The sequence below is a fragment of the Pseudomonas brassicacearum genome, from assembly GCF_000585995.1.
GTDB classification, from domain to species: domain Bacteria; phylum Pseudomonadota; class Gammaproteobacteria; order Pseudomonadales; family Pseudomonadaceae; genus Aquipseudomonas; species Aquipseudomonas brassicacearum_A.
In genome coordinates, this window is the sequence record NZ_CP007410.1 from 5,094,815 (window position 1) to 5,151,656 (window position 56,842).

Below are 56,842 nucleotides of genomic sequence, written 5' to 3' on the forward strand. Positions count from 1 at the left end.
TCTGGGCGCTGCTGGTCAGGTCCAACGAACCGACCTTGGCGCCACCGGGTGGGCTCATCTCGGTGCTGGCGTTGCTACGCAGGTAACGGTAACCCAGTTCCACGGAGGTGTTTTGCGAAATTTGTTGCAGGACACCGCCTTGCAAACCCACCGCGTAGCCGATGTCACTGTCGCGGCTGAAGCCAGGGGAGTCCTGGGTCAGCTTGGTCAGGCCCGCCGTACCGCCGCCGAACAGTTTGGTGCTGCTGGTGACCGGAAGGAACACATCGTAGCTGCCCAGCAGGTTTTCCTGGCGCAACTTGATGCCGTTGTGAGTCCCCGAGACGTTGTCATAAGTGGCGTAGTAGCGACCCTGGTCGTTTTGCTTGCCCAGTCGCACACCGTACGTGGTGTCCTTGCCGATGATGCCGTCAGCGTTCGGGTGGTTCAGGTTGTCGTTCAGGGCGTCGGATTTCTTGACCTTGTCGCTGGTCTGGCCAAGGGTCAGGCTGGCGAAATTGTCGTCGGCGTGGGCCATGGCACTGGCGCCCAACACGGTGAAAGCCAACAGCAGTTTTTTCATGGAAGTCATGGTCGAGCTCCTTTGAAGCGTGGGTGATGTGTGAAGTCGAAGCCACGTTAACCAGCGGTCCCTGAACACCCCTTGAACGTTCTCTGAACCTGCGCTGAATGAATCGGCTAATCTGAGCGGACCACTTTTTAAGGAGATCCGTCATGCGCAGGTTGCTTGCTGTTTTACTTCTGGCGCTCAGCGGTGCGAGCCACGCAGCCATCCAGACCCAGGAGATCCCCTATACCAGTGCCGACGGCACCCAGCTGATCGGTTACTACGCCTACGACGACGCCGTCAAAGGCCCGCGCCCGGGCGTGGTGGTGGTGCATGAGTGGTGGGGACTGAACGACTACGCCAAGCGTCGCGCCCGTGACCTCGCCGGCCTGGGCTACAGCGCCCTCGCCATCGACATGTACGGCGACGGCAAGAACACCGAACACCCCAAGGACGCCATGGCGTTCATGCAGGCGGCGCTCAAGGACGGCAAGGCGGCCAGTGCGCGATTCCAGGCCGGGCTCGACCTGTTGAAAAAACAACCCCAGACCGATCCGGACAAAATCGCCGCCATCGGTTACTGCTTCGGCGGCAAGGTGGTGCTGGACGCGGCGCGCCAGGGTGTACCCCTGGCCGGCGTAGTGAGTTTCCATGGCGCGTTGGTGACCAACACCCCGGCCACGCCTGGCAGCGTCAAGGCCAAGATTCTGGTCGAGCACGGCGCGCTGGACAGCATGGTCACCGAGGACAATGTCACTGCGTTCAAGAGCGAAATGGACAAAGCCGGCGCCGACTATAAATTCGTCAGCCTTAAAGACGCCAAGCACGGCTTCAGCAACCCGGACGCCGACCGCTTGAGCCACGGTGAGCATGGCGGGCCGGATATTGGCTACAACAAGGCTGCCGATGAAAAGTCGTGGGCGGACATGCAGAAGTTCTTCAAGAAAGTCTTTGGCTGACTTTCAGCCGGAACATTCCCTGTGGCGAGGGAGCTTGCTCCCGCTGGGCTGCGCAGCAGCCCCAACACCAGCGACGCGTTCAACCTGAGACACCGAGCTGTCAGGTTCAGGACTGCTTCGCAGCCCAGCGGGAGCAAGCTCCCTCGCCACAAAAGCCGAGCCTTGCCCCGTTCAACAGGACTCGCCCCCCTACCCAGCCTCAAGCCAACCCGGCAAAATGCCGGGCATGAACGCACTCCCCGCTCTGCCCGCCTGCTGCACGCCTCTGGACGATCAATGGCTGTTGCCCGAAGCCCTGTCCGATACAGTGCTGTTGAGCACCTGCTTTGATCCACTGCTGCTGACCGGCAATGACTTCCCCAACAGCGCCATCGAACCACCGGCGAGCATCCAGCGTTCGGTGGCCAAGCGTCAGGCTGAATTCCTCGCCGGGCGGATCTGCGCCCGGGCGGCCCTGCGCCAGTTGGACGGCCAGACCTGCGTGCCGAGCATTGGCGAGGACCGCGCCCCGGTGTGGCCGGCCCACATCAGCGGCTCGATCACCCACAGCACGGGCCGGGCGGCGGCCATCGTCGCCAACAAAGATCACTGGCGAGGGCTGGGCATGGACCTGGAAAACCTGCTCGACGCCGAACGCGCCGAGCGCCTGGCCGGTGAAATCCTAACGCCGCCAGAGTTGCTGCGCATGGCCACACTCCCGCGAGCTGACCAGCCATTGCTGGTGACCCTGACCTTTTCAGTGAAGGAAAGCCTGTTCAAGGCGCTGTACCCGATCGTCAGGCAGCGCTTTTATTTCGAACACGCCGAAGTGCTGGAATGGACACGCAGTGGACAAGTGCGACTGCGGTTGCTGACAGACTTGTCGACCGAGTGGCGTCATGGCAGCGAACTGGAGGCGCAGTTTGGGGTGAAAGATGGGCAGTTGTTGAGTTTGGTGGGGGTCAAGGCCTGAGATTTGCAGAGCCTGGAAGGCCGCCTTCGCGAGCAAGCTCGCTCCCACAGGGTGGAATGCATTCAAAATGTGGGAGCGAGCTTGCTCGCGATGACGGCGATAAAGGCACTACACCTCTCAAGACCTATCCTGATGCCTCGGCCAACTCAAGCTGAAACACGCCCCACCCAGGCTTTTGCTCTTGCCGACCAACGCCCGGCCGTCATGCCAGTGGATGATCCGCCGCACGATCGACAGCCCCAAGCCATGACCGCCCGAAGCACGGGCACGGCTGTCGTCCAGGCGCAGGAAGGGCTTGAACACCCGCTCCCACGCCGCCTCCGGCACACCGGGCCCGTCGTCCTCGACATCCACGCGACAACGCAACTGACCCACCTGGTAGCTGACAGTCACCCGAGAACTGGCATGACGCATGGCATTGCCCACCAGATTCTGCAGGGCACGATGTAGAAATCGCGGCTCGGCCTCGACCCAGGCACCGTCGCAGTCGGCGGCCGACAGGCATAGACCGCGCTCGACCGTGATTCCGGCCCGCAACGGTCCCAGCTCATCGATCACCTGATTGACCAGCGCATCCAGGTCCACCCGCTGAAAATTCAGGGCCGGCGAGCCCTGCTCCAGCCGCGCGTAGGTCAGCATCTCATCCACCAGCCGGTCCAGGTCCTCGATGTCGTGGTCCATGCCCGCCAGGTATTTGTCCCGGGCCTGGGGCGTGGAGGCACTGCCGAGCATTTCCAGGCCGAAGCGCAGGCGCGCCACCGGGGTACGCAATTCGTGGGAAACCGCCCGCACCAGCTCACGTTGGATCGCCAACAGCTGTTGCAAGTGCTCGGCCATGCCGTTGAACGCCGCGGCCAGGCGCCCCACCGAGTCAGCCCCACGGGCCGGTACCCGGGTTTCGAGGCTGCCTTGGGCGATTTGCGTAGCGGCCGCCTCCAGACCTCGCAAACGCCGCTCCAACTGGCGCACCAACAGGTAGACGATCAACCCGATCAGGCTCAGCCCCAGCGCCGCGATCAGCACCAACCATTGCGGCGGATAGGGGTTCATCTGGTACAGCGGACCGATCTCCAGCACCCACGGCGTGCCGACCATGCCGGCGAACACCCGGATCGAGTCACCGCCCTTGCCCAACGCCATCACCGTGTCGCCCTCGGATACCCGACGGCGCTGGTCTTCGTCCATGTCCGCCTGCTCGGCGGTCATCAGTCGCAAGTCGAACCCGAAACCTTTTTCCTCCTTCAGTTGTGCGAGTCGTTCGGGTTGCTCAGCCACCGGGTAACGCACCAGCTCGTCGGCCAGCAGGTAAATCGTCGCCCTCGCCAGTTGCTCACTGATCTGCTGGACTTCCCCCACCAGCATCAGCAGTTCGCCATCGCTGACCAGCCGATAGACCTTCGCCGCATGGGGCCCGGTCTGCTCCACCAACGCCTGGCCGCGCAACACGCGAGTGCGCTGGCCGAGGTCCAGGTCGGTCTGGGAGAACGTCTGCAAGGCCAAGGGAATGCCCAGCAGACGCTCCCACACGGCCAATGCCCGCCGGCGCTCGGTGTCGTTCATGGGCCGCAGGTTGTCGGCCATCAAGGAAAACGTGCCATGGGCCAGGCGCTCGCGGTATTGCTCGCTGCGGGTCTGGTTGAGCAGGTGCAGGGCCAGCACGCCAAGAACCGCCACCAGCACCAGGGCCGCACACATGCCGCCATAAATGCGCAGGAAGATCGAGTTCACGGCGCGGCATCTACACAAGCTTCAGGAACGAACAGGTAGCCTTTGCTGCGGATGGTCTTGATCAGCCGTGGATGGTCCGGGTCGTCACCGATTTTGGGGCGAATGCGTGAGATGCGCACGTCGATGGAGCGGTCCTGGCCGTCATAGCCGATGCCGCGCAACGCGGTGAAGATTTCTTCCCGGGACAGGATGCGCCCGGCATTGGCCACCAGCAGCCACAGCAAGTCGAATTCGGCGCTGGTCAGCTCGATGCCGTTGCCCTGCAGCCAGGCTTCGCGCAAGGCGTTGTCCACCACCAACGGACCGAACTCCAGGCGCCGCTGCTTTTGCGGCACCACCGGCTCGGGCTCGCTGCGCCGCAGCAAGGCCTGGATGCGCGCCAAGAGCAAACGCGGGCGAACCGGCTTGCAGACGTAATCGTCGGCGCCCAGGTCCAGGCCCTGGATCTGATCGGTGTCGTCGGTGCGGGCGGTGAGCATCAGGATCGGCCCGTCGAAATGCTCGCGCACCTTGCGGCAGATGCTCAGGCCATCTTCGCCGGGCAGCATCAGGTCGAGGATGACCAGGTCCGGTTGCTCGGCAATGATCCGCGCCGCCGCCACAGCGCCGTTGCCCTCGATGGTGACGCGCAGCCCGTTGCTTTCGAGGTATTCCCGTGTCAGCTCGGCCAAACGCTGGTCATCTTCGACGATCAATACCTGCCAGGCTTCTTGTTCCACTGGGGGGACCTCTTTTGCTGTGAATATAGAAAGGAAGGATGGTGCTTACCTGTGGCGAAGGAGCTTGCTCCCGCTGGGCTGCGAAGCGGCCCCGTTTTTTTGCGATTGCTGCGCAATCGAGCGGGAGCAAGCTCCCTCCCCACAACAGTGCTCGCTCCAGGGATTCGAATACAGCCCCCCTCTTTTTGTCATATCAAAGGAGGATAAACATGCCAGCACACCGGCCGATTGTATAAACGTCGCCCCCCTGGAAAACAAGCGGACAAATGCGTTCGGTCGGGTGGATTTTGTGTGGTAACGTCCGCGCCCGCAAAAACCTTCTGGCTGTTTCCGAATCGTCGAAATCGATGAAAAAAGGTCCGCTCCAGCTAGGTCGCGGCCTACAGCGTAGTTCCACGTTTCGCACACAAATTACGCACAGGCTTATCCACAGGTAGTACGTTGCAATCACCCCCCAAAACGCATTATCTTGTAGCCCGCCGCGTAAAAAACCCTACATGTAGGGTTTTCGGCCAAAAACCAAACACAAGTTGGACAGAGAATTCAAGCGTTTTTCGTGCTTCTGTTCACCTGAAACACCGCATTTCCAAAAGCCCAGACCGCCCCTGCGGATGGTAGCTGTTTCAAGGTCGAAAACGACCAAAACGGTACGGGTGTTGCAGTCCATTGCTGCCACCCCAGAACTTCGGATGGAAGCGGTATTAAATGCCTGCTTCCTACTGTCCCGAAGTTGTTATGCCCGGCGCCAGCCGGTTGTAGTGCTTCAGGACGGAACGGTGGGCACCGTAATGGCGCCCAAACAAACATAGAGAACGTGGAGACACCCATGCACACCGACACAACTCGCGAGAACCCGCAGGGCACCGCGCCGCTGGCCGCCGATTCGAACCCGGATCTGTCCGCCACCGCGCCGGGCCAATTGCGCGTGATCAAGCGTAACGGCACTGTCGTTCCTTACACCGATGACAAGATCACCGTCGCCATCACCAAAGCGTTTCTCGCAGTTGAAGGCGGCACCGCTGCCGCTTCGTCGCGAATCCACGACACCGTGGCCCGCCTGACCGAACAGGTCACCGCGACCTTCAAGCGTCGCATGCCCTCGGGCGGCACCATCCACATCGAAGAAATCCAGGACCAGGTCGAACTGGCCCTGATGCGTGCCGGCGAGCAGAAAGTGGCCCGCGACTACGTGATCTACCGTGACTCCCGCGCCAAGGAACGCGCCATCCGCACCCCGGCCGACGCACCGGTGCAAGCGCACCCGTCGATCCGCATCGCCCGCGCCGATGGCAGCCTGGCGCCGCTGGACATGGGCCGCCTGAACACCATCGTCACCGAGGCCTGCGAGGGCCTGGAAGAAGTCGACGGCGACCTGATCCAGCGCGAAACCCTGAAGAACCTCTATGACGGCGTCGCCCTCAAGGACGTCAATACTGCGTTGGTGATGACCGCGCGGACCCTGGTGGAACGCGAGCCGAACTACTCCTTCGTCACCGCCCGCCTGCTGATGGACACCCTGCGTGCCGAAGGCCTGAGCTTCCTGGAAGTCGCCGAGAGCGCGACCCACCACGAAATGGTCGACCTGTACGCCAAGGCGTTGCCGGCCTACATCGCCAAGGGTATCGAATACGAATTGCTGAACCCGGTCCTGGCCTCCTTCGACCTGGAAAAACTCGGCAAGGCGATCAACCACGAGCGCGACCAGCAGTTCACCTACCTGGGCCTGCAAACCCTGTACGACCGTTACTTCATCCACAAGGACGGTATCCGCTTCGAACTGCCGCAGATCTTCTTCATGCGCGTGGCCATGGGCCTGGCAATCGAAGAGAAGCAACGCGAAGACCGCGCCATCGAGTTCTACAACCTGTTGTCGTCCTTCGACTACATGGCGTCGACCCCGACCCTGTTCAACGCCGGTACCCTGCGTCCACAGCTGTCGAGCTGCTACCTGACCACCGTGCCGGACGACCTGTCGGGCATCTACGGCGCGATCCACGACAACGCCATGCTGTCGAAATTTGCCGGCGGCCTGGGTAACGACTGGACTCCGGTTCGCGCGCTGGGCTCGTACATCAAGGGCACCAACGGCAAATCCCAGGGCGTCGTGCCGTTCCTCAAAGTGGTCAACGACACCGCGGTCGCGGTCAACCAGGGCGGCAAGCGCAAAGGCGCGGTCTGCGCCTACCTGGAAACCTGGCACATGGACATCGAAGAGTTCATCGAGCTGCGCAAGAACACCGGTGATGATCGTCGTCGTACCCACGACATGAACACCGCCAACTGGATCCCTGACCTGTTCATGAAGCGTGTCTTCGACGACGGCAAGTGGACCCTGTTCTCGCCGTCCGAAGTGCCAGACCTGCACGACCTGACCGGCAAGGCTTTCGAAGAGCGCTACGAGTACTACGAAGCCCTGACCGAGTACAACAAGATCAAGCTGTTCAAAGTCGTCCAGGCCAAAGACCTGTGGCGCAAAATGTTGTCGATGCTGTTCGAAACCGGCCACCCATGGCTGACCTTCAAGGACCCGTGCAACCTGCGCAGCCCGCAGCAACACGTGGGCGTGGTCCACAGCTCGAACCTGTGCACCGAGATCACCTTGAACACCAACAAGGACGAGATCGCGGTCTGCAACCTGGGCTCGATCAACCTGCCGAACCACATCACCGACGGCAAGCTCGACACCGCCAAGCTGCAACGCACCGTGAACACCGCCGTGCGCATGCTCGACAACGTGATCGACATCAACTACTACTCGGTGCCACAGGCGAAGAACTCCAACTTCAAGCACCGTCCGGTCGGCCTGGGCATCATGGGCTTCCAGGACGCCTTGTACCTGCAGCACATCCCGTACGGTTCCGATGCTGCGGTCGAGTTCGCCGACAAGTCGATGGAAGCGGTCAGCTACTACGCGATCCAGGCTTCCTGCGACCTGGCCGACGAGCGCGGCGCCTACGAGACGTTCCAGGGTTCGCTGTGGTCCAAAGGCGTCCTGCCGCTGGATTCGCAACAGATCCTGATCGCCCAGCGCGGCCAGAAGTACATCGACGTTGACCTGAACGAATCCCTGGACTGGGCACCGGTTCGCGCCCGTGTGCAGAAAGGCATCCGTAACTCCAACATCATGGCCATCGCACCGACCGCCACCATCGCCAACATCACTGGCGTGTCGCAGTCGATCGAACCGACCTACCAGAACCTGTATGTGAAATCGAACCTGTCGGGCGAGTTCACCGTGATCAACCCGTACCTGGTTCGCGACCTCAAGGCTCGCGGCCTGTGGGACTCGGTCATGATCAACGACCTGAAGTACTACGACGGTTCGGTGCAGCAGATCGAGCGCATCCCGCAAGAGCTCAAGGAGCTCTACGCCACCGCGTTCGAAGTGGACACCAAGTGGATCGTCGACGCCGCCAGCCGTCGCCAGAAGTGGATCGACCAGGCGCAGTCGCTGAACCTGTACATCGCCGGCGCCTCGGGCAAGAAGCTGGACGTGACCTACCGCATGGCCTGGTACCGTGGTCTGAAAACCACCTACTACCTCCGTGCCCTGGCCGCCACCAGCACCGAGAAGTCGACCATCAACACCGGCAAGCTGAACGCTGTTTCCAGCGGCGGCAACCACGGTGACGATTCGGTCCTGGCGGCTCCAGCCGGTCCGGCACCAGTGCCAAAGGCCTGCGCGATTGACGAGCCGGATTGCGAAGCTTGCCAATAAGCTGAGTGGGTGGGCGTGTAAAGACGCCTGCTGAAGAAACCCCCGATAGACCGCTGGTTTATCGGGGGTTTTCTTTTGGGTGGAGGAAAGTGGCGCCTGGCCTGACCCCATCGCGAGCAAGCTCGCTCCCACAGGGGCCTGTACACGCAGTTCAAAGGTGGGAGCGAGCTTGCTCGCGATGAGGCCGGACCAGGCACGACAAAACCTTCGCCCATGAAAAAGCCCCTCTTGCGAGGGGCTCCTTGTGCAGCGTCAAGCAACCATCGACATCAAGCCATCTGAATGATGGTCTGCATGATGGTGCTCTGGGTGGAGATGGTCTTGGCGTTCGCCTGGTAGTTGCTCTGGGCCTTGATCAGCTCGACCAGTTCGTTGGTCAGGTTGACGTTGGACTCTTCCAGGGAGTTGGAGACGATCGAACCCAGGGTGCCGGTTTCCGGGGCATCGTAGCCCGGGATGCCCGAGGCGAAGGTTTCCTTCCAGCTGGTGCCGCCTATCGGCTGCAAGCCTTGCTCGTTGGTGAAACTGGCGAGCGCGAGCTGGCCGATCGGCTTGGTCTGGTTGTTGCTGAAGTTGGCCAGCAAGACACCGCTGCCATCGATGGTCAGGTTGGTGATCTGGCCGGTGGCGTAACCGTTCTGTGCTGGAATCGACCGCGCGGTGTCGGCGTTGAACTGGGTGGTATTGCCCATGGAGATCGTGATGGTTGGCGCACTCGCGGCACCGTTGGCGGCCCATACGCCGTTGGTTACAGTGCCTGGCACCCAGCCAGTCAGTACCAAATCGCTGCTGGTGGACGCCGGAGGAGTGGTGACCGAGGCCAACTTCCCGCTCGAATCGAAGTTCATGGTCGAAGGGACCGGCGCAGTCGCGCCCGTCGTAGTCGGCAAGCTGCCGTTCAGGTTACGACCATCAATCAGCGTATAGACATTCCAGGTATTACCGGCCGTCTTGACCATGTACTGGTCCATGGAATGCTGGTTGCCCTGGGTGTCGTAGACCGGGGTAGTGAACTGCTTGGTGAAGGTGGCCGTATCACTCGGATTGAATGCCGCTGTGATCGCCGTCGCCGTCGAGTTCAGGTTGATCGTCGATGAAATCAGGCTGGTCGCACTCGGCGGCAGGTTGGAGGTGTCGATGCGCAGGTCGGTCAGGATCCCGTTCTGGATCTTGCCGTTGGCATCCACGCCATAGCCTTGCAGGCGGGCAGTGCCGTCACTGTTGGTGACGTAGCCTTCCTTGTCAGTCTTGAAGGTACCGGCACGGGTGTAGCTCAAGGAACCGTCGTTGCTCAGCACAAAGAAGCCGGAACCCTGGATACCCATGTCCAGCACGTTGCCGGTGTTGTTGACGTCACCCTGGCTGAACTGCTGGGAAACGTTGGCCAGGCGCACGCCGTTACCGACGGTCTTGCTGCCCGAGCCCAGCTTGGTGGCCGAGTAGACGTCTTCGAATTCCGCGCGGGACGATTTGAATCCGGTGGTCGCCACGTTGGCGATGTTGTTGCCGGTCACGTCCAGCTGTTTGTTGGCTGCATAGAGACCGCTAAGGCCGATATTGAAAGACATATTGCACTCCTTTTGCCGGGTTAGTCGGCTCTACATACCAATAGTTTGTACTTTGGACAGGGCAATGCTGCCCAGCCCGGCGAGGTTGAGCATCAGCTCGCCCCCTGTCTGGCTGATCGTCACACTGCTGACGGTGGCCGGCAGGTTGGTGATCAGCGATGTCGCCTTGCCGTCGATGGTGGTCGAGGCGGCGAAAGTGTAAGTGCCCGATTCGACCGTCGCGCCCGCGTCGTTCTTGCCGTCCCAGATGAAAGCGGAATTGCCGGCGTTCTGGCTGCCCAGGTCGATGGTGCGGACGGTCTTGCCATCCTTGTCCACGATCTTGACCGCGACGGAGGACACCGAGGTCGGTACCACCACCGTGCCGTTGAGGCTCTTGGAGGTATCGACCACGGCCTTGTCGCCTGGAGCGATGACCGAGCGACCTACCAGTGACGAGGCCTGCAAGGCCTGGGACGAGTTGTAGTTGCCGGCGATACCGCTGACGGTCTCGTTGAGGGTGGTGATGCCTTCCAGGCTGCTGAACTGCGCCAGCTGGGCAACGAACTCGCCGTTATCCTGGGGCTCCAGCGGGTTCTGGTTTTTCAGTTGGGTAACGAGCAATTGCAGGAACGCATCCTTGCCAAGCTCCTTTTTTCCCGTCGCCGCCCCCGTCACCGCCCCGAGGGTATCGGAGGTGTTGTTGGTCTTGACCGAGGAGTTAGCCAGAATCTCGTTGAGGCTCAAACCACTGGTGGTGTTAGTAACGCTCATGTGACTCGCCCCTTATCACTGACCCAGGGTCAGGACCTTCTGCATCATGGTTTTGGCGGTGTTCATCATTTCGGCGTTGGTCTGGAACGAACGACTGGCGGAAATCATGTCGGCCATTTCTTCGACGACGTTGACGTTCGGGTAGTAGACGTAGCCCTTGGCGTCAGCGGCCGGATGGTTCGGCTCGTAACGTGCCTCGAGGTTGCTCTGGTCTTCGACCACGCCGAGCACCTGCACACCCTGCCCGGCGGCGTCCTGGTTCTGGAACAGCGAGTCGCTGCCGCCGGATTGGCCGCCCTGGTACATGGTGGCGAATACCGGGTGACGGGCACGGTAGGTCTGGTCGATGCTCGACGAAACGGTCTCGGCGTTGGCGATGTTACTGGCGACGGTGTTCAGGCGAGTGGTCTGGGCACTCATGGCACTGCCGGCAATGTTGAATACGCTCGCGATCGACATGGATTACTCTCCGCGCAGGGCCGATACCAGCCCTTTGAACTTACTGTTGAGCAGGGTGAAGCTGGCCTGGAAGTTCACGGAGTTTTCCGCGTAGTTGGACTGTTCCAGTTGGGCGTCCACGGTGTTCTGGTCAATCGAAGGTTGCATCGGCGTGCGATACATCAGCGATTCGTCGCCATTGCCCAGTCCTTCGGCTTCGATATGACGGCTGTTGGTCATGTTCAAGGCGAAGTGGCCGTTCTTGGTCTTCTCGTTCTGCTCGGCGAGCACTTTGGAGAAGTCCAGGTCCCGAGCCTTGTAGTTCGGGGTATCGGCGTTGGCGATGTTGTTGGCCAGGACTTCGGCACGCTGGGCGCGGAAGCTCAGGGCCTGTTCGTGGATACCGAGCGCTTTATCGAAGCTGATGCTCATGTCGGAAACCTTTGGGTGACCAGAATTTACGTACGATGAACTTAGCAAGCGTCGTGCCACTTTCAAAAACCGCATAAACCGGGGCTTTGCGGGCATCGGCAAAGCGGCAATGCCAGAAAAGCGGCAATCGGCTTCCGCTGACTGCCGCTTTTCTGCCGCTTTCAGGGGGCATGCCAATCCATTGCGGGAACGAGTTTGCTCGCGATGGCGGTGGGTCAGCCTGCATTGATGTGGCATGTACCTCCGCTATTGCGAGCAAGCTCGCTCCCACATTTGATCGGGGAAGCCTGGATAAAAAGCGCATAAAAAAACGGGAGTCCCTGAGGACTCCCGTTTTTGACGACACTCGCGAATCACTTCGCCTGGTAGATGATCCCCGGACTGCACTGGACCATCTGATAATGATCCGGCAAACCGTTCAACGCCTCGGAGGCGCCGAGGAACAGGTACCCGCCAGGCTTGAGGGTGCTGTGGATACGCAACAGGATGTCTTTCTTCACTTCGGCGGAGAAATAGATCAGCACGTTGCGGCAGAACACGATGTCGAACTTGCCCAGGCTGGCATAGCTGTCCAGCAGGTTGAACGAGCGGAATTCCACACGGCTCTTGATCGGCGCCTTGACCGCCCAACGCCCCGGCCCTTTCGGGTCGAAGTAGCGTTGCAGACGATCAGGCGACAAGCCGCGGCCAATGGCCAGGCTGTCGTACTCGCCGGTCTTGCAGTTATTGAGCATGGTGCCGGACAGGTCAGTGGCGACAATCTGTACGCCCCCTTTCAACTGGCCGATGTTGGTTCGTTCGAACTCATCGATGGTCATCGACAGCGAATAGGGTTCCTGCCCCGATGAACAGGCCGCCGACCAGATCCGCAGGCGTTGACCCGGGCTGGCCTTGATGGCCGCCGGCAACACTCTGTTCTTCAACACCTCGAACGGATAGGTGTCACGAAACCACAAGGTTTCGTTGGTGGTCATGGCGTCCACCACCATCTCGCGCAAACCGCTGCGCGGCTGGGTCTGGATGCGCTGCACCAGTTCACCCAACGATTTAAGGCCCTGTTGCTCCATCAACTTGTTGAGACGGCTCGACACCAGGTATTGCTTGTTCTCACCAAGCAAAATGCCACAGGCTTTTTCCAGGAAGACCCGGAACTGTTCGAAATCCAAATTACCCGTAGACAAAGTACCGCCTCTTTCATTGTGTTGGCTTGCCGGGCGCACAGCGCGCCCAACCTTTATTCTGCTGCCTTGATCCGATCGACTACCCGGGAAGCCAGGTCATCAGGCCGGAACTTGGCCAGGAAGTCATCGGCACCGACTTTCTTGACCATCGCCTGGTTGAAGACCCCGGACAACGACGTATGCAAGATAATATGCAGCTTTTGCATGCGCGGGTCGTTGCGGATTTCCGAGGTCAGGGTGTACCCATCCATCTCCGGCATTTCAATGTCGGAGATCATCATCAGGAACTCCTCTTCCGGCTTCTTGCCTTCATCGACCATCGCACGCAGGTAATCCAGCGCCTGCCGTCCATCGTTCAATGCGACCACTTCGACGCCGATCGTCTGTAGACACCGAGTGACCTGTTTACGTGCCACCGAAGAATCATCGACGGTCAGCACCCGCAACGAGATCGCCTTGTGCTGGGTCTCGGCATCCACTACACCCACGGAGATCGTCTCCGTGGTCGGCGCCACTTCGGCGAGGATTTTCTCCACGTCGATGATTTCCACCAACTGGTTATCGACCCGAGTCACCGCCGTCAGGTAGTGATCGCGGCCGGTGCCCTTGGGCGGTGGATGAATCTCTTCCCAGTTCATGTTGACGATGCGCTCCACCGAGCGAACCAGGAAACCCTGGGTCTTGGTGTTGTACTCGGTGATGATCACGAACGGATTGCTCTGGTCCAGCAGCCGGCCGGAACCGGTCGCCATGGCCAAGTCGAGAATCGGGATGGTCGCGCCCCGGATATTCGCTACACCGCACACGACAGGATTGGACTTGGGCATCAGGGTCAGCTTAGGACATTGCAGCACCTCGCGGACCTTGAATACGTTAATTCCATACAACTGCTGCCCATCGAGACGGAACAGCAACAGCTCCAGGCGATTCTGACCAACCAGCTGTGTACGCTGGTTTACCGAGTCCATTACTCCCGCCATGCCCTGACTCCTACCTAACGCTAATGTGTCCGACGCGCATTCATCACTAAACGGCACGGGGCTTGCTATTCAACCGGCATGAACGCACAAACGACATTTTCTCGACGCCTGATCACTCACTGCCGCCATTGGCTCGGTGCACTGTTGGCTGTCTGCCTGTTCACTTCGGGCGGTCCTGCCCATGCTGATGTTCCGGTTACCTTGCCTGATCTCCTTATCGGCGTCACTCAGGGCTTTCTTGAATTCACCGTAGAAGACTATCTGGCCACCAGTCAAACCGAAGGTCGCTACGAAATCGAAGTCAATCAACTCGACCCGCGCCTGCGCATGCCAATGTGCGACAAGGAATTGACTGCTTCGCTGGAGAGCCCGGCCAGGCCCCTGGGTCGAGTCACAGTGAAGGTTCGTTGCGACAGCGCCGCGCCCTGGACGGTGTTCGTACCCGCTCAAGTGCGCCTGTTCCGCGAGATTGTCACCACCACCCGTCCGCTCAAGCGGGCCGGAATTGTCGAGCCTCAGGACGTCATGCTGCGTGAACGGGACATCAGCCAGATCACCCAGGGTTTCCTGACCTCCGTCGATCAGGCGATCGGCCAGAAACTTGTCCGACCAATGGTCGCCGACCAGGTCGTTACCCTGGTGCACCTGGAACAGGCTGAAGTAATCCGCAAAGGCGACCAGGTGGTCATCACCGCTCGCAGCGGGACCTTGGCGGTGCGGATGCCGGGCGAGGCCCTGTCCAAAGGCGGCATGCATGAACAGATTCGGGTAAAAAACCTCAATTCCCAACGAGTTATCAAGGCGCAGGTAATAGCCCCTGGCCAGGTGGAAGTGGCTATGTAGCGATTGGGTAGAAATGGGTAGAGAGCTGGCGCTTGACCCGGGTGTTCCCTAGACTGTGCCTTACGCAAAGGCAAGCGCAGACGTGCGCACGCTCATTGAATAAATGGGCCTAAAGTTTTTTTGGGGATGGCCGAAAACATGGCAAGCGTCCAAATACCCAGAGGTTTTTTACCATGGTCATCGATTTCAATCGTTTAAACAGCTCTTCACCGTTGACAGGCACTACGCGCACCAAGGCCAGCCAGGAAACTGCCGAAGCCGGCAAGTCCGTACCGGTCGAACAGGCCAGCACTGTCAACAACGGGGAGTCGGTACACCTCAGCAATGAGGCTCAGCAGTTGCAGAAGGTCACTGACAAGCTGCGCGATCAACCTGTCGTCGACAACGCCCGAGTGGCCGAGTTGAAAGCAGCAATCGCCGATGGCAGCTACAAAGTCGACAGCAACCGCGTAGCCAGCAAACTGCTCAACTTCGAAGCCCAGCGCTAGGCCACCGCCAGCGCCAGGCTTTTGGACGCTAAGACCCAAGGCCAGCCATGCACGACACTCATTTATTGCAACTGATCACCGACGACTTTGCTCCAGCGCAACAATTGCTGGAGTTATTGCAGACCGAATCCCTGGCCCTGCACGGTCGCGACATGCCTTTGCTGGAAACTATTCTGGCGCAGAAGCAGGCATTGATCATTTTGCTCGATCAGCATGGCCGCAAGCGCAGCGAGATTCTCGCCAGCCTCAACTTGCCCACCAATAATAGCGGCCTTGAACAACTGGCCAGCCAATCATCGGTTGGCGATCAGCTATTGTCCCAGAGCCAGGTGCTTAATGACCTGCTCACCCAGTGCCAGGCCGCCAACGCGCACAATGGTCAGTCGATCCAGACCCAGCAAGCCGCCACCGCCAACCAGTTGCGCATCCTCAATGGCGGTGAAATCCCGACGCTTTATGACGCCCGCGGCTCGACCGCCAGGATGGTCAAGCACCGGCCGCTAAGCCAGGCATGAAACGAACAATGCTTGCGCCCTATCAACGCGCGATACATGCTGGCAAAATGCTAGCCATTCGTAGTCGTATTTTGCCTGGAGATTGACCCACCGTGTTCAATGCCTCAAACGCGGATGATGCTCCGCAGCCACCCAAGGTCCTCACCACGCCCCTGGAAATCGCCGGCAACCTGCGGATGCTGCAAGATAGCCACGACCCGCTGATCATTACCTTCCACGAACGCACCCAGCGCTTCCAGAGTTACCTGGTGGATGTCGATCGCGAGAGCAACGCCATCGCGCTGGACGAAATGATCCCCCGGGACGGTGAACGCTTCCTGCTGGCGGGCGAACCATTTCGTGTCGAGGGTTTTCATGACGGTGTACGCATCGCGTGGGAAGGCAACGGCCCGCTGACCATCGATGAGTCCAAAGACGGTCGTTGCTATCGCGGCGCCTTGCCCGAAGAAGTGGTTTATCACCAACGCCGCAACGCCTTCCGCGCCGCCCTGAAGCTGGCGCAGCTGGTGAGTGTCGAGCTGGGCGGTGACAAGCTCAAGTCACCGGTGGATGGCAAGTTATTGGACATCTCCGCCACTGGTTGCAAATTGCGCTTCGAGGGCGACATCACCGAACGCCTGCAGTTGGGCCAGGTCTATGAGCGCTTCATCGCCGCCCTGCCCTTTGGCAACATGACCGCGCCAGTAGAACTGCGTTACCTGCACTTCGAAGAAAGGATCAACACCACCTTCGCCGGTGTGCGCTTCCACAATATCAGTGGCCTGGTGCAGCGCCAGGTCGAGCGTTTCGTCTATCAGTTGCAGCGCGAAGCCCGGCGTTTCGATAAAGACGACCTCTGATCTTCTTCACGCCATGAAAAAAACGGGCAGTCCCTTGCGGTGACTGCCCGTTTTTTTATGGCTGACTCAAGGCCTGGCCTGAGTGAAATCGGGGCTCGTCGGCTCGTCGCTTGCCTCTTCGGCGGCAGCTTCCTCCATGACCGGTTCTTCGTCGACCGGCTCTTCCGTCGGCACAGGATCGACGTGCATCTGCTCCTGCACCACCTGTTCGTCCACCCGGGGATCGAGGCACGCCACCAGAGGCGAACTGGACATGCTGTCCGGCATCGCCACGTGATGCAGCGGTGCGTCGTCGACCTGGTGCAGGTTGGTCACCGCCTTCGGCCGGATTCGCCACACCAGCACCAAGGCGAAGAAGGCAAAAAAGGCATAGAGCATCTGGCTGCCGAACATTTTCATCAGCACCCCTGCTACCAGCGGTCCGATACTGGCGCCAACCCCATAGGTCACCAGCAGCATCGCGGTCAGGGATACCCTTCGATCAGCTTCGACGTGGTCATTGGAAAATGCCACCGCCAGCGGATAAAGGCAGAACTGCACCAGCGAACAGAAGAACCCCGCGACAAACAGCACTTCCAACGGCACCGTCGGCAGGATCGCCAGCGGCAGCGCACAGACCGTCAGGACCAGCGCAAAGCAGCGGATCAGCAGCGCCCGGTCATATCGATCGGACAGCCAGCCCAGGGGCCACTGAACCAGCAACCCAGCAAAGATGCAGCTACCCATGAACAGACCCACCTGCTCGGTCGACAGCCCCTGCTGAGAGGCATACAAAGGCGCCAGGCCATAGAACGAGCCGACGATCAGTCCCGAGCCCAGCACCGTACTCAATGACTGCGGCACGCGCTTGATGAAAAAGCGCGGCTCCATGGGCGCCGGATGCAGCGCCGCCGGGTGAATTCGCCGGGTCAGTGTCACCGGCACCAGACACAAGGCAAAGCACAGCGCCACCAGCATCAGCAGCTCCAGGCCAAGGGCCGGGTGCATGACCAGGATCAGTTGACCCAGCACTAGCCCCAGGTACGAGGCGATCATGTAGCCGCTGAACACCGCTCCGCGCTGTTTGGCATCGGCCTGCTCGTTGAGCCAGCTCTCGATGACCATGTACTGGCACATCATGCCCAGGCCGACAATCATCCGCAGCACGATCCAGGCCGGCAGCCAGTTCACCAGGCCATGGCCCAGCACCGCCGCACCGACGATCCCGGCGCAGGCCGAATAGGCGCGGATATGCCCGACCCGGGCAATCAGCCGATGGCCGATTTTGCCGCCCAACACCAGGCCGAAATAGTTGGCGGCCATCAGCGCACCGACCCACAGGCTGTCCACGTGGTCGGCGGCCAGACGCAAGGCCAGGTAAGTACTCAAGAGGCCGGAGCCGATCAACATCATCAGCGAGGCGAAATAAAGCGCTCGAAAAGGTTTCCAGATTTGGCGCATCGGCGTTCCGAGCGGCTCCTTGAGGTAAGTAAGGGCTATCGGTGACGATAGCCCTAATGCGACGGTTCGTTATGCCTGGGCCGCTAGAACACGCCGCTCCCAGGGCGTGATTTCATCAAAGAAGCTGGTCAGTTCCAGGGTCTTCGAGGCGATGTAGCCTTCGATGAACTCCGTCCCGAACAGTTCCTTCGCCAAATGACTACGCTTCAGACGCTCCAGGGCAGCATGCAAGGTACATGGCAGCGACAGATTATCTGGCACTTCGAACTCACCCTGGATCGCGGCGCTCGGTTCCAGCCGGTGTTCAATGCCATAAAGGCCGGCTGCCAGACTGGCGGCAATCGCCAGGTACGGGTTGGCATCCGCCCCCGGCAAACGGTTCTCGACCCGACGGGCAGCTGGCGAGCTGGCGGGAATGCGCAAGCCGGCCGAGCGATTGTCATGGGACCAACAGGCATTGTTCGGTGAAGCAAACGGATGACACAGGCGCTGGTAGGAATTCACGTTCGGCGCGAACAGCGCCGTAAAATCCGCCATGCCAGCCTGTTGCCCGCCGATGAAGTGCCTAAAGGCAGCAGTCGGTTCGCCCGCCGCGTCGCTGAACACGTTGTGACCGCTGTCCAGCTCGACGACGCTCTGATGGATATGCATCGAACTGCCCGGCGTATGGGCCAAGGGCTTGGCCATGCAGACCACGGTCAGGCCATGCTTGAGCGCCACTTCCTTGAGCAGATGCTTGAACAGGAATGTCTGGTCGGCCAACAACAAGGGGTCGCCGTGAAGCAGATTGATCTCGAACTGGCTCACGCCCATTTCATGCATGAACGTGTCGCGGGGCAAGCCCAGCGCTGCCATGCATTCATAGACCTCACTGAAAAACGGGCGCAGGCCATTGTTGGAGCTGATGCTGAATGCCGAATGGCCGTCTTCGCGCCGTCCATCCAGGCCCACCGGCGGCTGGAATGGCTGGGTCGGGTCCGGGTTGGGCGCAAACACAAAGAACTCCAGCTCGGTGGCCACCACCGGCGCCAGGCCAAGAGCTGCATAGCGAGCGATAACGGCCTTGAGCTGGCCGCGCGTGGAGAGCCGGGAGCTTTCACCGGTCAGCTCATCAGCATCGCAGATCGCCAGGGCACGCGGTTGTTGGCTCCAGGGCAGGGGGTGGATTTGTTTCGAATCGGCCACCAGTGCCAGGTCACCATCATCGCTGCCGTAGAAACGTGACGGCGGATATCCCCCCATGATGCATTGCAGCAACACCCCTCGCGCCATCTGCAACCGCCGACCTTCGAGGAAACCCTCGGCCGTCATCACCTTGCCGCGCGGCACGCCATTCAAATCCGGCGTAACGCATTCAATCTCATCAATGCCCGTCAGTCGCTGCGCGAGTGAACGCTGGCCATCGGTCGTCATGACGCAATCCTTGTTATGTGCGAGCCGCGAACGGCAACCCGTACAAAATAGGCTTCAGCTGTTCGGAATATCAAGCACCCCGAGACAATAAACCCGGAGAGTGGAAATCAGGATCCAGTGTGGGAGCGGGCTTGCTCGCGAATGCGGTGTATCAGTCATACATTCGCTAACTGACAATCCGCATTCGCGAGCAAGCCCGCTCCCACAGGTTTTGTGTTGATAGGGTATTTGCGCACGGCTGGTTCAGGGCAGATAAAGCCGGAACACCCCACCGCCGAGCACTCCGCCATTGGCAATCTCAGTGCGCCCGCACACGCCGCCGCGCTGATGCAGCCCGGCAATCCGCGCTGCAAAGTACAAGCCCAGCCCGGTGCTGCCGCTGCTGTGATTGATGCCCTGCACATAGTCGGCCTGACGCTCGATCATCTCCGGCGGATAACCTTCGCCGTCATCATTGATGGTCAGCACCAGTTGCCCGGCCTCGTCGCTCACACTGATCAGCAACGTTTGGCGCGCATGGCGAATCGCATTGTTGATGCTGTTGTCGAGCACCGAAGCAATCAGCTCGCGATCGAAAAAGCCCAAGGGGCTGAGCGGATCGACTTCGTAGGTGGCCATGATCCCGCGGCTACGGAACACCTCCTGATGGCCAGCCAGTTGCGCCTCGATGAAGTCATCCAGCTCATGGTAGGCCGGATGCAACGGCAACTGGTTGACCCCGAGTTTGTACAGCCCCAGCAGTTGCACGAGCAAGCCGTTGAGGTGAGCGAACTCGAACTCCATGACGCCCTGCTCCGAGCTCTGCCGCTCGGGATCGGGCAAACGCTCGAGCCATTGCGTATGCGCCTGCATGAGCAAGGTCAGGGAGTTCTTCATGTCGTGCACGGTAGATGCGATCACCGTGGAAAAATCGAGTGCCTGTTCGCTGTCATTCATCGCCAAATGCCTTGCTTCGCAGTTTCTGATAACGCGCAAAACGCGCATCGGTATCGGGCATCATGCCCACCAGTTTCAGGCAGGCGCGGCATTCCTGCAGCAGCTCCGACTCCACGCTGGTATCGGTGCCATGCAGCAGGGACTGCGCCATGTTCAGGGCAATACTGATGTTCTTCGGTTGCAGCTTCAGGGCGCGGCGGAACAGGTCCCGCGCCTGCGGCAAGTCGCCGGTCTTGTAGACGCGCACGCCGTCGCGGTTCAGCTCGGCGGCGGCATTGCCTTGATTGAGGATGTTCGGATCATCGGTCAGCTTGGCGATGCCTTGCATCACCGTCGGGTCGTCGCCGTAGATTTCCGCGCAGTTCTTGAGCATCGATTCGCCGGCACTGGCCTGGCCGAGCATTTGCAGCTGCTTGGCCACCAGCAACGCGGCTTCGGCACTCATGAACTGCTCCATGCCATCAAGACGCTGCATGGCCTGTTCAGTGAGCTTTTCGGCGGTTTCGGCGTCATTGAGCAGCAGGCTCGTGGCCTTCATCAGCCGCGCCCGCACCTGTAGCCCTGGGTCGTTGAGGTTTTCTTTCGCCACGGCGCTGAGGGTCGTATTGATCTCGAGCCGGGTGCGGGTATCCAGACCTTTCTCACTGCCCTTGCTGATCAGTGCGTGGGCCAGGCCGAGGTTGCTTTCCGGATCCTTGAAGCGCGACTGCGCGCCCTGCCCGACCGCCTGGCGATAGGCCTTGGACGCCGTCTCGTAATCCTCGTTGGTCATCGCCAGCTTGCCTAACAGCGATTGCCGTCGCACCGCCAGTGGCGATAGGCGAACGGCTTCTTCCAACACGTGCTGCGCTTGCTTCGTGTCGCCTTCGGCCACCAGCACTTCGGCCATGCCGTCGTATAACGCAGGCATCATCGGAAATACTTTCAAGGCCTTTTCATAAACGGCCTTGGCTTGCCCCACTTGCCCGCGCTTGAACATCAACTTGCCCAGGCCAACATAGGCCCACGGCAACGGTCGGTCGGCCAGAATGGTGTTGTACAGACGCTCCAGGGCTTCGTTCTGATTCAGGTCGCGCAGCGCATCGGCCCGATAACGTAGGCACAACGGCCCGTAGCGCGGGTCCTGCTTGCACAGGGCGATGCAGGCATTGAGCACGTCCATTGGCTTGCCCCGATCAAGGGCTTGCAAGATCGGCTTGAGCAAAGTCTTGCGCTGCTCGAGTCGCTCCAGCCGCTGAGCCAGGCCGGAGCGATTGAACGGTTTGGTCAGGTAGGCATCGGGTTCGTGCTCCAGGGCACTGAGGACCATTGCCTGGCTGCTTTCAGCCGTCACCATGAGAAACACACTCTCATGGCTGATCAGCTTCTCGACCATCAGGTCTTCAAGCACCTGCTGACCGTTCTTGCGGCCGTCGCCCAGGTGATAATCCTGCAAGATGAAGTCATAGCGCTTCTGCGAGCACATGCGCAGCGCCACTTCACCGGTATCAGCGGTGTCCACATCCTTGACGCCCAGCTCACGCAACATGGACCGAACGGAGCTGCGGAAATCCGAGAAATCATCGACGATCAGAAAACTTTTTTGGTGGTACGCCAGCATCGAGGATGTCCAGGCAAGTAAGAAGATAACCCAATGGCAAAACAACGAAACGCCGTGTCACAGCCCGCAGGGCGCGCAGATGATAGCCACCAGCCACTCCCGATCAAGGGTTTTCCGAACCTCTTGCCCTGGCTGTGTCGTGGCGCACATTGCGAGCCGTTCCTGCGCGCCGAAACGCCGGAGAAAACAGGGCTCATCAGGTTATCGGCCGCAAATGGCGTTCCGTTAAGCAGAGAGTATGGAAGAGATTGGGCAGGGTTGGCGTCAGGAAATATGGTGTCCCAGGGCAGGTTCGAACTGCCAACCTTCCCCTTAGGAGGGGGATGCTCTATCCAATTGAGCTACTGAGACACAAGTCGACCACGAGAACCGCGGTGCGAAGGACGGCGTGCATGTTAACGGTCGGCCCTGCGTTTGTCATGTCGTCCATGGCTTTTTAAGTGTAGGCAAATGGTTCAACTCGCCCGTATCACAGGCCGAAAAGACCACGCATCCGACTGCCACTCATCTACCTCTGGAGGGTTCACGCTAGTAAATCGGCCAATTGCCACTATCCTATACAAACCAAGGACGCGAACGCCTTTGCCCTGTTCCGATTATCCGCCGGACGGTATGGCACATAGACACGATGCGATGGTCACAGATGCAGACCTGTTGATTTTTCAAACCAGTCCGCATTTTTTGATGAAGGGTACTGGCATAACGCCTTTACCCGGATCAATATTTGTCACAGAATTGGCGCCAATGATCTGGCAATTTTGAGGCATGATGCGGGCCTCTTAACAATTCAGGTTGAACATTTGGTTACGGGCCTTGTCCTATCGACATCCCGCGGCCAATCCCGAGAACCGCTCCCCTGAACTAACCGGTTAAATATATGCGCCCATTGAAACAGGCAGTTTATTCCAGCCGTACGGCTGACAAGTTCGTCGTACGTCTGCCAGACGGAATGCGGGAACGCATTGCCGAGGTGGCTCGCAATCATCACCGCAGCATGAACTCTGAAATCATCGCGCGCCTTGAGCAAAGCCTTATTCAAGAAGGCGCGTTGGGTGAAGAGCTCAGCATGCGCCTGGACAGCCCGGAGCTGTCATTACACGAGCGCGAGCTGCTGCAACGCTTCCGACAACTCTCCCATCGCCAGCAGAACGCTCTTGTTTCGCTGATTGCCCATGATGTAGAAATGGCCGCAGACGCGTCCTGATCGCACCCAAGATCTTAAAGCCAGCCTTGTGCTGGCTTTTTTTTGCCTGGGGTTTGGCCTCGAACTGAGTTTTCGAACCCCCATAAAAAAGCCCGCCAGATAGGCGGGCCTTTTTGATCTGCGATTCAGAGCAGGAAAATCGTCGCCAGCCCCAGGAAAATAAAGAACCCGCCGCTGTCGGTCACGGCAGTGATCATCACACTGGCGCCCATGGCAGGGTCACGTCCCATGCGGGCCAGGGTCATGGGAATCAGTACCCCCATCAACGCCGCCAACAGCAAGTTGAGTGTCATCGCGGCGGTCATGACCACCCCCAGTGACCAGCTGCCATAGAGCAGATAAGCCACCACACCGATCACCCCTCCCCAAATCACACCGTTGATCAAGGACACGGCCAGTTCCTTGCGCATCAGTCGCGATGTGTTGCCGGTACTGACCTGATCCAGCGCCATGGCACGGACGATCATGGTGATGGTCTGGTTGCCGGAGTTACCACCAATCCCGGCGACGATAGGCATCAGCGCCGCGAGCGCCACCAGCTTCTCGATAGAACCCTCGAACAGGCCGATGACCCGGGAGGCGACGAAAGCCGTAATCAGATTGATCGCCAGCCAGGCCCAACGGTTACGCAGGGATTTCCAGACCGACGCGAAGATGTCTTCTTCTTCGCGCAAACCGGCCATGTTGAGGACTTCGCTTTCGCTTTCCTCACGAATCAGGTCAACCATTTCATCGATGGTCAGACGGCCGATCAGCTTGCCGTTCTTGTCGACCACCGGTGCAGAAATCAAGTCATAACGTTCGAACGCCTGGGCCGCATCATAGGCGTCTTCGTCCGGGTGAAAGCTCACCGGATCGCTGGCCATGACCTCGGCCACTTGCTTTTCCGGATCGTTGACGAGCAAACGCTTGATGGGCAGCACGCCTTTCAGCACGCCGTCGTAATCGACTACAAAGAGTTTGTCGGTGTGGCCCGGCAGCTCCTTGAGACGGCGCAGGTAACGCAATACCACTTCAAGGCTGACATCCTCGCGGATCGTCACCATCTCGAAGTCCATCAGCGCACCGACCTGCTCCTCGTCATAAGACAACGCCGAGCGCACACGCTCACGTTGCTGGCCGTCGAGGGTTTCCATCAGTTCGTGGACGACGTCCCGTGGCAGTTCGGGCGCCAGGTCGGCGAGCTCGTCGGCGTCCATCTCCTTGGCCGCTGCCAACAGCTCGTGATCATCCATGTCGGCGATCAGGGTTTCACGAACCGAGTCGGACACTTCGAGCAGGATGTCACCGTCACGGTCGGCCTTGACCAACTGCCAGACCGTCAGACGCTCTTCCAGTGGCAAGGCTTCAAGAATGTAGGCGACGTCGGCGGAGTGCAGATCATCGAGCTTGCGTTGCAACTCGACGAGGTTCTGCCGATGGACCAGGTTCTCGACCCGGTCTTGATGCGCGCCTTCCTGGCGATGCGTCAGGTCTTCAACGACCCGCTGCCGATGCAGCAGCTCAACGACTTGAGCGAGACGGTCCTGAAGGCTTTCCTGCGTTTTTTTTACTTCTACTTGGGTCATAGGCGAACTCCACTCCCAGCAGTGGAGCACGCCGGAAGGATCAATCAGTTAATTCATGATTGGCAAAGCAAAATTTTGAGTAACTACTGGGTAAGTCCATGGATATATTCCAAAGCCCCGGCGGGGCTGACGGGCGCAATGATACACCGCTTGAAGCTTTAAAACGTTAAAAAATCACGGCAAGAACAAGCGCTTGCGAGACAAACCTGAACGCAGGCTGAACCTGTGTTTTTACGACGACTTATCCTGAAAAGAAAACACACGCCCCGGCAAAAATGTAGCGGCTAGCCTTTTCCTCTTCATCGTCAAGGAGGACACCCGCATGTCTGTCAGCCATTATCTGTTTTTACTCGCCGCCCTGCCCTGCCTGCCCTTGTGGGCCGCCGGGCAGACCGTGCATCGCTGTGAAAATAACGCAGGGCACGTGACATTCACGACGTTGAGTTGTGCACCAGGAGAGGATCTGTCGCTTCAGGAAATCCATCCCTTCAACGTGGGTACAACCGAGCCAAAGACCCATTCAATGCTGCCCGAAGCGGAGTTTCGGCAAACATCCAGCAACAAAACCAAACGCAAGGAACCGACTGTGGTCGGCCAGTTCGAAGACCGCTGCGGGAATCTGATCAGTGCCAGACAACGCCGCGAAGCGATCATGGACAAGCGAGTCGTCACCGGCATGAGCCAACAGGACGTAGAGAGCGCCCTGGGTAAGCCAGACTCAATCAAGACCCGCAATTCGAGCACACGGTATACCTACAAGGCGAAGAAAGGCCGCAGCGCCGAGATCGTGTTTGATGAAAGAGGGTGTGTAAAAGGCAAATCGTAGACAGCAAAAAGCCCGCGTTAAACGCGGGCTTTTTGGTGTTTGGTGCACTCGACAGGATTCGAACCTGTGACCGCTCGGTTCGTAGCCGAGTACTCTATCCAGCTGAGCTACGAGTGCAAGTTGTGGTTTTATACCAGATCACAACTGGTTGAAGCCAAGTTATTTGCATTGCTGCAAACAACTCTTAAATGGTGCACTCGACAGGATTCGAACCTGTGACCGCTCGGTTCGTAGCCGAGTACTCTATCCAGCTGAGCTACGAGTGCATTTGTTGCCGCGCATTATAGGTCGTCAAATCCTTTTGTAAAGCGCTTTATTCTGTAAATTCAATCACTTACTGAACAAGCCGGGTTTTGACGCACTAAACGAATAATGGCGGAGAACGGGGGATTCGAACCCCCGACACCCTTTTGAGGTGTACTCCCTTAGCAGGGGAGCGCCTTCGGCCACTCGGCCAGCTCTCCGCAACACGGGGCGTATATTAACCACCTTCATCCCCGTTTGCAAACATAAAAATCGATAAAAATTAATGGCTTGGTTCGTCGTCCTTCTCTTTCTTGATACGCAGGTAAATTTCCTCCCGGTGCACAGCGACCTCTTTCGGGGCGTTGACGCCAATACGCACTTGGTTTCCTTTGACGCCAAGCACGGTCACGGTGATTTCGCCATCACCGATAATCAGGCTTTCTGCGCACCGACGAGTCAGAATCAGCATACCTTTCTCCTCACGCGATTCACTTAAGGGACAACAGTCTGCAAAAAAAAGGCATTGGACCGACAACCGAAACGGTCGCAGCCTACAGGCCTAGTATTGACCAGCGCGGGCAAAAGAACAGTTTTGGAACGCGCCATTCAAAAAAACAAAGGGCGCGGTATGACCGCGCCCTCAAGGCAACGCTTTATTCGCCCTGGCGGGCAGCAGCGTCGAGTTCGAAAGCCGTATGCAGGGCGCGTACGGCCAGTTCCAGGTACTTCTCTTCAATCACCACGGAAACCTTGATTTCCGAGGTAGAGATCATCTGGATGTTGATGCTTTCCTTGGCCAGGGATTCGAACATGCGGCTGGCCACGCCTGCGTGAGAGCGCATGCCGACACCGACGATCGAAACCTTGGCAATCTTGGTATCACCCACCACTTCCCGGGCACCGATCTCGCCAGCCGTCTTCTTCAATACAGCTTCTGCGGCCTGGTAGTCGTTGCGGTGCACGGTGAAGGTGAAGTCGGTGGTGTTATCGTGCGCGACGTTCTGCACGATCATGTCGACTTCGATGTTCGCGGCACTGATCGGGCCGAGAATCTTGAACGCCACGCCGGGGGTGTCTGGCACGCCACGGATGGTCAGCTTGGCTTCATCGCGGTTGAAAGCGATGCCGGAAATGATCGGCTGTTCCATGGATTCCTCTTCATCAATAGTAATGAGGGTGCCCGGACCCTCTTTGAAGCTGTGCAGAACGCGCAGCGGAACGTTGTACTTGCCAGCGAATTCAACCGCCCGGATCTGCAACACCTTCGAGCCGAGGCTGGCCATTTCCAGCATCTCTTCGAACGTGATCTTGTCTAGGCGCTGGGCCACAGGCACCACCCGTGGATCGGTGGTGTAGACCCCATCCACATCGGTGTAGATCTGGCATTCATCAGCCTTGAGGGCCGCTGCCAGCGCCACGCCAGTGGTGTCGGAGCCGCCACGGCCAAGGGTGGTGATGTTGCCGTGCTCGTCCACGCCCTGGAAACCGGCGACCACTACAACGCGGCCCGCCTTCAGGTCGCCGCGAATTTTCTGATCGTCGATCTGCAGAATACGCGCTTTGTTGTGCGCGCTGTCTGTCAGGATACGGACCTGATTACCGGTGTAGGACACCGCCGGCACACCGCGCTTGATCAGCGCCATGGCCAGCAAGGCAATGGTCACCTGCTCGCCGGTGGAAACGATCACGTCCAGTTCGCGAGGAACCGGTTGCTGGTCGCCGCTGATTTGCTTGGCCAGATCGATCAGACGGTTGGTCTCGCCGCTCATTGCCGACAGCACAACCACCAGGTCATCGCCCGCTTCACGGAATTTCTTAACCTTGTCGGCGACCTGTTCGATTCTCTCGACAGTGCCGACCGAGGTGCCTCCAAATTTCTGTACGATCAAAGCCATTTCAAAGCCGCCTCTGCCCATGAAGGGCGCCCAATAATCACTCAACAGCGGCCGGGCTCGCCACTAGACCGCAAGCCCGGAACGCTGTCTTAAATACCCTGCTCTACAAATGCAACGGTCTGGGCCAGTGCCGCGTCCAGTGCGCCGGCGTCGGTACCGCCGCCTTGCGCCATGTCTGGACGACCACCACCCTTACCGCCCACTGCCGCAGCGGCCTGCTTCATCAAATCACCGGCCTTGAGTTGGCCAGTCAGGTCTTTGGTCACGCCTGCGACGAGAACGACCTTTTCCTCATGGACACTGCCGAGCAGGATCACTGCGCGGCCGAGTTTGTTCTTCAGCTGATCGACCAGCGCCAGCAGTGCCTTGCCATCCTGGCCGTCGAGACGCACGGCCAGTACTTTCACGCCCTTGACGTCCACGGCCTGGGCCGACAGATCGTCGCCCGCGGCGCTGGCGGCCTTGGCCTGCAACTGCTCGAGTTGTTTTTCCAGCAGACGGTTGCGCTCCAGCACAGCCGACAGCTTGTCGATCAGGTTGTCGCGACTGCCCTTGATCAGGCTCGCCGCTTCCTTGAGTTGTTCTTCGGCGGCGTTGAGGTACGCCAGGGCCGCAGCGCCGGTGACTGCTTCGATACGCCGCACGCCGGACGCCACGCCGCCTTCACTGATGATTTTCAGCAGGCCGATGTCGCCGGTCCGGTTGGCGTGGATGCCACCGCACAGCTCCACGGAGAAATCGCCCATGCTCAGCACGCGCACGCTGTCGCCATACTTCTCGCCGAACAACGCCATCGCGCCCTTCTGCTTGGCGGTCTCGATGTCGGTTTCTTCGGTTTCTACCGGAGAGTTCTTGCGAATCTCGGCATTGACGATGTCTTCCAGCGCCTTGAGTTGCTCAGGCTTGATGGCTTCGAAATGGCTGAAGTCAAAGCGCAGGCGCTGACTGTCCACCAAAGAGCCTTTCTGCTGGACGTGCTCACCCAGTACCTGACGCAGTGCAGCGTGCAGCAAGTGAGTGGCGGAGTGGTTCAGCGACGTGGCGTGACGGACCTCGGCGTCGACATGAGCGGCCACCGGGGCGGCGATCATCAGGCTGCCCGACGCCAACACGCCGTGGTGCAGGAACGCGCCGCCGGTCTTGGTGGTGTCACGCACGTCAAAACGCGAGCTGCCGGCCTGCAGGTAACCACTGTCACCGATCTGGCCACCGGATTCGGCGTAGAACGGCGTCTTGTCCAGCACGATCACGCCTTCCTGGCCTTCACTCAGGATGTCGACCGACTGCCCGTCCTTATAGATCGCAACGATCTTGGCCGAACCGGTGGTGCCAGCGTAACCGGTGAATTCGGTGGCCACGTCAACCTTGACCAGGCTGTTGTAGTCCATGCCGAAGGAGCTGGCGGAACGCGCACGCACCCGCTGGGCTTCCATCTCGCGCTCGAAACCTGCCTCGTCGAGGGTCAGGCTGCGTTCGCGGGCGATGTCGCCGGTCAGGTCCATCGGGAAGCCGTAGGTGTCGTACAGCTTGAACACCACATCGCCCGGTACCACGTCGCCCTTGAGTTCGGCCAGGTCCTGCTCGAGGATCTTCAGGCCTTGCTCCAGGGTCTTGGCAAATTGCTCTTCTTCAGCCTTGAGCACGCGCTCGATGTGCGCCTGCTGGGACTTGAGCTCCGGGAAGGCCTCGCCCATCTCGGCGACCAGCGCCGCGACGATCTGATAGAAGAAACTGCCCTTGGCGCCCAGCTTGTTGCCATGGCGGCAGGCGCGACGAATGATCCGGCGCAGCACATAGCCGCGGCCCTCGTTGGACGGCAGCACACCGTCGGCAATCAGGAAGCCGCAAGAACGGATATGGTCGGCCACCACTTTCAGCGAAGCCTGGTTGTCGTTGGTGCAACCGATGGCCTTGGCCGAAGCGCTCAGCAGGCTCTGGAACAGATCGATTTCGTAGTTGGAATGAACGTGCTGCAGCACCGCACTGATCCGTTCCAAGCCCATACCGGTGTCGACCGACGGCGCTGGCAGCGGATGCAACACGCCATCGGCGGTGCGGTTGAACTGCATGAACACGTTGTTCCAGATCTCGATGTAACGGTCGCCGTCTTCTTCCGGCGAGCCAGGTGGGCCGCCCCAGATGTCGGCGCCGTGATCGTAGAAGATCTCGGTGCACGGGCCACACGGGCCGGTGTCGCCCATGGTCCAGAAGTTATCGGAGGCGTAAGGCGCGCCTTTGTTGTCGCCGATACGCACCATGCGCTCGGCCGGGACACCGACCTCTTTGGTCCAGATGTCATAGGCTTCGTCATCGCTGGCGTAGACCGTTACCCAGAGCTTCTCCTTGGGCAGGTTCAGCCACTTGTCGGAGGTCAGGAAGGTCCAGGCGAAAGTGATGGCGTCGCGTTTGAAATAGTCACCGAAGCTGAAGTTACCCAGCATTTCGAAGAAAGTGTGGTGACGAGCGGTATAGCCGACGTTTTCCAAGTCGTTGTGCTTGCCGCCGGCACGCACGCACTTCTGGCTGCTTACCGCACGGGTATAAGCACGTTTTTCCTGGCCCAGGAAACAGTCCTTGAACTGGTTCATCCCCGCGTTAGTGAACAGCAGGGTCGGGTCGTTGCCCGGGATCAAAGAGCTGGAGGCTACTCGGGTGTGGCCTTGCTCTTCGAAGAAGCGAAGGAAGGCTTCACGGATTTCTGCGCTTTTCATTAGGTTCTTCCACGGAGGCTGCGGCCAAAGGCCTGTGCAAAACGTCAACAGACGAAGCAACGGCAAAGGGCCGCATTATATCGGCCCTTCGCGTGGGGTACAGCGTGTTTATGCGATAGAAACTGTCAATTGGACCGCTAGATGGCTCAGTTACGGGAAAAGTCGACGAAAGTGGCGATCACTTGGTCGATTTGCGCCGCGCTCACATCCATGTGCGTCACCATTCGCAGGCGTGGCGCTGCAACGAGCTTGACGCCCCGCTCGGCGGCAAACGCCTTGATCGCCTCAGCCCGCTCGCCCATTTGCACATACACCATGTTGGTCTGCACCGGCTCGACCTCGTAACCCGCCGCACGCAAGCCCTCGGCGAGCCGCTGGGCATTGGCGTGGTCATCGGCCAAGCGCTGGACCTGATGCTCCAGGGCATACAACCCCGCCGCCGCCAGGATCCCGGCCTGGCGCATGCCGCCGCCGACCATCTTGCGCAGCCGGCGCGCCTTGTCGATCAACTCAGCGCTGCCGCAAAGGACCGAGCCAATCGGAGCGCCGAGGCCCTTGGACAGGCACACCGAGACTGAATCAAAGTATTGGGTGATTTCCTGGGCATCGACATTCAGCTTGACGGCGGCGTTGTACAGCCGCGCGCCGTCCAGGTGCAAGGCCAAGCCATGCTCCTGGGTGAAACGTCGGGCCCGGGCCAGGTAATCCAGCGGCAGGACCTTGCCCTGCATGGTGTTTTCCAGGGCCAGCAGGCGGGTGCGGGCAAAGTGAAAGTCATCGGGTTTGATCGCCGCAGCCACTTGCGCCAGGTCCAGGGAGCCGTCCGCTTGCACCTCGAGGGGCTGAGGCTGGATCGACCCCAACACCGCCGCCCCGCCACCTTCGTATTTATAGGTATGGGCCTGCTGGCCGACGATGTATTCGTCGCCCCGCTCACAATGGGCCATCAACCCCAGCAGATTACTCATGGTGCCCGACGGCACGAACAGCGCCGCCGCGAACCCCAGGCGCCCGGCCAGTTCGGCCTCGAGACGATTGACGGTCGGGTCTTCGCCATACACATCGTCGCCGGTAGGCGCGCTGGCCATGGCATCCAGCATGGCGGCGGTGGGCTGGGTGACCGTGTCGCTGCGAAGATCGATAACGCTCATGAATCTGGCCTCGGGTTCTGGTGGGGGAATTCCCTTTCGAAGGGCAATTACTGCGGGCATAGCGGTGAATAATCAAGCCTGATCGAAGGAAAGCCTGAAGATTATCCAGAACTCCTGTGGGAGCGAGCTTGCTCGCGATAGCGGTGGTTCAGCTTGCCTTGATGCTGGCTGCAAAGGCGCCATCGCGAGCAAGCTCGCTCCCACAGGGGGATATGTGTTAAAAATCCCCCGCTGCCACAAACCATGGCGGCAAAACGTTCTCAGGGCGGGGTGCAACTCCCCACCGGCGGTAATTGCACGCAATGTGCATAGCCCGCGAGCGCTTGGCGGTACACGGTTTTTTATGTGTAACGGCAAGGTCAGCAGACCCGGTGTGATTCCGGGGCCGACGGTCATAGTCCGGATGAAGAGAGAACGGGATTGGTACCCAAGGGCCGACTGCGACTGTCTTGTACGCGGCGTACCCTCGAATCCCCTTCGATTCATGACGCCCTGTTTTTCACACAAACAGGAACCAGAACATGCAACCCACTGCAATCGACAGCAAAATCAAAAGCCATCCGGGCGAGCGCGTCGCGTTCATCCAGGCCTGCTGGCACAAGGAAATCGTCGACCAAAGCCGTAAAGGCTTCGTCGCTGAAATGCTCATCCAGGGCTATCAGGAAAGCGATATCGACTTCTTCGAAGTCGGCGGCGCCTTCGAAATCCCGCTGCACGCCAAGCTGCTGGCCAAGTCAGGCCGTTACGCCGGCATCGTCGCCGCCGGCCTCGTGGTGGACGGCGGCATCTACCGTCATGAGTTCGTCGCCCAATCGGTCATCAGCGGCTTGATGCAGGTTCAACTGGAAACCGAAGTACCGGTGTTTTCGGTCGTACTCACGCCGCATCACTTCCATGCCGGGGAAGAGCATCAGAAATTCTTCTTCGAGCATTTTGTGCACAAGGGCCAGGAAGCGGCAAAGACCTGTGCCGACACCCTGCACAAGACCCGAGCGCTGCGTCGTAGTGAGCAGCGGGCGGTAGCGGTCTAAAAGCCACTAAAAAACCTGTGGGAGCGGGCTTGCTCGCGATGACGGCGTATCAGTCACCTTCAACTTCGACTGGAACACCGCTATCGCGAGCAAGCTCGCTCCCACAATGGTTCGGTGTGAGCTTCAGGCCAGGTTTTCATCCGTCGCCGGCACGATCAGAATCCCCGCCCGCAAGCCATTCTTGACCTTGGGGTTCGGGAAGATGATCCGCGCGCCCTCTTCTTCGATGACCCAGCGGGTCTGGGCGATGTCCTCGGCCAGGACATAGCCTTTGCCCAACTCCGAGAAGTTCTCGACGTCCGCCGGCAGGTTCAGGCGGAAGCTGTCGCTGTGCTTGATGATTTCCCGCGCCACGCTGAACAGCTGCAGGCCATCCAACCCTTCGTCCAGCTCAGGTTCGTTGCCTTCGATGATCTGGTGAAGACGGGTTTCCAGAGGGCCGACGTTGACGCCGTCGTTCTCCCCGAACGGCCGGGCCTTGCCCAGTTCGAGGGTGAAGGACTCGGCACCGAGTTGGTCGTAGGTGTAGGCGCTGAACACGATGGACGGCTTGTTTTGCAGCAACACCGCCTCCATGCCCGCCGCACGCAGGCGCGCCAGTTCCCGGCGTGAATGCTGGCGACCTTCTTTCCACGGGTACAAGGCGAACTGCTCGATCTTCGAGCCGCGGATGGCGGTGTGCAGGTCGTAATGCAAGCGACTGCGTTCGGGCCGACTGAAAAAACTGGCGGCCAGCCGTTCCAGCTCACACGCCCGCAGCGCCTCGGCGCCACCGCTCAGTTCATGGCGGCCATTGAACAGCCGGTTGACGTCCTGTTCGACGAAGCGCTCACCGCGCCGGATGGCCTCGGGGTTGCCGAACAGAAACAGAATGCGTGCCCGAGGTTTCAAGTTTCCCCGGGCGATGTCATGCAGCAAACGGTCGAGCAATTCGATGGGGGCGGTTTCGTTGCCGTGGATACCGGCCGAGAGCAGCAGGTCCAGGCCATTATCCCGAGCCTCGGGCGGCTTGACCTCCAGCGCGCCCTCGCTCAACCAGCGCATCCGTACGCCTTCGACAGTCAGTTGAGTCTTCTCCGCCGGTTCACGGCCGGCGAGGGTCAGTTCAAGCAGTTTGCCGAGGGCGAGCATAGCGCGGTTTCCTTAATGGTCGTGGCCGCAATCCGGGCCATGGACATGGTCATCGTCGCCGACGTCCGCCGGTTCCATTTCCAGTTGCAGGCTGACCAGGTTGGTCGCCAATGGACGCAACAACAGGTTGGCGTATTCCTCGTCCCCTTCCTCGACGTCCACGCCGATCAGCAACTGACCGCGGCCGTCCTGCTGGATCCACAACTCCTTGCCTTGCCACATCACCGCGACGCGGGTGCAGGAGGTTTCCAGTTGGGTACCGTCGGTGTCTTCAAGGATCAGTTGCAGGGTATCGCTCATGTTTTACGTTCTCGTCTGGAGATAAAGGCAACGCGCCCTGCTTTGACTGTAGTCAGGTCGCGCGCGCTTTCAATTGATCTGGAAAGGATAAACCGCGCCAAGTTTAAGGATTTGTGTCAGTTCATCCAGTGCCCCACGGCATTCGAGCAGCAATTGCGGGTCCGCCAGATCGTTTTCGGTCATGCGGTCGCGGTAGTGCCGCTCGACCCATTGGGTCAGTGAATCGTACAACGGCGCGGTCATGATAACCCCTGGATTGACCGCCGCCAGTTCGGTTTCATTGAGGGCCACGCGCAACCTCAGGCACGCCGGGCCGCCACCGTTCTGCATGCTTTGCTTGAGGTCAAAGACCTTCACTTCGCGAATCACCCCGCCCGCGCCCGTCAGGCCTTGCAGGTATTGCCAGACGCGCTCGTTGCTGCGGCATTCTTCCGGCACGATCAACAGCATCGAGCCGTCGGGGCGCGACAGCAGCTGGCTATTGAACAGGTAGGAACGTACCGCATCATCCACCGTCACCGCCGAACGCGGCACACACACCGACTGAAATTTCCCACCGACTTTGGCGAGTTTGCTGCTCAATTCGGCCAACATCTTGTCGGTCTCGAGAAACGCATCCTCGTGATAGAACAACACTTCGCCATTGCCCACCGCGATCACGTCGTTGTGGAATACGCCCTGATCGATCACCGACGGATTCTGCTGCGCGTACACCACGCCCTCCTCCCTCAGCCCATGCAAGCGGGCAACGGCCTGGGAGGCTTCCAGTGTCTGGCGCGCCGGGTACTTCTGCGGTGCCGGGTAACGGCTGTCGAAGGCACTGCGCCCGTACACGAAAAACTCCACGCCAGCTTCGCCGTAGGCGCGGCAGAAACGGGTGTGGTTGGCCGCCCCCTCGTCGCCGAACTGCGCCACTGCCGGCAACGCGGCGTGGTGGGCGAAGTGCTGCTGATCGGCAAACATCGCCCCCAACACGCGACTGGTGGTCGGGTGTTCGATGCTGCGGTGGTATTTGCAGTTCAGGTTGGCGGCGGTGAAATGCACGCGACCGTCGGCGGTGTCGGCACTCGGGCTGACAGTGGCGGCGTTGGCCACCCACATGCTGGAGGCCGAGCAACTGGCGACCAACAGCGGCATCGCTTCTTTCGCAGCCCGCTCAATGACCTGGGCATCGCTGCCAGCAAAGCCCAACCGGCGCAGGGCCGCCACGTCCGGGCGCTCCTGTGGCGCCAGCACACCTTGCTGGAAACCCATGTCCATCAGCGCTTTCATTTTCGCCAGGCCCTGCAACGCCGCTTCCTTGGGGTTGGAGGACTGCTGGCTGTTGCTCTGGGACGCGACGTTGCCGTACGAGAGCCCGCCGTAGTTATGGGTCGGCCCCACTAGACCGTCAAAGTTGACTTCATAGGATTTCATCAGCGAGGCTCCACGAGAATCTGTTTTTTATAGGCATCAAATAACAACCGCGGCGCGGCTATCGCGAGCAAGCTCGCTCCCACATGGATTGCAAAAGGCCCTGTGGGAGCGAGCTTGCTGGCGATCGGGGTTCACACCATTCGCACGCCGGGGGTCAGGGCAGCCGGCATGACAAGGCTCGGGGTCTCCAGGGAAGCCACCGGGTACGCGCAGTAATCAGCCGCGTAATAAGCACTGGCGCGATGGTTGCCCGAGGCGCCGACACCGCCGAACGGTGCGCTGCTGGCAGCACCCGTCAGCTGTTTGTTCCAGTTGACGATACCGGCGCGGCTCTGCAGCCAGAACTGTTGGTAATGCTCCTGGGAATCGGACAGCAGTCCGGCCGCCAGACCGTATTGGGTGTTGTTGGCCTCGGCGATGGCTGCAGGGAAGTCCGTGTAGCGAATCACCTGCAACAACGGTCCGAACAACTCTTCGTCAGGCCGCTCGGTCACCGCTGTCACATCCAGGATACCCGGCGTCAGCAACGCCGCCTGGACCTGGGGTTGGGTCATGGCCAGCAGCGCCACGGCGCCGAGGCCGAGCAAATGGTTTTGCGCATCCATCAGCGCCTTCGCCGCGCCCAGGGAAATCACCGAGCCCATGAACGGCGCTGGCTGCTGGTCAAAGGCGCCCACTTCAATCGTCGAGCTGACCGCCACCAGGCGCGCCAGCAAGGCATCGCCCCACGGGCCTTGCGGCACCAACAGACGACGCGCGCAGGTGCAGCGTTGGCCAGCAGAAATGAACGCAGACTGGATGATGGTGTAGACCGCCGCGTCGACGTCCGCCACCTCATCCACCACCAGCGGGTTGTTACCGCCCATTTCCAGCGCCAGGATCTTGTCCGGACGACCGGAAAACTGCTGATGCAACAGATTGCCGGTGCGGCTGGAGCCGGTGAAGAACAGCCCGTCGATGCCCGGGTTGGCCGCCAGGGCGATACCGGTCTCCCGCGCGCCTTGCAGCAGGTTCAACACGCCGGCCGGCAAACCGGCCTCGACCCAGCACTTGACCGTCAGCTCGGCGACTTTTGGCGTGAGTTCACTTGGCTTGAACAGCACACTGTTGCCGGCCAGCAGGGCCGGGACGATGTGACCGTTGGGCAAGTGGCCAGGGAAGTTGTAAGGACCGAACACCGCCACCACACCATGAGGCTTGTGGCGTAGCACGGCGGTGGCGTCACCCAGGGGGCCGCTCTTTTCGCCGGTCCGCTCACGGTAGCTCTGCACCGAAATAGCCACTTTGTTGATCATGCTGGTGACTTCGGTGGCCGCTTCCCACAACGGCTTGCCGGTTTCCTCACCGATGCAATGGGCCAGTTCGTCAGCGTGATTCTTCAGGGCCGCGGCAAAGGCTTCCAGCACTTGGATGCGCTCGTCCAGCGAACGCCGGGCCCAGTCCGGGAACGCCTGGCGGGCGGCCTGCACCGCCGACTCCACTTGCGCCGCCGTAGCGCCCTTGCCGGCCCACAGCACCTGCTGGGTCACCGGATTCAACGACTCAAAGAGGTCGCCCTGGCCTTCCAGCCAACTGCCTGCGATGTACAGCGACTTCATTATTTCGACTCCCGAGCAGCAGACAACGCGACGGCACGCACCTGATCGCCAGCGTTGAGTTGAAGACGTTTGGCGGTCAGCGGATCGACCACCAGGGTGCCCGCGGCAAAACGTGCCGGTGCAGCCGTGATGCGGCAGTCTTCGCGCTTGCGGTTATGAATGAGGAATGGCGTAGCGTCGTCGCCCGGCGTACCAATGGCCAGGACCAGCGCCTGGCTGTCGCGGATCGCACGGATCTTGCCGGTTTCGCACTCCACCGCCGGGCCGGCGTCGAAGATGTCGACGTAACCCTGGTAGCTGAAACCTTCGCTCTTGAGCATTGACAGAGCCGGTTCCGTATCAGGGTGCACCTGGCCGATCACGGCCCGGGCATCTTCGGACAAGAAACAGGTGTACAGCGGGAACTTGGGCATCAATTCGGCGATGAATGCTTTGTTGCCCACGCCGGTCAGGTAATCGGCCTGGCTGAACTCCATTTTGAAGAAATGCCGGCCCAGGCTTTCCCAGAACGGCGAACGTCCGTTGTCGTCGGACATGCCGCGCATCTCGGCGATGATCTTGTTGCCAAACAACTGCGGGAACTCGGCAATGAACAACAGCCGCGCCTTGGCCAGCATGCGACCGTTGAGGCCACTGCGGAAGTCGGCGTGGAGGAACAGTGAACACAGTTCGGAATTGCCAGTCAGGTCGTTGGCTAAAAACAGGGTCGGGATTTCCCGGTAGATGTTCAATTCCTGGGAGGCACTGACCGTCAGGCCGACCCGGAAGTTGTACCAGGGCTCACGCAGCCCCACGGCGCCGGCGATGGCGGAAATGCCCACTACGCGACCGTCATCGTCTTCGAGCACGAACAGGTAGTCCGCATCACCGCGCCCGGCTTCGCCGCGAAAGGTCTTCTCGGCCCAACCGACCCGATGGGCCAGGCGCTCTTCGTTGGCCGGCAAGGTGGTCAGGCCGGTGCCGGTGCTGCGGGCCAAGGCGATCAGAGCGGGTAAGTCGCTGCTGCGTACGGGACGAACGATCATGCTATCTCCTCAAACGGGTCGCTCTCGGCCACCCGCGAAACTCAGCTGTAAGGCGTTAAACCGCCACCAGGCGCACGCTGGCACCTTCGCCAACGCCCAAGGCCTCGGCCGCTTCCATGTCCAACGTCACAGGCTTGCCCGGCGCGTAATCGAGCTCGAGCAGCACGGCGCGGTAATCCTGCAATTGCGCATTGGCCACCAGGTATTGCCGGCCGGCGCCCTTGACCGGTTCGCCGATCTTCACCGGCACCACGCGGCTCTGGGCAATCGAACGGATCCCCGAGACACGGGCATGCAGAGTCGGGCCACCGTCAAAGATGTCGATGTAGTGATCGGTCTCGAAACCTTCGCGCATCAGGATGTCGAAGGTGATCTGCGCGCGCGGATGGACCTGGCCCATGGCTTCCTGGGCGGCGTCCGGCAATAGCGGCACGTAGATCGGGTAATGGGGCATCAGTTCGGCGAGGAAGGTACGGCTTTTCAGCCCGCACAAGCGCTCGGCGGCGGCGTAGTTGAGGTCGAAGAAGTTGCGACCGATGGCGTCCCAGAACGGTGAATCGCCATTTTCATCGCTGTAGCCGACGATCTCGGTCACCACCGAATCGGCAAACCGCTCCGGATGGCTGGCGACGAACAACAGGCGCCCACGGGAATTGAGTTCCGACCACGGCGACCCCACCAGCTCCGGCACCACGTAGAAACTGGTCAGCAGGCTGTTGCCGGTCAGGTCGTGGCACTGGGAAAGCACGTGGATCTTGTTGTGGATCTTCAGCTCACGGGAGGCGTGAACAAAAGTCTCGTTGCGAAAACTGTAGAAGGGTTCGGAATATCCAGCCGAAGCGACAATCGCCGAACAGCCCGCCAGCTTGCCGGTCGCAGTGTCTTCAAGGACAAAGAAATAGCTTTCTTCGCCATTGAAGCTGACTTCGGCGGCAAACGAGGCTTCGCTAGCGGCGATCTTGTCGCTCAGGCGTTCCACGTCATCCGGCAAGGAAGTGACACCGATCGGACTGTCCGCAGCCAGACGCTGTACCTCGCCCAGATCAGCCATTTGCGCGGGGCGCATCACCAGCATGGTGTCACTCCTTAACTTGAAATAAACGGTTCGACCATTGGGTCGATACATGAAAAAAAATACCGGACCGACTACCGCATCCGTTCGAGTGTGGGAGCGGGCTTGCTCGCGAAGAGGCCATCACTTTCAACGGAGATGTTGACTGATCGATCGCCTTCGCGGGCAAGCCCGCTCCCACATTTGGATCCTGTCCGGCCTTAAGGAATCAGGCTTGCGTCAGCTTCGCCGCCGCCCGCTCGAAGCGGTCCAGGCCGGCATCGATGTCGGCGTCTTCCACCACCAGGCTCGGGGCGAAGCGAATCACGTCCGGGCCGGCTTGCAGAATCATCAGGCCTTCCTGTTCGGCGGCGTTGAAAATGTCCTTGGCCTTGCCTTTCCAGGCGTCGTTCAGCACGCAGCCGATCAGCAGCCCCAAGCCGCGCACCTGGGTGAACAGGCCGTACTTCTCGCCGATCTGCTCCAGGCGAGCCTTGAACTTGTCGTGCTTGGCCTTGACGCCGGCGAGCACTTCAGGGGTATTGACCACATCGATCACCGCTTCGGCCACCGCGCAAGCCAGCGGGTTGCCGCCGTAGGTGGTGCCGTGGGTACCGACGACCAGATGCTTGGCCAGCGCTTCGGTGGTGAGCATCGCCGCGATCGGGAAACCACCGCCCAGGCTCTTGGCGCTGGTGAGGATGTCCGGGACCACGCCGTAATGCATGTAGGCGAACAGGTGGCCGCTGCGGCCCATACCGGTCTGCACTTCATCGAACACCAGCAGCGCGTCGTGGGCATCGCACAGGTCGCGGGCGCCTTGCAGGTAGGCCAGTTCAGCCGGCAGCACGCCGCCCTCGCCCTGGATCGGTTCCAGCACCACGGCACAGGTCTTGTCCGAAATAGCCGCTTTCAAAGCAGCCAGGTCGTTGTAAGGAACGTGGGTGATGCCGGTAATTTTAGGACCGAAACCGTCGGAGTACTTCGACTGCCCGCCGACGTTGACGGTGAACAGGGTGCGGCCGTGGAAACTGTTGAGCGCGGCGATGATTTCGTATTTTTCGCTGCCGAAACGATCGAACGCGACACGACGGGCCAGCTTGAAGGCGGCCTCGTTGGCTTCAGCGCCGGAGTTGCAGAAGAACGCACGTTCGGCAAAGGTTGCGTTGACCAGCTTATGGGCCAGACGCAGGGCTGGCTCGTTGGTGAACACGTTGGACACATGCCACAGCTTGTGGGCCTGTTCGGTCAAGGCTGCGACCAGCACCGGATGGGCATGGCCCAGTACGTTGACTGCGATACCGCCAGCGAAGTCGATCAACTCGCGACCGGACTGGTCCCATACGCGGGAACCGGCACCCCGCACAGGGATGAAGGCAGCAGGTGCATAGTTGGGAACCATCACCTGGTCGAAATCGGCGCGTTGTACCGCGGCTTGCTCAACGGACATCGGAGTCTCCTGAAGAGGAACACCCGCCTGGAACTGGCGAGCTTGGTAAGGATTGTAAGGACAGTTTTCAGCCCGGCCTTGCCGCCAAGCGACAACTTCTTATAGCGCCAACCCACGTTTTTCGCGGGTTTACGGCAATGCGACAAATAGCGTCGCAAAGGCGCAGTTTAAACGTTGCCAAGGGATTTGAGGCACCTGCATCCATATTTCCCTGGCCAGCCACAACTGGAACTTGAGAGGAGTTATCTGTGGCGAGGGAGCTTGCTCCCGCTGGGGCGCGCAGCGTCCCCCAGAAAAGCCCCCGATCAATCTGACGCACCGGTGTTACCGTTTGGGTCCGCTTCGCGGCCCAGCGGGAGCAAGCTCCCTCGCCACAGGTAAGTTGCCTTACCACAAGAGCCTTATCTGCCCTAGCCCCGCTCGGACGGCACCGACGACAATTCGAACGGGCTGCTGCTGCGCCGCTGGTTGCGATCTTCCCGCGGCGTGGCGCCGAAGAAGTTACGGTAGGCGCTGGAGAAATGCGGCCCCGAGGAAAACCCGCAGGACAGGCCGATCTGGATGATGGATTTGCTGGTCTGCATCAGCATCTGCCGGGCCTTGTTCAGGCGCAGCTCCAAGTAGTACTGGCTTGGCACGCGGTTGAGGTATTGCTTGAAGATCCGCTCCAACTGCCGACGAGACACGCACACATGCTGGGCGATCTCATCAGTGGTCAGTGGCTCCTCGATGTTGGCTTCCATCAGCAGCACCGCCTGGGTGAGCTTCGGATGGCTGGAGCCGAGACGGTTCTGCAACGGGATGCGCTGACGCTCGCCACCTTCACGGATGCGCTCGACCACCAGTTCTTCCGACACGGCACCGGCCAGCTCCGCGCCATGATCCCGGGCCAGCACCGCCAGCAACAGGTCGAGCACCGACATGCCACCGCACGCGGTCAGGCGATCGCGATCCCAGTCGAACAGGTGGCTGGTGGCGATGACTTTGGGGAAACGCTCGGCGAAGTCGTCCTGCCAGCGCCAGTGCACGGCGGCGCGGTAACCATCGAGCAAACCCAGCTGGGCCAGGGGATAGACACCGGCGGACAAGCCACCAATCACACAACCGGCACGCACCAGTTGCTTGAGGGCGCTGCTCAGGGGCGACGCCAGCGCGGTCGGTGGCTCATCGGCCAGCAGGAATAACTTCTGGAAACCTTCGAGCTTGCCGGCCCAGGGTTCGCCCGGCAGCTGCCAGGCGCCTTCGACCGGCGCTTCGGCCTGCAAGAACGACAGTTCGTAGACCACATCCGGATGCACCCGCTGAGCAACACGCAAGGCCTCCTCGGCCAGCGCCAGCGTCAAGGCTTTAGTGCTGGGCCAAATCAGGAAACCAATTCGATGGGCAGTCATGGCGGGCAATCCGAAGCGAAAACAGTGTTAAAGCCAAAAGCGGCTGCAACCAAATTAGACCATCTGGCGCGCCGCGCGCAGCATGACCCAAATCAGGTGCGAAACGGGAGCGATTACTTGAGGCTGCCCGAAAGAAATTGCTGCAGGCGCTCCGATTGCGGATTGACCAGCACTTCACGTGGGTTGCCGCTTTCTTCGACGACGCCTTTGTGCAGGAACACCAGCTGGTTCGACACCTCGCGGGCAAAGCCCATTTCGTGGGTCACCACCACCATGGTCCGGCCTTCCAGGGCCAGGGCCTGCATCACTTTGAGCACATCGCCCACCAACTCCGGATCGAGGGCCGAAGTGGGCTCGTCGAACAGCATCACTTCTGGCTCCACCGCCAACGCCCGGGCAATCGCCACCCGCTGCTGTTCACCGCCAGACATATGGCCCGGGTAGGCGTCCTTGCGATGCGCCACGCCGACCTTGTTCAGGTAATACTCGGCCTTTTCGCGCGCCTCGGCCTTGGCCACGCCCAACACATGCACCGGCGCTTCCATGATGTTTTCCAGCGCGGTCATGTGGGACCACAGATTGAAATGCTGGAACACCATCGACAGCCGCGAACGCATGCGCTGCAGCTGCTTGGCGTCCGCGGCCTTCAATGCGCCGTCCTTGCCGGCAACCAGTTTCAGCTCTTCGTTGTTGAGCAGAATCTTGCCGGCATGGGGTTGCTCGAGCAGGTTGATGCAACGCAGGAAAGTACTTTTGCCAGAGCCACTGGAGCCGATGATGCTGATCACATCACCGGCGGCGGCTTTCAGGGACACGCCCTTGAGCACTTCGTGACTGCCATAGCGTTTATGCAGGTCTTGGACTTCAAGCTTGTACATGCGGTCGGTTCTCACAAAACGTCAGTCGTTGAGCAGTCGATCGGATCGATGCGTTATCAGTGCTTGCGCGGCGCCAGGTAGCCCAGCCAGCGGCGCTCGGCCAGTTTGAACAGGCGCACCAAGATGAAGGTCAGGCACAGGTAGAAAGCGCCGGCCGTGATGTAGGCCTCGAACGGCAAGTAATACTGCGCATTCACCGTACGCGCCGCGCCGGTGATGTCGATCAGGGTCACGATGGATGCCAGGCTGGTGGTCTGCAACATCATGATCACTTCGTTGCTGTATTGCGGCAGCGCCCGACGCAAGGCCGACGGCAGCAGGATCCGGCGATACAGCTTGTAGCGCGACATGCCCATGGCCTTGGCCGCTTCGATCTCACCATTAGGCGTGGCCCGCAGGCTGCCGGCGATGATTTCGGCGGTGTAGGCGCTGGTGTTGATGGCGAACGCCAGGCACGCACAGAAGGTAGCGCTGGACAGCCACGGCCAGAGGAAGCTCTCGCGCACAACCGCAAACTGCGCCAACCCGTAGTAGATCAGGAACAGCTGCACCAGCATCGGCGTGCCGCGAATCACGTAGGTGTAGAGCCAGGCCGTCATGTTGACGAACGGCTGCTTGGACACGCGCATCAGCCCCAGGGGCAGCGCCGCCAGCAGACCGAAGAACAGCGACAGGGCCAGCAGCTTCAAGGTGGTCAGCAGGCCACCGAAGTACAGCGGCAAGGCTTCATAGATGACGTTGTAGTCGAAGATCATAGATCAGCCGCCCTTACGCCTACCGAGTAGCGCTTCTCAAGGTGACGCAATGCCAGCAACGAGACACTGGTGATCACCAGGTACATCGCCGCCACTGCGAGGAAGAAGGTGAAAGGCTCACGAGTGGCATCCGCCGCCTGCTTGGCCTTGAACATCATGTCTTGCAGGCCCACCACGGAAATCAGCGCGGTGGCCTTGGTCAATACCAGCCAGTTGTTGGTAAAGCCCGGAATCGCCAGGCGAATCATCTGCGGCACCAACACCCGGAAAAACACCTGGAAGCCGCTCATGCCATACGCCATGCCCGCCTCGGCCTGCCCCTTGGGGATCGCCATGAACGCGCCGCGAAAGGTTTCCGACAGGTACGCACCGAAGATGAAACCCAGGGTACCGATACCGGCCGCCAGCGGGTTCAGGTCGATGTAATCGTCATAACCGAGCATCGGCGCCACGCGATTGAGCAGGTCCTGGCCACCGTAGAAAATCAGCAGGATCAGCACCAGGTCGGGAATGCCGCGAATGACCGTGGAATACAGGTCACCCAGCCACGCCAGCCAACGCACCGGCGAGAGGCGCAACGCGACACCAATCAGCCCCAGGACGATGGCCAGGGCCATGGACGACAAGGCGAGCTGAAGCGTCAACCATGCGCCATCGAGGATGACAGCCCCGTAGCCTTTCAACATGATTCAGGTCCTCGAATGTGGGATGAAAAAATGGCGCAAACCGCAGAGATCCTGTTGCTTGCGCCATTTCGCACGAGTGGCGGGACGGTGTTACTTGCCGTAGATGTCGAAGGCGAAGTACTTGTCCTGGATTTGCTTGTATTTGCCGTTCTCGCGAATGGCAGCGATTGCACTGTTGATCTTGTCCTTCAGCGCATCGCCCTTGCGAACCGCGATACCTACGCCGTCGCCGAAGTATTTGACGTCGGTGAAAGCCGGACCCACGAACGCAAAGCCTTTGCCAGCGTCGGTTTTCAGGAAACCGTCATCCAGCAGCGTAGCGTCTGCCACGGTGCCGTCGAGACGGCCGGCGGAGACATCCAGGTAAATCTCGTTCTGCGAACCGTAAGGCTTGATCTCGGCACCCAGCGGAGCCAGGACTTCGCGGGCAAAACGCTCGTGAATCGAACCGCGCTGCACGCCGATGTTCTTGCCCTTGAGCTCGGTCAGGCCGTCGCTGACCTGGGTACCGGCCTTCATCACCAGACGGGCCGGGGTGTTGTAGTACTTGTTAGTGAAATCAACGGATTTCTTGCGATCTTCAGTGATCGACATGGACGACAGGATCGCGTCGATCTTGCGCACCTTGAGTGCCGGGATCAGACCGTCGAATTCCTGCTCGACCCACACGCACTTGACCTTCATCTCTTCGCACAGCGCATTGCCGATGTCGTAGTCGAAACCGACGATGCTGCCATCCGGGGCTTTCGAGGCAAACGGAGGGTAAGCCGCTTCGATGCCGATCTTCACAGGCTTTTCATCGGCGAATGTCGACAGGGACAGCACGGACAGTGCCAGGGCGCCAAGCAGCACAAGTTTCTTCATCTTGGGACTCCATCGGTAAAGGGCAAAAACGGCAGAGTGAGCAACAGCCCAATATGCGAATGGGTGGAACGAACTTTGGTGCTGCGTCCTAGGAAGCCGACGTTTTATTCAACGCGGGCCACGACGAGCGAGTGATCGGCATTCTAACGACAGGCCCGAAGCCGATATTTCTTCAATGCGACAACAAATTACAGAAGCACCGAGAAAGCGGATCGAGCACATTGACAGCCCCGCAAATTCATGCAAGAGCAAAAGAAGGGAAACCGATCTATGCTGCAAATAGCGGGCCCATTATTCGCAAACCCTTCTAATCCGGCAAGCACAGCGTGTCGGCTTATTTTATCCGAGGCCAGGAAAGGCGCTGAAACAGGGCTTCGCGTTTCACATCGCCCCGTTGTGGCGCCTTTGGTTACACATTTCGAAACATCGGTAACGTTCGGACACCTCCTACTTTAAACGCCGATATTTATTCATCCACCAAACCTGTGGTGAGGGAGCTTGCTCCCGCTGGGCTGCGCAGCAGCCCCAAACCAGACCCAACAGTCATTCGAACACCAACCTGTGGCGAGGGGATTTATCCCCGTTGGGCTGCGAAGCAGCCCCCAAGATCCCCAACTCATTCTTCCTGATACACCGCGTTGCCTGGTTTCAGGGCCGCTTCGCGACCCAACGGGGATAAATCCCCTCGCCACAGGTTTGGTGCTCGACAGCCATAAAAAAGCCCCGCCAGGCAAATGCCAGGCGGGGCTTCTTGAGATCACAAACCGCCGTCAGGCGACGTTCATGGTCTTGTGCGTCTCGATCAAGTGCGCCACCACACTCGGATCGGCCAGGGTGGAGATATCACCCAACCCGTCGTATTCCGCCGTGGCGATCTTGCGCAGGATACGGCGCATGATCTTGCCGGAACGGGTTTTCGGCAGGCCCGGGGCCCACTGGATAACATCCGGCGAAGCAATCGGACCGATTTCCTTGCGCACCCAATTCTTCAGTTCCAGGCGCAGGGCTTCGCTGGTTTCTTCGCCGGCGTTCAGGGTGACGTAGACATAAATGCCCTGCCCCTTGATGTCGTGCGGCACACCGACCACCGCCGCTTCGGCGACTTTCGGGTGGGCGACCATGGCGCTTTCGATCTCGGCGGTACCCATGCGGTGGCCGGACACGTTGAGCACGTCATCCACCCGACCAGTGATCCAGTAGTAGCCGTCCTCGTCGCGACGCGCACCGTCGCCGGTGAAGTACATACCGCTGAAGGTCTTGAAGTAGGTATCGACAAAACGGTCGTGGTCGCCGTACAGCGTACGAGCCTGGCCTGGCCACGAATCAAGGATCACCAGGTTGCCTTCGGCAGCGCCGTCGATCAGGTTGCCGAGGTTGTCCACCAGCGCCGGCACCACACCGAAGAATGGACGCGTGGCCGAACCCGGTTTCAACGCCGTAGCGCCCGGCAATGGACTGATCAGCACGCCACCGGTTTCGGTCTGCCACCAGGTGTCGACGATCGGGCAACGTTCCTTGCCGACATTCTTGTAGTACCAGTCCCAGGCTTCCGGGTTGATCGGCTCACCCACCGAACCCAACAGGCGCAGGCTGCTGCCATCGGCGCCTTCGACAGCGGCGGTGCCCGAAGCCATCATCGCGCGGATAGCGGTCGGCGCGGTGTAGAGGATGTTGACCTTGTGCTTGTCGATGACCTTGGCCACCCGAGTGATATCCGGGTAGTTCGGTACGCCTTCGAACAGCAGCGTGGTCGCGCCGTTGGCCAGCGGGCCGTAGACGATATAACTGTGGCCGGTGACCCAGCCGACGTCGGCGGTGCACCAGTAGACGTCACCTGGCTTGTAGTCGAACACGCGCTCATGGGTCAGCGCCGCATACAGCAAATAGCCGGCCGTGGTGTGCTGCACGCCCTTGGGCTTGCCGGTGGAACCGGAGGTGTAGAGGATGAACAGCGCCTCTTCAGCGCCCATTTCCTTCGGCGCACAAACGGTGCCGGCCACTTTCATCAGGTCTTCGTACCAGATGTCGCGGTGCTGGTTCCACTTGATGCCACCACCGGTGCGCTTGCACACGATGACTTTCTGGATGCTGCTGGTTTCCGGATTGGTCAACGCGTCATCGACGTTGGCCTTGAGCGGGATCTTCTTGCCGGCGCGAACGCCTTCGTCGGCGGTGATCACCACTTTGGATTTGCAGTCGATGATCCGACCGGCCAGCGCTTCTGGCGAGAACCCGCCGAATACCACCGAGTGGATCGCACCGATCCGGGCACAGGCCAGCATGGCGACCACGGCCTCGGGGATCATTGGCATGTAGATCGTCACCACGTCGCCGCGATGCACGTCCTGGCCGCGCAGGGCGTTGGCGAACTTGCAGACTTCTTCATGCAGCTCGCGATAGGTGATGTTGCGGCTCTCGGCAGGGTCATCGCCCTCCCAGATAATCGCCACTTGATCACCGCGCTCGGCCAGATGACGGTCGAGGCAGTTGTAGGAAACGTTCAAGGTACCGTCGGCGAACCATTTGATATCGACATGGTGATCGTCGAAGGACGTCTGCTTCACCTTGGTGAAAGGCTGGATCCAGTCGAGGCGCTTGGCCTGCTCGCGCCAAAAGCCATCCGGGTTGACCACCGACTGTTGGTACATGGCCTTGTAGGTTGCCTCGTCAGTCAACGTAGTGGCCGCAACCTCGGGGCGAACGGGATACACAGAAGCCGCACTCATCTTTCTTACCTCGGTGACATAGTTGTTTTTGTATGGTCCCGTTGTAGCCCGGGGCGGGCCTATAGAACCATTCGACGATGGTAGTAACAAGTCCCTACAAAATGTCGGTACTAACGTGCAAGGCCCTGCCCGCAGGTATTTTCCCGTGTGGGGGCGAGCTTGCTCGCGATAGCGGCGGCACCTCCAACATTGATGTCACAGGCAACCACCGGACTCCGCAGCGATTATTACCAGATCAACCAACAGTGTTTATCAAAACCGAGTCTTTTTGCGCCCACCCCCACCCCCTAAAATCCACCTCGCCAACCGGCAAACACGATTAACGCAACACAGCCCCCACGAAGGCCGTTAATCCAACCTCCCAAACCTGCTCCACACGCAACCCCAAAAAGGTTGCGTGACCCCACTCGACCTCAAGAAAGGTGAATTAGATGAAAGCTTTATGGGTTCTGGTCCTCGGCAGCCTTTGCGCCACCGCAATGGCAGACGAAGTCCCGACCGATGTCGCACAGCAAAAACCGGCCATTGAGGAGTACACCTACTCCACCCACCTGGACATCGCCAAAGTCATCTCCATGAGCGACATCCCGAACGTCTGCGAAGTGGTCCCGGCGAAGATGGAATACGACGACTCCAAAGGCCAGCGCCACATCCTGCGCTACAGCGTCATGGGTAACGGCTGCTCCAACGGCTGATCAACGTCTAAACGAACCAGGAGCACCTATTATGAAAATCAAACTGTTCTTCGCCCTGATCCTGTCCGTACTGGCTGCGCATACCTTTGCCGCCGACGGTTTTGATCGCACCGGTTCCGCCACCGTCGCTGAAGACGGTTACGACAGCACCGGTTCCGCCACCGTCGCCGCCGACGGCTTCGATCACACCGGTTCAGCTCGCATTGGTTGATCATTAATGGCATTTTCCATGGCCCGGTTTCGACCGGGCCTGGTTGTGTCTGGAGCCGCCGAAAACCCTCCATAAACACAACATGTAGTGCAAAACCGTAAAAAACGCTCGTTTTTTGATCAAAAAAAACCGCCAGCCGACCCATGCAAAAAAAATCTTCAGCGGCCAAAGCCTTGTAAACCCTCGCTCCCACGCGGGAATGCCACCCACCAGCTCCTTCGTGGGCCATTTCGCCGCAGCACGTAGGCAAAAAAGTCCTTATAATGCCGCCTTAAACGGGCCTGCAATATTCCCTTACAGGGGATCACGCCAGCCTGAAGCCTACGCAGAGGCTCATCGCCTCCTTGTGTACACAGCCGCTTCAGAATGACCCGTACATTTTTCTGTTTATTGCCTGCGTCAGCTGCTGCAACAAACGATTTTTCAAGATCCACCGCGGCCAGTAGGCCTTCATCGGGCATCTGGCCCTCACGCAGGAGACGACACGTCATGCTGAGCTGGGACGAATTCGACAAAGAAGACGGCGAAGTTGCTGTAAAAGGCGCCAACGCCGGCCACGCTTCTGAAGCCAACATGGACCGCCTCGACAGCGCCGGCGGTGCCGCCGCCCTCGAAGCCCGGGCCGTGACGGCCAGCGACTCGGCCGCGATCATTCGCGCCAAGGCCGCCCTCGACAAACTCGACGTCGCCGAAGGCCTCGCCGAACTCGAAGGCGCCTCTGCCCGTGTCGCCGTCGATGAAAAGCGCATGATCAACTGCCGCGCCGACCTCAACCAGCTCGTGCCGTTCAAATACGACTGGGCCTGGCAGAAGTACCTGGACGGCTGCGCAAACCACTGGATGCCGCAAGAAGTCAACATGACCGCCGACATCGCCCTCTGGAAAACCCCGGAAGGCCTGACCGACGACGAGCGCCGCATCGTGATGCGCAACCTGGGCTTCTTCTCCACCGCCGACTCCCTGGTTGCCAACAACCTGGTCCTGGCCGTGTACCGCCTGATCACCAACCCGGAATGCCGCCAGTACATCCTGCGCCAGGCGTTCGAAGAGGCGATCCACACCCACGCCTACCAGTACTGCATCGAATCGCTGGCCATGGATGAAGGCGAAATCTTCAACATGTACCACGAGATCCCATCGGTCGCGAAAAAAGCCGCCTGGGGCCTGAAATACACCCGTTCGATCTCCGATCCGAAGTTCGAAACCGGCACCCCGGACACCGATAAAGAGTTGCTGCGCAACCTGATCGCCTACTACTGCGTCCTGGAAGGCATCTTCTTCTACTGCGGCTTCACCCAGATCCTCTCCATGGGCCGCCGCAACAAAATGACCGGCGTCGCCGAGCAGTTCCAATACATCCTGCGCGACGAATCCATGCACCTGAACTTCGGCATCGACGTGATCAACCAGATCAAAATCGAAAACCCGCACTTGTGGGATGCCGAGATGAAGGAAGAAGCGACCCAAATGATCCTGCAGGGTACGCAGCTGGAGATCGAATACGCCCGTGACACCATGCCTCGTGGGGTATTGGGCATGAACGCGGCGATGATGGAAGACTATCTGAAGTTCATCGCTAACCGTCGTTTGTCGCAGATTGGTCTGAAGGAAGAGTACCCAGGGACGACTAACCCGTTCCCTTGGATGAGCGAGATCATGGACTTGAAGAAAGAGAAGAATTTCTTTGAGACGCGAGTGATCGAGTATCAGACGGGTGGGGCTTTGAGCTGGGATTGATTTCGAGAGAGAAATCCTGAGCTGAACCGCCAGCGACTTAACTTAAAACCCCGTGAAAGCGGGGTTTTTTGTGTTCTGCAGAACCAAAGCCGCGTTTAACTCTGACGCAGGCGCGCTACCTTTGCCCTACGAAAAACTCAGAATCGTTCCGCATTGACGCCGTATCGCCTCGTTACTTATCTTAGTCACAGGTGCCTAAGAAACGCCCAACGTAGTAGCTAATCGCCAAACATAGAAGCGCATGTTGTCTAAGAACATGAGCAATTCTGTGGGGAAATAGCTTGTTGGGATTTTCCTTACATCCTCTACGTCGGGCTCGCGCCGCCAACTTCGAACGTAGAGGTAGTTATGCCCACAAAAATTTCACCCTGCTCTCCGCATACCCTGGAGACCAGTCATGCCTGATGCTTATCTCCCGGGCTCTTTCACCCGTCACAACCTCCATCTTCATGCCCTATTGGTTGAAAACCAAGCTTGGTTCAGCGCCTCCGACTTGGGACGCTTGATGAGCAAGCACCTCGATGAGCGCATGACCCGCAAGCTTGACCCTGACCAGCGTCGGATGATGCTCGTGCATGTCCACGGGTTGACCGAAGAGCGTCTGATGCTGAGCGAGTCGGGTGTTTATGCGTTGCTGGTTTATCACTACTGTCCTGAGTATCGATTGCTGCGTGAGTGGATCACGCATCAGGTGGTGCCTACGCTGCGGGATGAGCGCTGCTCACATAAGGTGGAGCGTCCTACGTTGAGCGTGTTGGATTGGCCGAAGATGTCGCTCTGCATGCTGCACTGGCAGGATGAGCCGTGGATTCGCTTGCGGGATATGCCGGCGGTGCTGGTGGATGATCCTTTTGGACAGCATGAGTCCTGGTGGCGGAAGGCGTCGCGGGTTTTGCGGGGGTTTTGAAGCTCAATCTGAAGCCGTCGTCCGTGTTCGGGCGGCGGTTTTTGGTTGGTGAAATGGGGTTGGGGCTGCTTCGCAGCCCAGCGGGGATAAATCCCCTCGCCACAATTCAGCGGCAGGCTTCATTACTATGTTTTTTAGATCGCGAGCGGGCTCCTGTTGAGTTGCTCAGGAACGAAATTTTTTGGAGATGTGTCATGGCTGAAAAATACAAAAGTGAAGCTTTCGAATCGATTCACAACTCGGCTGAAGCGCTGCTGAAGATCGGCGCTATCGACACGGCCACTATGCGGGAGTTCGACGAAGCCTGCATTGCTGAGGTGCCTGCTGAAATCTCAGATCAGGAAAACTCTTCCGAGCTCACGACCGCCCCTCAAAACTCTCGATGATGTCCCCGGGGGTGCGGTCAAAATCCGCCGACGCCCGAATCTTCCCCTTCAACCGACCTGGCTTGCGCATCTGAGGCGTATCGGCATGAGGTAGCAGATCCAGAGGAGGCTTATCGGCCTTAGTGATCATCACCCTGTCGCCCTGCCATGCACGCGTACCTACGGATTTTGCGTCATCACTCATTCGAGCCCCCTTGTCATCAACCTTGGCCTTCGCAATGCCTCGCAGTGTAGCAACGCTCGCTTCTGAAGCAGGCTTGTCCAACATAGTCGGAACTATAATGCCGATTATCTCGGCTCAACCCTTCACTTCCGGCAATATAATTCCGGTTATGCACGCGCATGGTGAAGCAAGTTGTAATTGCGACGCTGCCGTCCGTGTTCGAGCGACGTTTTTTTGTTGGCTTTATGGATTGGGGCTGCTGCGCAGCCCAGCGGGGATAAATCCCCTTACCACAGGATCGGCGTCGAGCTGGAGGTGCATCAATAACATCTCGGGCGCTGTCCATGGGCGGGGCATTGCTACAAATTTGCTCTGATCTGAAAACAGTCAGTGCAACCCATCCCGCCTCCCGCTATTAATACCCTTCCCCCTCAAGGACCCGAGCCCGTCATGAAATTCGACCTCGCCTACTGCCGCAGCCTCGACGACAAGCTGTCGATCTATGACGTGCGCGATTTGAATTTCGACGAGACGGTGGCGTTCGATTCCGCGAAGGAACAGTTCCAGTGCCCCAACGACGCCTGTCGAATGGCGTTTGATGCGGCGAATGTGTTGGGGACGTTCAACGCCAAGAATGTGAATTACGTGCGCACCCCGCACTTCAAGAACATCCCCAGCACGCGGCATGTCGAGGGTTGCCCTTATGTCAGCCTGAAGACACCGGCATCGGGCCTGGAGGCGGATGGGGCGGAATCGGATGACGGGCGGGAGGAGCATTTCCCTTCGGAGTTGTTGCTGACTCGGCGTGAGTATGTGCGCAAGCCGTCCAACCCGGCGACGGTGGCGGACGTGACACGCGATGAGCGCCTGCCTTCAACCGCCAATCAGAGCGAGCACCCGGGCCGTGACTCGGCGCCGGACAAGACCCATGTCTTCGCCCATCCGGTGGAGTGTTTTGTGTCGAACTTCGCGGACAAGGACCTGCTCAAGCGTATGCCGCTGAAGATTGGCGAGCACACAGCACCCTATGGCTCGTTCTTCAAAAAGATCGAATATTTGCAGGACAACAAAGGCTTGATTTACTGGGGCAAGATCAAGGAGATCAAGGATTACACGCTGAGCTTTCGCATCGATTTCGAAGCAAAGGTCTGGTTCAAGCAAGCGGACGAGGCGAAGAAAAAACCTTACTCAGTCAACGTTTACCTGAGCAAGAAGCTGATCGACAACTACCGCAAGCGCAAAGCGTTCCTGGAAGAGATCAAGCACGCCGCCGACAGTGATGCGCCGTTGTATTGCTTCTTTTATGGCGTGACGCCGGAGTTGAAGCAGGTGCCGAGCAAGAAGAACCCCGAACAGACGTTCGGGGTGTTCAGTGCCAATATCGAGAACCTCGATCACTTCGTTATTCGGGAGGCACCCGGGTTGGCTGAGGGTTAGTCACCAGTCCCGGGCAATTGAAGTTTGACCGCACCGGGGTGTTGTTTTACGACTGCGTATGGCAGCACCGACCAGCCAGGGTCATCACAAACGCGTTGCGCGCGGGCGAAGAACGGTCCCAGGTACAAACCTTTTTCGGTGAAGTACCAATTGGAATATCCCCAGACGCCTTCATCGGTGTAGTCGCAGCTGTCTTCATCCGTTGGCTTCAGCATCTCGTCGGGGTACAGCGTGGTGAATTGCTTGATCAGCCATGGCGCGAATACCTCGCGCTGGTAAGTGTATCGCGCCTGGCTCTCTTCATCGGTCAACGGAGCATCACCCATGTCGTTGTGGCCGGCGTACAGCGGTGGCTTGCCTGTGCCAACCCAGAGAACATCTTCCAGCGACAAACTGTGGCCGGTGTGAGCATCGAGATTGAGCGGCGAATTGCCAAAATCCGGATGCACGCCGCCGCAATAGTAACTTGTGGAAATGTTCAGGCTGATCACATCGGGCGATAGGAATTTGGGCGCAACGCCTTGGTCGAACTCGGCATTATCCGCGCCCTGCAACAGACAGCCGTGGTAGCTGATGACTTCGGTCCAGAGCCGTCCCAACAATTGCCGATTGACCCGTTGTAGTTCGTCTTTCGAGTAGCCCGACTCGACGCTGAACATGGAAATACCGGAATCTGGCTCCGTCCACCATTGCAAGTCATGCCCCATGAAAGATTCTTTCTTGCCCGGCTTGAGTTTCAAGCCTTGCAGGCGGAGATACTCATAAGGATCACTTTTTTGCAGCTCGGCGATAACGGGGGAAAGATCAGCCCCAGGTGCTGGGAGCCTGGCCTCGGTCAACTGTACGGGCAGAACTTTGCCCTTGAGACTTTTCCATTCACCCTGCCACCCGTTGGCCGTTTTTTGCAGCGTCAGGGTTGGCAGCGATTGGCCGTCGTCGTAACGGGTACCGCCCTCGACCAGCGTCAGGGTCTTTCCTTGCTGCGAGCCGCTCAATCCCAAGTCACGACGGTATTTCTCATAGAAATAACGACCGATGACCTCGTCCTCTTGAGCAGTGTTGAGTCCCAGCACAATCGGCATCTTGCCCAAGGTGCCGGTAAAGACGCCGCTACCACCGTCGGCACTGGCTGTCGAACAGAGCGCGAGCAGGCACGCGGCGCTGGATGCGAGGAGCAACAGTCCTTTGAACATGGAATCTTCCTGGAAAAAGCGAGCGTCAGCTCACGAAATGGGTGGCGCGAAGTATGACGAATCAGCCTCATAGAATCGATATGCCACCCTCTCCTACAAAATTTTGAGCAATGCCACGCAGCAACTTACCGCACCGATATGCCCAACATCACGACGATCAACAATCCGATATAGACCCCGGCGTGAAATCGATCCGGTATCCGCCCGATCCATGGCGTAGCTAATCGAATCCCCACTAACGAGCCCAGTGTCAAAACCGCGAACGCCTGCAAATCCACATACCCAACAAACCACGGCCCCAAATCAAACTCGGTAAACCCGGCCATGGCCATGTAAGTCAACGTCCCGGCCACCGCAACCGGCAAACTCAGCGGGTTAGCCATGGACGTCGCGCGCGACATGTTCAGCCCGCAACGACGCAATAACGGCACGGTCATGACGCTGCCACCCACGCCCAGAAAAGTGGCGATGACGCCGATGCTGATTCCGCCTGCCGATACCTCTGCCCTGCCCAATCGCCGTGGGACTACAGCGTCAGGCTGCGTCAGAAAACCGCGTCTGAACAAGCAGTCCAAAATGGTCACGCCCAGATAAACGATGAAGGCATAGCGAATGACTTCGCTACTCGCCCACATCGCGGCAACGGCTCCGACGATAGCGCCCACGCCGATGAAGCCGCCCAACGGCCACACGTAGTGGCGAATGAGGTTACCGGCGCGGTGATGCTTGGCGGTGGCGATCAGCGCGCTGACTATCATCACGCAGGTCGAGGTGGCCACGGCAATATGCATCGCCGATTGGCCGATAGGGTCGTCAGTGCCGTGGCTGGCGGTGAGCATGCGGTATAGCAAGGGCACCACGACGAATCCACCGCCGAAGCCGAACAGCACAGCAGTGATGCCAGTCATGCAACCGAAGAGTGCCAGCAAGAGGTAGAACATCGCGCAGCATCCGTAAATTGAGAGAGGCCGACGATAGAGCGATGGGTCTTGGCCTGCCTCAGCAAGTAGGCCAATAATGTTTGTGTTTACGCCAATCGCTGGATACCGCTCGATGCGCAATGTTTCGATTGACCTGCTGGACGACACGCCACGGCCAGTAGTGGCTATCGGCACGGATTACCCCGACGGTCATCGGTTGCCGCGCCATACCCACCGTCGGGCACAGTTGCTCTATGGCGCCACGGGTGTGATGCAGGTCAGCACGGCGGAGGGCAATTGGGTGGTGCCGCCGCAACGGGCGGTTTGGATTCCGCCAGGCGTCGCCCATGAGGTGTTGATGGTGGGCGTCAGTACACGCAGCCTTTATATCGAACCGGCCGCCGTGACGGCCATGGACGCGCGTTGCCAGGTCATCAGCGTCTCGCCCCTGATGCGCCAGTTGCTGATGGAAGCCGTGGCGCTTGCCCCGGACTATGACGAGGCTGGACGAGACGGCGCATTGATCAGCCTGCTGCTGCACGAATTGTTGCGCAGCACCCATTTACCGCTGCACCTTCCATTGCCGAAGGACCCGCGCCTGCTGGGCCTGTGCCAGGCATTCCTGAAACATCCCGACGCCCACGCCTCGCCCGCGCAATGGGCCGCGCAGTTGCCGGTCAGCCTGCGTTCGTTCAATCGGCTGTTCAGTCGGCAGACCACGCTGAGCTTCAGTCAATGGCGACAACGGGCGTGCGTGATGTCGGCGCTGCCTCGCTTGGCTGAGGGCCATTCGGTGACCCGCATTGCCCTCGATCTGGGGTACGACAGCCCAGCGGCGTTCTCCACCATGTTTCGCCGGGTGCTGGGTCAAGCCCCAAGCGCCTGGCAGGAAGCAGCCGCTGGTCATTGATCAAAAAAATGAGATTGATCCGGATTCAAAACAACTGTACAAAAACACAGTATTTTTGAACCCGCCGCTTTGGAGAACCCCCATGGCCTCTCTCGCAATCAAAACCACCCTGCAACGTATCGCTGTCTATCAATTCACCCCTGCCCATAGCGCGCAGGCCCGAGCCATGCTCGGTTGGAGTGTCGAGGAGTTGTCGCGGCAGTCCGGCGTCTCAGTCCAGGCCATCCGGCGCTTCGAAGCCGGGGGCGAGTTGCTCGACGTGACCCGCTTGGCCCTGGCCTTTCGGCTGGAATCCGAAGGCCTGGTGTTCTTTCCCGGCTTCGCGCCGGGG

At 59.6% G+C, this 56,842-nt stretch carries 52 protein-coding genes, 4 tRNA genes and 1 riboswitch (2 of these 57 cut by a window edge); of the genes, 18 read left to right on the forward strand and 38 right to left on the reverse strand.

Going from position 1 to position 56,842, the window contains the following annotated elements; all coding sequences use genetic code 11:
- Positions 1-571 carry the 5' portion of an outer membrane beta-barrel protein gene (locus CD58_RS21770; protein WP_025215076.1) on the reverse strand. 29 nt of this gene lie to the left of the window's left edge, so 571 of the gene's 600 nt are visible here — the first part of the coding sequence; it begins with the start codon at positions 569-571; its stop codon lies off the left edge, out of view.
- 143 nt (positions 572-714) lie between these two features.
- Between CD58_RS21770 and CD58_RS21775 the strand changes: the two genes are divergently transcribed.
- Positions 715-1,506 (forward strand): dienelactone hydrolase family protein, encoded by a 792-nt coding sequence (locus CD58_RS21775; RefSeq protein ID WP_025215077.1) that lies wholly within the window; start codon positions 715-717, stop codon positions 1,504-1,506.
- A 226-nt stretch (positions 1,507-1,732) separates the two neighbouring features.
- Entirely contained in the window at positions 1,733-2,458 is a 726-nt protein-coding gene (locus tag CD58_RS21785; protein ID WP_038436708.1) for a 4'-phosphopantetheinyl transferase family protein, read from the forward strand.
- Between the two features lie 117 nt (positions 2,459-2,575).
- On the opposite strand, the gene CD58_RS21790 is transcribed toward CD58_RS21785, so the two are convergent.
- Together CD58_RS21790 and CD58_RS21795 are read right to left on the reverse strand one after the other, a co-directional pair.
- Positions 2,576-4,186, reverse strand: a complete 1,611-nt coding sequence (locus tag CD58_RS21790) for an ATP-binding protein (RefSeq protein WP_025215079.1) — start codon at positions 4,184-4,186, stop codon at positions 2,576-2,578.
- Entirely contained in the window at positions 4,183-4,905 is a 723-nt protein-coding gene (locus CD58_RS21795) for a response regulator (protein ID WP_025215080.1), read from the reverse strand. Before CD58_RS21795 ends, CD58_RS21790 begins: the two co-directional genes overlap by 4 nt.
- An 826-nt stretch (positions 4,906-5,731) precedes the next feature.
- Between CD58_RS21795 and CD58_RS21800 the strand changes: the two genes are divergently transcribed.
- Positions 5,732-8,623 carry a ribonucleoside-diphosphate reductase subunit alpha gene (locus tag CD58_RS21800; RefSeq protein ID WP_025215081.1) on the forward strand — a complete coding sequence of 964 codons (2,892 nt, stop codon included), beginning with the start codon at positions 5,732-5,734 and terminating at the stop codon, positions 8,621-8,623.
- A 269-nt stretch (positions 8,624-8,892) separates the two neighbouring features.
- Here the strand turns inward: CD58_RS21800 and flgE are convergent, their stop codons facing one another.
- The 6 genes from flgE to CD58_RS21830 all read right to left on the reverse strand — a co-directional run bounded on the left by flgE (position 8,893) and on the right by CD58_RS21830 (position 13,975).
- Positions 8,893-10,191, reverse strand: coding sequence for a flagellar hook protein FlgE (flgE, locus tag CD58_RS21805; protein ID WP_025215082.1), 1,299 nt, complete (start codon positions 10,189-10,191; stop codon positions 8,893-8,895).
- Positions 10,192-10,221: 30 nt separating this feature from the next.
- Complete coding sequence (gene flgD / locus CD58_RS21810) at positions 10,222-10,944, reverse strand: flagellar hook assembly protein FlgD (RefSeq protein ID WP_025215083.1); 723 nt, start codon at positions 10,942-10,944, stop codon at positions 10,222-10,224.
- 15 nt (positions 10,945-10,959) lie between these two features.
- Positions 10,960-11,403, reverse strand: coding sequence for a flagellar basal body rod protein FlgC (flgC, locus tag CD58_RS21815; protein WP_025215084.1), 444 nt, complete (start codon positions 11,401-11,403; stop codon positions 10,960-10,962).
- Between the two features lie 3 nt (positions 11,404-11,406).
- The gene (gene flgB, locus CD58_RS21820; protein ID WP_003204732.1) at positions 11,407-11,814 is read right to left on the reverse strand and encodes a flagellar basal body rod protein FlgB; all 408 of its coding nucleotides are present in this window, start codon (positions 11,812-11,814) and stop codon (positions 11,407-11,409) included.
- 353 nt (positions 11,815-12,167) lie between these two features.
- Entirely contained in the window at positions 12,168-12,995 is an 828-nt protein-coding gene (gene cheR / locus CD58_RS21825; protein ID WP_025215085.1) for a protein-glutamate O-methyltransferase CheR, read from the reverse strand.
- A 53-nt stretch (positions 12,996-13,048) separates the two neighbouring features.
- Positions 13,049-13,975 (reverse strand): chemotaxis protein CheV, encoded by a 927-nt coding sequence (locus CD58_RS21830; protein WP_025215086.1) that lies wholly within the window; start codon positions 13,973-13,975, stop codon positions 13,049-13,051.
- 78 nt (positions 13,976-14,053) lie between these two features.
- Here CD58_RS21830 and flgA point away from each other — a divergent pair, with 78 nt between their 5' ends.
- The 4 genes from flgA to CD58_RS21850 all read left to right on the forward strand — a co-directional run bounded on the left by flgA (position 14,054) and on the right by CD58_RS21850 (position 16,660).
- Positions 14,054-14,818 (forward strand): flagellar basal body P-ring formation chaperone FlgA, encoded by a 765-nt coding sequence (flgA, locus tag CD58_RS21835; RefSeq protein ID WP_025215087.1) that lies wholly within the window; start codon positions 14,054-14,056, stop codon positions 14,816-14,818.
- A 173-nt stretch (positions 14,819-14,991) separates the two neighbouring features.
- Positions 14,992-15,306 (forward strand): flagellar biosynthesis anti-sigma factor FlgM, encoded by a 315-nt coding sequence (gene flgM / locus CD58_RS21840; RefSeq protein WP_025215088.1) that lies wholly within the window; start codon positions 14,992-14,994, stop codon positions 15,304-15,306.
- A 47-nt stretch (positions 15,307-15,353) separates the two neighbouring features.
- Positions 15,354-15,821: a flagella synthesis protein FlgN gene (locus CD58_RS21845; protein ID WP_025215089.1), complete on the forward strand. Its 468-nt coding sequence runs from the start codon at positions 15,354-15,356 to the stop codon at positions 15,819-15,821.
- Between the two features lie 92 nt (positions 15,822-15,913).
- Positions 15,914-16,660 (forward strand): flagellar brake protein, encoded by a 747-nt coding sequence (locus CD58_RS21850; protein WP_025215090.1) that lies wholly within the window; start codon positions 15,914-15,916, stop codon positions 16,658-16,660.
- Positions 16,661-16,726: 66 nt separating this feature from the next.
- Here CD58_RS21850 and CD58_RS21855 read toward each other — a convergent pair whose 3' ends face one another.
- The 5 genes from CD58_RS21855 to CD58_RS21875 form a co-directional block, all read right to left on the reverse strand.
- Complete coding sequence (locus CD58_RS21855) at positions 16,727-18,100, reverse strand: MFS transporter (protein ID WP_025215091.1); 1,374 nt, start codon at positions 18,098-18,100, stop codon at positions 16,727-16,729.
- Positions 18,101-18,169: 69 nt separating this feature from the next.
- Positions 18,170-19,411 carry a glutamine synthetase family protein gene (locus tag CD58_RS21860; RefSeq protein ID WP_162178171.1) on the reverse strand — a complete coding sequence of 414 codons (1,242 nt, stop codon included), beginning with the start codon at positions 19,409-19,411 and terminating at the stop codon, positions 18,170-18,172.
- A gap of 345 nt (positions 19,412-19,756) precedes the next feature.
- Positions 19,757-20,449, reverse strand: coding sequence for a sensor histidine kinase (locus CD58_RS21865; RefSeq protein ID WP_025215093.1), 693 nt, complete (start codon positions 20,447-20,449; stop codon positions 19,757-19,759).
- Positions 20,442-22,049 (reverse strand): tetratricopeptide repeat-containing response regulator, encoded by a 1,608-nt coding sequence (locus tag CD58_RS21870; protein ID WP_025215094.1) that lies wholly within the window; start codon positions 22,047-22,049, stop codon positions 20,442-20,444. The genes CD58_RS21865 and CD58_RS21870 overlap by 8 nt, the downstream gene beginning before the upstream one ends.
- 274 nt (positions 22,050-22,323) lie before the next feature.
- A tRNA-Arg gene (locus CD58_RS21875) sits at positions 22,324-22,400 on the reverse strand.
- A 526-nt stretch (positions 22,401-22,926) separates the two neighbouring features.
- Between CD58_RS21875 and CD58_RS21880 the strand changes: the two genes are divergently transcribed.
- Positions 22,927-23,253, forward strand: coding sequence for an Arc family DNA-binding protein (locus CD58_RS21880; protein ID WP_025215095.1), 327 nt, complete (start codon positions 22,927-22,929; stop codon positions 23,251-23,253).
- A gap of 125 nt (positions 23,254-23,378) precedes the next feature.
- Here CD58_RS21880 and mgtE read toward each other — a convergent pair whose 3' ends face one another.
- On the reverse strand, positions 23,379-24,821 hold the full coding sequence (mgtE, locus tag CD58_RS21885) for a magnesium transporter (RefSeq protein WP_025215096.1): 1,443 nt from the start codon (positions 24,819-24,821) through the stop codon (positions 23,379-23,381).
- A gap of 322 nt (positions 24,822-25,143) precedes the next feature.
- Between mgtE and CD58_RS21890 the strand changes: the two genes are divergently transcribed.
- Positions 25,144-25,647: a hypothetical protein gene (locus tag CD58_RS21890; RefSeq protein WP_025215097.1), complete on the forward strand. Its 504-nt coding sequence runs from the start codon at positions 25,144-25,146 to the stop codon at positions 25,645-25,647.
- A gap of 40 nt (positions 25,648-25,687) precedes the next feature.
- On the opposite strand, the gene CD58_RS21895 is transcribed toward CD58_RS21890, so the two are convergent.
- The 7 genes from CD58_RS21895 to ltaE form a co-directional block, all read right to left on the reverse strand.
- Positions 25,688-25,764 (reverse strand) — tRNA-Arg (locus tag CD58_RS21895).
- A 72-nt stretch (positions 25,765-25,836) separates the two neighbouring features.
- Positions 25,837-25,913: transfer RNA gene (locus CD58_RS21900), tRNA-Arg, on the reverse strand.
- Positions 25,914-26,020: 107 nt separating this feature from the next.
- Positions 26,021-26,111: transfer RNA gene (locus CD58_RS21905), tRNA-Ser, on the reverse strand.
- Between the two features lie 62 nt (positions 26,112-26,173).
- Positions 26,174-26,362 carry a carbon storage regulator CsrA gene (gene csrA / locus CD58_RS21910; RefSeq protein WP_003178872.1) on the reverse strand — a complete coding sequence of 63 codons (189 nt, stop codon included), beginning with the start codon at positions 26,360-26,362 and terminating at the stop codon, positions 26,174-26,176.
- A gap of 184 nt (positions 26,363-26,546) precedes the next feature.
- The gene (locus CD58_RS21915) at positions 26,547-27,788 is read right to left on the reverse strand and encodes an aspartate kinase (protein ID WP_025215098.1); all 1,242 of its coding nucleotides are present in this window, start codon (positions 27,786-27,788) and stop codon (positions 26,547-26,549) included.
- An 89-nt stretch (positions 27,789-27,877) separates the two neighbouring features.
- A complete protein-coding gene (gene alaS / locus CD58_RS21920) occupies positions 27,878-30,499 on the reverse strand; it encodes an alanine--tRNA ligase (RefSeq protein WP_025215099.1) in 2,622 nt (873 codons plus the stop codon).
- 146 nt (positions 30,500-30,645) lie between these two features.
- The gene (gene ltaE / locus CD58_RS21925) at positions 30,646-31,650 is read right to left on the reverse strand and encodes a low-specificity L-threonine aldolase (protein ID WP_025215100.1); all 1,005 of its coding nucleotides are present in this window, start codon (positions 31,648-31,650) and stop codon (positions 30,646-30,648) included.
- A gap of 252 nt (positions 31,651-31,902) precedes the next feature.
- Positions 31,903-32,070: riboswitch (FMN riboswitch) on the forward strand.
- Positions 32,071-32,171: 101 nt separating this feature from the next.
- Here ltaE and CD58_RS21930 point away from each other — a divergent pair.
- A complete protein-coding gene (locus CD58_RS21930) occupies positions 32,172-32,681 on the forward strand; it encodes a 6,7-dimethyl-8-ribityllumazine synthase (protein ID WP_025215101.1) in 510 nt (169 codons plus the stop codon).
- A 123-nt stretch (positions 32,682-32,804) separates the two neighbouring features.
- On the opposite strand, the gene astE is transcribed toward CD58_RS21930, so the two are convergent.
- The 13 genes from astE to acs form a co-directional block, all read right to left on the reverse strand.
- A complete protein-coding gene (gene astE / locus CD58_RS21935; RefSeq protein WP_025215102.1) occupies positions 32,805-33,812 on the reverse strand; it encodes a succinylglutamate desuccinylase in 1,008 nt (335 codons plus the stop codon).
- A gap of 12 nt (positions 33,813-33,824) precedes the next feature.
- Positions 33,825-34,112, reverse strand: coding sequence for a hypothetical protein (locus CD58_RS21940; protein ID WP_003178862.1), 288 nt, complete (start codon positions 34,110-34,112; stop codon positions 33,825-33,827).
- 69 nt (positions 34,113-34,181) lie between these two features.
- On the reverse strand, positions 34,182-35,528 hold the full coding sequence (gene astB / locus CD58_RS21945) for an N-succinylarginine dihydrolase (RefSeq protein ID WP_025215103.1): 1,347 nt from the start codon (positions 35,526-35,528) through the stop codon (positions 34,182-34,184).
- Between the two features lie 131 nt (positions 35,529-35,659).
- Entirely contained in the window at positions 35,660-37,129 is a 1,470-nt protein-coding gene (astD, locus tag CD58_RS21950; RefSeq protein WP_200868934.1) for a succinylglutamate-semialdehyde dehydrogenase, read from the reverse strand.
- Positions 37,126-38,151 carry an arginine N-succinyltransferase gene (astA, locus tag CD58_RS21955; protein ID WP_018612658.1) on the reverse strand — a complete coding sequence of 342 codons (1,026 nt, stop codon included), beginning with the start codon at positions 38,149-38,151 and terminating at the stop codon, positions 37,126-37,128. The genes astD and astA overlap by 4 nt, the downstream gene beginning before the upstream one ends.
- 55 nt (positions 38,152-38,206) lie before the next feature.
- Positions 38,207-39,226: an arginine/ornithine succinyltransferase subunit alpha gene (aruF, locus tag CD58_RS21960; protein WP_003178851.1), complete on the reverse strand. Its 1,020-nt coding sequence runs from the start codon at positions 39,224-39,226 to the stop codon at positions 38,207-38,209.
- A 205-nt stretch (positions 39,227-39,431) separates the two neighbouring features.
- Positions 39,432-40,652, reverse strand: coding sequence for an aspartate aminotransferase family protein (locus tag CD58_RS21965; RefSeq protein WP_025215105.1), 1,221 nt, complete (start codon positions 40,650-40,652; stop codon positions 39,432-39,434).
- 410 nt (positions 40,653-41,062) lie between these two features.
- The gene (gene argR, locus CD58_RS21970; RefSeq protein WP_025215106.1) at positions 41,063-42,043 is read right to left on the reverse strand and encodes a transcriptional regulator ArgR; all 981 of its coding nucleotides are present in this window, start codon (positions 42,041-42,043) and stop codon (positions 41,063-41,065) included.
- Positions 42,044-42,156: 113 nt separating this feature from the next.
- Positions 42,157-42,921, reverse strand: a complete 765-nt coding sequence (locus tag CD58_RS21975) for an ABC transporter ATP-binding protein (RefSeq protein WP_025215107.1) — start codon at positions 42,919-42,921, stop codon at positions 42,157-42,159.
- A 56-nt stretch (positions 42,922-42,977) separates the two neighbouring features.
- Positions 42,978-43,676: an ABC transporter permease gene (locus CD58_RS21980; RefSeq protein WP_025215108.1), complete on the reverse strand. Its 699-nt coding sequence runs from the start codon at positions 43,674-43,676 to the stop codon at positions 42,978-42,980.
- Positions 43,673-44,362 carry an ABC transporter permease gene (locus CD58_RS21985; protein WP_025215109.1) on the reverse strand — a complete coding sequence of 230 codons (690 nt, stop codon included), beginning with the start codon at positions 44,360-44,362 and terminating at the stop codon, positions 43,673-43,675. The genes CD58_RS21980 and CD58_RS21985 overlap by 4 nt, the downstream gene beginning before the upstream one ends.
- Positions 44,363-44,452: 90 nt before the next feature.
- Entirely contained in the window at positions 44,453-45,226 is a 774-nt protein-coding gene (locus CD58_RS21990) for an ABC transporter substrate-binding protein (RefSeq protein WP_025215110.1), read from the reverse strand.
- 770 nt (positions 45,227-45,996) lie between these two features.
- Positions 45,997-47,952, reverse strand: a complete 1,956-nt coding sequence (gene acs / locus CD58_RS21995) for an acetate--CoA ligase (protein WP_025215111.1) — start codon at positions 47,950-47,952, stop codon at positions 45,997-45,999.
- Positions 47,953-48,383: 431 nt separating this feature from the next.
- Between acs and CD58_RS22000 the strand changes: the two genes are divergently transcribed.
- Entirely contained in the window at positions 48,384-48,647 is a 264-nt protein-coding gene (locus CD58_RS22000; protein ID WP_025215112.1) for a DUF2790 domain-containing protein, read from the forward strand.
- Between the two features lie 31 nt (positions 48,648-48,678).
- Positions 48,679-48,858 (forward strand): hypothetical protein, encoded by a 180-nt coding sequence (locus CD58_RS22005; RefSeq protein ID WP_025215113.1) that lies wholly within the window; start codon positions 48,679-48,681, stop codon positions 48,856-48,858.
- Between the two features lie 158 nt (positions 48,859-49,016).
- Here CD58_RS22005 and CD58_RS30760 read toward each other — a convergent pair whose 3' ends face one another.
- On the reverse strand, positions 49,017-49,319 hold the full coding sequence (locus CD58_RS30760; RefSeq protein WP_144238608.1) for a hypothetical protein: 303 nt from the start codon (positions 49,317-49,319) through the stop codon (positions 49,017-49,019).
- 28 nt (positions 49,320-49,347) lie between these two features.
- On the opposite strand from CD58_RS30760, the gene CD58_RS22010 reads away from it, so the two are divergent.
- From CD58_RS22010 to CD58_RS22025, 4 genes are all read left to right on the forward strand, one after another.
- Positions 49,348-50,595 (forward strand): ribonucleotide-diphosphate reductase subunit beta, encoded by a 1,248-nt coding sequence (locus CD58_RS22010; RefSeq protein ID WP_025215114.1) that lies wholly within the window; start codon positions 49,348-49,350, stop codon positions 50,593-50,595.
- Positions 50,596-50,992: 397 nt separating this feature from the next.
- Positions 50,993-51,502 carry a Bro-N domain-containing protein gene (locus CD58_RS22015; protein ID WP_025215115.1) on the forward strand — a complete coding sequence of 170 codons (510 nt, stop codon included), beginning with the start codon at positions 50,993-50,995 and terminating at the stop codon, positions 51,500-51,502.
- On the forward strand, positions 51,466-51,888 hold the full coding sequence (locus CD58_RS31985) for a hypothetical protein (RefSeq protein ID WP_235195279.1): 423 nt from the start codon (positions 51,466-51,468) through the stop codon (positions 51,886-51,888). Before CD58_RS22015 ends, CD58_RS31985 begins: the two co-directional genes overlap by 37 nt.
- Before the next feature lie 613 nt (positions 51,889-52,501).
- Positions 52,502-53,488, forward strand: coding sequence for a hypothetical protein (locus CD58_RS22025; protein WP_025215117.1), 987 nt, complete (start codon positions 52,502-52,504; stop codon positions 53,486-53,488).
- Here CD58_RS22025 and CD58_RS22030 read toward each other — a convergent pair.
- Both CD58_RS22030 and CD58_RS22035 read right to left on the reverse strand, forming a co-directional pair.
- Positions 53,485-54,681, reverse strand: coding sequence for a DUF4179 domain-containing protein (locus CD58_RS22030; protein ID WP_025215118.1), 1,197 nt, complete (start codon positions 54,679-54,681; stop codon positions 53,485-53,487). The two genes, CD58_RS22025 and CD58_RS22030, sit on opposite strands and share 4 nt — an antisense overlap.
- 125 nt (positions 54,682-54,806) lie before the next feature.
- Entirely contained in the window at positions 54,807-55,622 is an 816-nt protein-coding gene (locus CD58_RS22035; RefSeq protein ID WP_025215119.1) for a sulfite exporter TauE/SafE family protein, read from the reverse strand.
- Positions 55,623-55,734: 112 nt separating this feature from the next.
- Here CD58_RS22035 and CD58_RS22040 point away from each other — a divergent pair, with 112 nt between their 5' ends.
- A complete protein-coding gene (locus CD58_RS22040; RefSeq protein ID WP_025215120.1) occupies positions 55,735-56,511 on the forward strand; it encodes an AraC family transcriptional regulator in 777 nt (258 codons plus the stop codon).
- An 82-nt stretch (positions 56,512-56,593) separates the two neighbouring features.
- A protein-coding gene (locus CD58_RS22045) for a helix-turn-helix domain-containing protein (protein ID WP_025215121.1) crosses the window boundary here: on the forward strand, positions 56,594-56,842 show its 5' portion. The gene runs 69 nt beyond the window's last position; the window shows 249 of its 318 coding nt (coding positions 1-249); it begins with the start codon at positions 56,594-56,596; the stop codon falls past the right edge of the window.

Bases quoted from the DNA above. Each gene is read 5' to 3' on its own strand.
- CD58_RS30760 (WP_144238608.1), bottom strand. From the start codon at position 49,319: ATGCCCGATGAAGGCCTACTGGCCGCGGTGGATCTTGAAAAATCGTTT.
- flgA (WP_025215087.1), top strand. From the start codon at position 14,054: ATGAACGCACAAACGACATTTTCTCGACGCCTGATCACTCACTGCCGC.
- CD58_RS21985 (WP_025215109.1), bottom strand. From the start codon at position 44,362: ATGTTGAAAGGCTACGGGGCTGTCATCCTCGATGGCGCATGGTTGACG.
- flgE (WP_025215082.1), bottom strand. From the start codon at position 10,191: ATGTCTTTCAATATCGGCCTTAGCGGTCTCTATGCAGCCAACAAACAG.
- CD58_RS21880 (WP_025215095.1), top strand. From the start codon at position 22,927: ATGCGCCCATTGAAACAGGCAGTTTATTCCAGCCGTACGGCTGACAAG.
- flgC (WP_025215084.1), bottom strand. From the start codon at position 11,403: ATGTCGATCGCGAGCGTATTCAACATTGCCGGCAGTGCCATGAGTGCC.
- CD58_RS21860 (WP_162178171.1), bottom strand. From the start codon at position 19,411: ATGACGGCCGAGGGTTTCCTCGAAGGTCGGCGGTTGCAGATGGCGCGA.
- CD58_RS21855 (WP_025215091.1), bottom strand. From the start codon at position 18,100: ATGCGCCAAATCTGGAAACCTTTTCGAGCGCTTTATTTCGCCTCGCTG.
- acs (WP_025215111.1), bottom strand. From the start codon at position 47,952: ATGAGTGCGGCTTCTGTGTATCCCGTTCGCCCCGAGGTTGCGGCCACT.
- CD58_RS21965 (WP_025215105.1), bottom strand. From the start codon at position 40,652: ATGTCCGTTGAGCAAGCCGCGGTACAACGCGCCGATTTCGACCAGGTG.
- CD58_RS21785 (WP_038436708.1), top strand. From the start codon at position 1,733: ATGAACGCACTCCCCGCTCTGCCCGCCTGCTGCACGCCTCTGGACGAT.
- CD58_RS21975 (WP_025215107.1), bottom strand. From the start codon at position 42,921: ATGTACAAGCTTGAAGTCCAAGACCTGCATAAACGCTATGGCAGTCAC.
- astE (WP_025215102.1), bottom strand. From the start codon at position 33,812: ATGCTCGCCCTCGGCAAACTGCTTGAACTGACCCTCGCCGGCCGTGAA.
- ltaE (WP_025215100.1), bottom strand. From the start codon at position 31,650: ATGAGCGTTATCGATCTTCGCAGCGACACGGTCACCCAGCCCACCGCC.
- aruF (WP_003178851.1), bottom strand. From the start codon at position 39,226: ATGCTGGTGATGCGCCCCGCGCAAATGGCTGATCTGGGCGAGGTACAG.
- flgB (WP_003204732.1), bottom strand. From the start codon at position 11,814: ATGAGCATCAGCTTCGATAAAGCGCTCGGTATCCACGAACAGGCCCTG.
- CD58_RS21845 (WP_025215089.1), top strand. From the start codon at position 15,354: ATGCACGACACTCATTTATTGCAACTGATCACCGACGACTTTGCTCCA.
- CD58_RS22015 (WP_025215115.1), top strand. From the start codon at position 50,993: ATGCCTGATGCTTATCTCCCGGGCTCTTTCACCCGTCACAACCTCCAT.
- CD58_RS21775 (WP_025215077.1), top strand. From the start codon at position 715: ATGCGCAGGTTGCTTGCTGTTTTACTTCTGGCGCTCAGCGGTGCGAGC.
- CD58_RS22010 (WP_025215114.1), top strand. From the start codon at position 49,348: ATGCTGAGCTGGGACGAATTCGACAAAGAAGACGGCGAAGTTGCTGTA.
- CD58_RS22025 (WP_025215117.1), top strand. From the start codon at position 52,502: ATGAAATTCGACCTCGCCTACTGCCGCAGCCTCGACGACAAGCTGTCG.
- flgD (WP_025215083.1), bottom strand. From the start codon at position 10,944: ATGAGCGTTACTAACACCACCAGTGGTTTGAGCCTCAACGAGATTCTG.
- argR (WP_025215106.1), bottom strand. From the start codon at position 42,043: ATGACTGCCCATCGAATTGGTTTCCTGATTTGGCCCAGCACTAAAGCC.
- CD58_RS21990 (WP_025215110.1), bottom strand. From the start codon at position 45,226: ATGAAGAAACTTGTGCTGCTTGGCGCCCTGGCACTGTCCGTGCTGTCC.
- CD58_RS22030 (WP_025215118.1), bottom strand. From the start codon at position 54,681: ATGTTCAAAGGACTGTTGCTCCTCGCATCCAGCGCCGCGTGCCTGCTC.
- CD58_RS21865 (WP_025215093.1), bottom strand. From the start codon at position 20,449: ATGAATGACAGCGAACAGGCACTCGATTTTTCCACGGTGATCGCATCT.
- CD58_RS22040 (WP_025215120.1), top strand. From the start codon at position 55,735: ATGCGCAATGTTTCGATTGACCTGCTGGACGACACGCCACGGCCAGTA.
- CD58_RS21830 (WP_025215086.1), bottom strand. From the start codon at position 13,975: ATGGCGGGAGTAATGGACTCGGTAAACCAGCGTACACAGCTGGTTGGT.
- CD58_RS21980 (WP_025215108.1), bottom strand. From the start codon at position 43,676: ATGATCTTCGACTACAACGTCATCTATGAAGCCTTGCCGCTGTACTTC.
- astB (WP_025215103.1), bottom strand. From the start codon at position 35,528: ATGAAATCCTATGAAGTCAACTTTGACGGTCTAGTGGGGCCGACCCAT.
- astA (WP_018612658.1), bottom strand. From the start codon at position 38,151: ATGATCGTTCGTCCCGTACGCAGCAGCGACTTACCCGCTCTGATCGCC.
- CD58_RS22000 (WP_025215112.1), top strand. From the start codon at position 48,384: ATGAAAGCTTTATGGGTTCTGGTCCTCGGCAGCCTTTGCGCCACCGCA.
- CD58_RS21890 (WP_025215097.1), top strand. From the start codon at position 25,144: ATGTCTGTCAGCCATTATCTGTTTTTACTCGCCGCCCTGCCCTGCCTG.
- CD58_RS22005 (WP_025215113.1), top strand. From the start codon at position 48,679: ATGAAAATCAAACTGTTCTTCGCCCTGATCCTGTCCGTACTGGCTGCG.
- alaS (WP_025215099.1), bottom strand. From the start codon at position 30,499: ATGAAAAGCGCAGAAATCCGTGAAGCCTTCCTTCGCTTCTTCGAAGAG.
- mgtE (WP_025215096.1), bottom strand. From the start codon at position 24,821: ATGACCCAAGTAGAAGTAAAAAAAACGCAGGAAAGCCTTCAGGACCGT.
- CD58_RS21870 (WP_025215094.1), bottom strand. From the start codon at position 22,049: ATGCTGGCGTACCACCAAAAAAGTTTTCTGATCGTCGATGATTTCTCG.
- CD58_RS22035 (WP_025215119.1), bottom strand. From the start codon at position 55,622: ATGTTCTACCTCTTGCTGGCACTCTTCGGTTGCATGACTGGCATCACT.
- flgM (WP_025215088.1), top strand. From the start codon at position 14,992: ATGGTCATCGATTTCAATCGTTTAAACAGCTCTTCACCGTTGACAGGC.
- CD58_RS21930 (WP_025215101.1), top strand. From the start codon at position 32,172: ATGCAACCCACTGCAATCGACAGCAAAATCAAAAGCCATCCGGGCGAG.
- CD58_RS21915 (WP_025215098.1), bottom strand. From the start codon at position 27,788: ATGGCTTTGATCGTACAGAAATTTGGAGGCACCTCGGTCGGCACTGTC.
- CD58_RS21800 (WP_025215081.1), top strand. From the start codon at position 5,732: ATGCACACCGACACAACTCGCGAGAACCCGCAGGGCACCGCGCCGCTG.
- CD58_RS21940 (WP_003178862.1), bottom strand. From the start codon at position 34,112: ATGAGCGATACCCTGCAACTGATCCTTGAAGACACCGACGGTACCCAA.
- csrA (WP_003178872.1), bottom strand. From the start codon at position 26,362: ATGCTGATTCTGACTCGTCGGTGCGCAGAAAGCCTGATTATCGGTGAT.